The sequence below is a fragment of the Enterobacter sp. ECC_219_Taxon_10 genome, assembly GCF_058354905.1.
This window is the reverse complement of record NZ_CM178005.1, coordinates 1199680-1253204: the sequence shown is the minus strand read 5'-3', so window position 1 is coordinate 1253204 and position 53525 is coordinate 1199680. Positions and strand designations below refer to the sequence as shown.

Annotated in this window: 67 protein-coding genes, 1 tRNA gene and 6 pseudogenes (2 of these 74 only partly in view); 19 read left to right on the top strand and 55 right to left on the bottom strand. The window is 49.8% G+C overall.

Features of this window, described 5'->3' with window-relative positions; translation table 11 throughout:
- The 6 genes and pseudogenes from AC4ICF_RS05940 to AC4ICF_RS05915 form a co-directional block, all read right to left on the bottom strand.
- Nucleotides 1-936: the 5' portion of a cytochrome P450 gene (locus AC4ICF_RS05940; RefSeq protein WP_316380780.1), read on the bottom strand. 285 nt of this gene lie to the left of the window's left edge; the window shows 936 of its 1221 coding nt (coding positions 1-936); the start codon lies at nt 934-936; its stop codon lies off the left edge, out of view.
- A gap of 635 nt (nt 937-1571) precedes the next feature.
- A pseudogene (locus tag AC4ICF_RS05935) lies at nt 1572-1924 on the bottom strand (DUF2213 domain-containing protein); the annotation flags it as partial.
- A 59-nt stretch (nt 1925-1983) separates the two neighbouring features.
- Nucleotides 1984-2304 carry a hypothetical protein gene (locus AC4ICF_RS05930; RefSeq protein WP_316380782.1) on the bottom strand — a complete coding sequence of 107 codons (321 nt, stop codon included), beginning with the start codon at nt 2302-2304 and terminating at the stop codon, nt 1984-1986.
- Nucleotides 2305-2335: 31 nt separating this feature from the next.
- A pseudogene (locus tag AC4ICF_RS05925) lies at nt 2336-2716 on the bottom strand (phage minor head protein); the annotation flags it as partial.
- A gap of 18 nt (nt 2717-2734) precedes the next feature.
- A pseudogene (locus AC4ICF_RS05920) lies at nt 2735-3592 on the bottom strand (phage terminase large subunit family protein); the annotation flags it as partial.
- Nucleotides 3593-3626: 34 nt separating this feature from the next.
- Nucleotides 3627-4151: pseudogene (locus AC4ICF_RS05915) on the bottom strand (terminase small subunit).
- 26 nt (nt 4152-4177) lie between these two features.
- On the opposite strand from AC4ICF_RS05915, the gene AC4ICF_RS05910 reads away from it, so the two are divergent.
- Together AC4ICF_RS05910 and AC4ICF_RS05905 are read left to right on the top strand one after the other, a co-directional pair.
- Entirely contained in the window at nt 4178-4381 is a 204-nt protein-coding gene (locus AC4ICF_RS05910) for a YodC family protein (RefSeq protein ID WP_316380783.1), read from the top strand.
- 44 nt (nt 4382-4425) lie between these two features.
- Nucleotides 4426-4665, top strand: coding sequence for a DUF6953 family protein (locus tag AC4ICF_RS05905; protein ID WP_491466195.1), 240 nt, complete (start codon nt 4426-4428; stop codon nt 4663-4665).
- 12 nt (nt 4666-4677) lie between these two features.
- Here the strand turns inward: AC4ICF_RS05905 and AC4ICF_RS05900 are convergent, their stop codons facing one another.
- On the bottom strand, nt 4678-4881 hold the full coding sequence (locus AC4ICF_RS05900) for a hypothetical protein (RefSeq protein ID WP_316380784.1): 204 nt from the start codon (nt 4879-4881) through the stop codon (nt 4678-4680).
- A gap of 77 nt (nt 4882-4958) precedes the next feature.
- Here AC4ICF_RS05900 and AC4ICF_RS05895 point away from each other — a divergent pair, with 77 nt between their 5' ends.
- Nucleotides 4959-5189: a hypothetical protein gene (locus AC4ICF_RS05895; RefSeq protein WP_316380785.1), complete on the top strand. Its 231-nt coding sequence runs from the start codon at nt 4959-4961 to the stop codon at nt 5187-5189.
- 74 nt (nt 5190-5263) lie between these two features.
- On the opposite strand, the gene AC4ICF_RS05890 is transcribed toward AC4ICF_RS05895, so the two are convergent.
- From AC4ICF_RS05890 to AC4ICF_RS05880, 3 genes and pseudogenes are all read right to left on the bottom strand, one after another.
- Nucleotides 5264-5767, bottom strand: coding sequence for a hypothetical protein (locus AC4ICF_RS05890; protein ID WP_316380787.1), 504 nt, complete (start codon nt 5765-5767; stop codon nt 5264-5266).
- 25 nt (nt 5768-5792) lie between these two features.
- The gene (locus AC4ICF_RS05885) at nt 5793-6134 is read right to left on the bottom strand and encodes a lysozyme family protein (protein ID WP_407065516.1); all 342 of its coding nucleotides are present in this window, start codon (nt 6132-6134) and stop codon (nt 5793-5795) included.
- Nucleotides 6112-6204 (bottom strand): annotated as a pseudogene (locus AC4ICF_RS05880) (lysis protein); the annotation flags it as partial. The gene AC4ICF_RS05885 and the pseudogene AC4ICF_RS05880, both read right to left, overlap by 23 nt.
- On the opposite strand from AC4ICF_RS05880, the pseudogene AC4ICF_RS05875 reads away from it, so the two are divergent.
- Nucleotides 6203-6558: pseudogene (locus tag AC4ICF_RS05875) on the top strand (tyrosine-type recombinase/integrase); the annotation flags it as partial. The pseudogenes AC4ICF_RS05880 and AC4ICF_RS05875 overlap by 2 nt on opposite strands.
- A 181-nt stretch (nt 6559-6739) precedes the next feature.
- Here the strand turns inward: AC4ICF_RS05875 and xisR are convergent.
- The gene (xisR, locus tag AC4ICF_RS05870) at nt 6740-6988 is read right to left on the bottom strand and encodes an excisionase family protein (RefSeq protein WP_491466194.1); all 249 of its coding nucleotides are present in this window, start codon (nt 6986-6988) and stop codon (nt 6740-6742) included.
- A gap of 50 nt (nt 6989-7038) precedes the next feature.
- On the opposite strand from xisR, the gene AC4ICF_RS05865 reads away from it, so the two are divergent.
- Complete coding sequence (locus tag AC4ICF_RS05865) at nt 7039-7215, top strand: helix-turn-helix transcriptional regulator (protein ID WP_491466213.1); 177 nt, start codon at nt 7039-7041, stop codon at nt 7213-7215.
- Between the two features lie 369 nt (nt 7216-7584).
- Here the strand turns inward: AC4ICF_RS05865 and AC4ICF_RS05860 are convergent, their stop codons facing one another.
- The 23 genes from AC4ICF_RS05860 to AC4ICF_RS05750 form a co-directional block, all read right to left on the bottom strand.
- Nucleotides 7585-8712: a tail fiber domain-containing protein gene (locus AC4ICF_RS05860; protein WP_491466193.1), complete on the bottom strand. Its 1128-nt coding sequence runs from the start codon at nt 8710-8712 to the stop codon at nt 7585-7587.
- Nucleotides 8713-8768: 56 nt separating this feature from the next.
- The gene (gene cor / locus AC4ICF_RS05855) at nt 8769-8996 is read right to left on the bottom strand and encodes a phage exclusion lipoprotein Cor (protein WP_491466212.1); all 228 of its coding nucleotides are present in this window, start codon (nt 8994-8996) and stop codon (nt 8769-8771) included.
- A gap of 116 nt (nt 8997-9112) precedes the next feature.
- Complete coding sequence (locus AC4ICF_RS05850) at nt 9113-9790, bottom strand: hypothetical protein (protein ID WP_491466192.1); 678 nt, start codon at nt 9788-9790, stop codon at nt 9113-9115.
- Nucleotides 9790-10092, bottom strand: coding sequence for a hypothetical protein (locus AC4ICF_RS05845; protein ID WP_491466191.1), 303 nt, complete (start codon nt 10090-10092; stop codon nt 9790-9792). Before AC4ICF_RS05845 ends, AC4ICF_RS05850 begins: the two co-directional genes overlap by 1 nt.
- On the bottom strand, nt 10092-13277 hold the full coding sequence (locus tag AC4ICF_RS05840; RefSeq protein WP_491466190.1) for a TipJ family phage tail tip protein: 3186 nt from the start codon (nt 13275-13277) through the stop codon (nt 10092-10094). Before AC4ICF_RS05840 ends, AC4ICF_RS05845 begins: the two co-directional genes overlap by 1 nt.
- A 52-nt stretch (nt 13278-13329) precedes the next feature.
- Complete coding sequence (locus AC4ICF_RS05835) at nt 13330-13929, bottom strand: tail assembly protein (RefSeq protein WP_491466189.1); 600 nt, start codon at nt 13927-13929, stop codon at nt 13330-13332.
- Nucleotides 13914-14648 carry a C40 family peptidase gene (locus AC4ICF_RS05830; RefSeq protein WP_491466188.1) on the bottom strand — a complete coding sequence of 245 codons (735 nt, stop codon included), beginning with the start codon at nt 14646-14648 and terminating at the stop codon, nt 13914-13916. Before AC4ICF_RS05830 ends, AC4ICF_RS05835 begins: the two co-directional genes overlap by 16 nt.
- 1 nt (nt 14649) lies before the next feature.
- The gene (locus AC4ICF_RS05825) at nt 14650-15405 is read right to left on the bottom strand and encodes a phage minor tail protein L (RefSeq protein ID WP_491466187.1); all 756 of its coding nucleotides are present in this window, start codon (nt 15403-15405) and stop codon (nt 14650-14652) included.
- A complete protein-coding gene (locus AC4ICF_RS05820) occupies nt 15402-15740 on the bottom strand; it encodes a phage tail protein (RefSeq protein WP_491466186.1) in 339 nt (112 codons plus the stop codon). The genes AC4ICF_RS05825 and AC4ICF_RS05820 overlap by 4 nt, the downstream gene beginning before the upstream one ends.
- A gap of 2 nt (nt 15741-15742) precedes the next feature.
- Nucleotides 15743-19072, bottom strand: a complete 3330-nt coding sequence (locus tag AC4ICF_RS05815; protein WP_491466185.1) for a phage tail tape measure protein — start codon at nt 19070-19072, stop codon at nt 15743-15745.
- Between the two features lie 238 nt (nt 19073-19310).
- Entirely contained in the window at nt 19311-19673 is a 363-nt protein-coding gene (locus AC4ICF_RS05810; RefSeq protein ID WP_045326818.1) for a phage tail protein, read from the bottom strand.
- 64 nt (nt 19674-19737) lie between these two features.
- Complete coding sequence (locus tag AC4ICF_RS05805) at nt 19738-20193, bottom strand: phage tail protein (protein WP_491466184.1); 456 nt, start codon at nt 20191-20193, stop codon at nt 19738-19740.
- A 32-nt stretch (nt 20194-20225) separates the two neighbouring features.
- Nucleotides 20226-20630: an HK97-gp10 family putative phage morphogenesis protein gene (locus tag AC4ICF_RS05800; RefSeq protein ID WP_058679258.1), complete on the bottom strand. Its 405-nt coding sequence runs from the start codon at nt 20628-20630 to the stop codon at nt 20226-20228.
- Complete coding sequence (locus AC4ICF_RS05795; protein ID WP_491466183.1) at nt 20627-21016, bottom strand: hypothetical protein; 390 nt, start codon at nt 21014-21016, stop codon at nt 20627-20629. The genes AC4ICF_RS05800 and AC4ICF_RS05795 overlap by 4 nt, the downstream gene beginning before the upstream one ends.
- Nucleotides 20997-21341 (bottom strand): phage head closure protein, encoded by a 345-nt coding sequence (locus AC4ICF_RS05790; protein ID WP_045326823.1) that lies wholly within the window; start codon nt 21339-21341, stop codon nt 20997-20999. The genes AC4ICF_RS05795 and AC4ICF_RS05790 overlap by 20 nt, the downstream gene beginning before the upstream one ends.
- Complete coding sequence (locus AC4ICF_RS05785; RefSeq protein ID WP_491466182.1) at nt 21338-21664, bottom strand: head-tail connector protein; 327 nt, start codon at nt 21662-21664, stop codon at nt 21338-21340. Before AC4ICF_RS05785 ends, AC4ICF_RS05790 begins: the two co-directional genes overlap by 4 nt.
- Nucleotides 21664-21900 carry a DUF7210 family protein gene (locus AC4ICF_RS05780; protein ID WP_152921634.1) on the bottom strand — a complete coding sequence of 79 codons (237 nt, stop codon included), beginning with the start codon at nt 21898-21900 and terminating at the stop codon, nt 21664-21666. The genes AC4ICF_RS05785 and AC4ICF_RS05780 overlap by 1 nt, the downstream gene beginning before the upstream one ends.
- A 40-nt stretch (nt 21901-21940) precedes the next feature.
- On the bottom strand, nt 21941-23152 hold the full coding sequence (locus AC4ICF_RS05775; RefSeq protein WP_046091695.1) for a phage major capsid protein: 1212 nt from the start codon (nt 23150-23152) through the stop codon (nt 21941-21943).
- A gap of 9 nt (nt 23153-23161) precedes the next feature.
- A complete protein-coding gene (locus tag AC4ICF_RS05770) occupies nt 23162-24010 on the bottom strand; it encodes a head maturation protease, ClpP-related (protein ID WP_346808219.1) in 849 nt (282 codons plus the stop codon).
- A gap of 13 nt (nt 24011-24023) precedes the next feature.
- Nucleotides 24024-25328 carry a phage portal protein gene (locus AC4ICF_RS05765; RefSeq protein WP_491466181.1) on the bottom strand — a complete coding sequence of 435 codons (1305 nt, stop codon included), beginning with the start codon at nt 25326-25328 and terminating at the stop codon, nt 24024-24026.
- Nucleotides 25328-27064 carry a terminase large subunit gene (locus tag AC4ICF_RS05760; RefSeq protein WP_491466180.1) on the bottom strand — a complete coding sequence of 579 codons (1737 nt, stop codon included), beginning with the start codon at nt 27062-27064 and terminating at the stop codon, nt 25328-25330. Before AC4ICF_RS05760 ends, AC4ICF_RS05765 begins: the two co-directional genes overlap by 1 nt.
- Nucleotides 27064-27561: a phage terminase small subunit P27 family gene (locus AC4ICF_RS05755; RefSeq protein ID WP_080327451.1), complete on the bottom strand. Its 498-nt coding sequence runs from the start codon at nt 27559-27561 to the stop codon at nt 27064-27066. Before AC4ICF_RS05755 ends, AC4ICF_RS05760 begins: the two co-directional genes overlap by 1 nt.
- 157 nt (nt 27562-27718) lie before the next feature.
- Nucleotides 27719-28069 (bottom strand): HNH endonuclease, encoded by a 351-nt coding sequence (locus AC4ICF_RS05750; protein ID WP_320720875.1) that lies wholly within the window; start codon nt 28067-28069, stop codon nt 27719-27721.
- Nucleotides 28070-28170: 101 nt separating this feature from the next.
- On the opposite strand from AC4ICF_RS05750, the gene AC4ICF_RS05745 reads away from it, so the two are divergent.
- On the top strand, nt 28171-28350 hold the full coding sequence (locus AC4ICF_RS05745) for a hypothetical protein (RefSeq protein ID WP_077064159.1): 180 nt from the start codon (nt 28171-28173) through the stop codon (nt 28348-28350).
- A gap of 16 nt (nt 28351-28366) precedes the next feature.
- Here the strand turns inward: AC4ICF_RS05745 and AC4ICF_RS05740 are convergent, their stop codons facing one another.
- On the bottom strand, nt 28367-28975 hold the full coding sequence (locus AC4ICF_RS05740; protein ID WP_116341793.1) for a hypothetical protein: 609 nt from the start codon (nt 28973-28975) through the stop codon (nt 28367-28369).
- A 162-nt stretch (nt 28976-29137) separates the two neighbouring features.
- Here AC4ICF_RS05740 and AC4ICF_RS05735 point away from each other — a divergent pair, with 162 nt between their 5' ends.
- Nucleotides 29138-29371, top strand: a complete 234-nt coding sequence (locus tag AC4ICF_RS05735) for a hypothetical protein (protein WP_116341435.1) — start codon at nt 29138-29140, stop codon at nt 29369-29371.
- 4 nt (nt 29372-29375) lie between these two features.
- Here the strand turns inward: AC4ICF_RS05735 and AC4ICF_RS05730 are convergent, their stop codons facing one another.
- Complete coding sequence (locus AC4ICF_RS05730; RefSeq protein WP_232935880.1) at nt 29376-29543, bottom strand: hypothetical protein; 168 nt, start codon at nt 29541-29543, stop codon at nt 29376-29378.
- An 11-nt stretch (nt 29544-29554) separates the two neighbouring features.
- Nucleotides 29555-31012, bottom strand: a complete 1458-nt coding sequence (locus tag AC4ICF_RS05725) for a glycosyltransferase family 2 protein (protein WP_491466179.1) — start codon at nt 31010-31012, stop codon at nt 29555-29557.
- A gap of 189 nt (nt 31013-31201) precedes the next feature.
- On the opposite strand from AC4ICF_RS05725, the gene AC4ICF_RS05720 reads away from it, so the two are divergent.
- Nucleotides 31202-31492, top strand: coding sequence for a Bor family protein (locus tag AC4ICF_RS05720; RefSeq protein ID WP_491466178.1), 291 nt, complete (start codon nt 31202-31204; stop codon nt 31490-31492).
- A gap of 544 nt (nt 31493-32036) precedes the next feature.
- Here AC4ICF_RS05720 and AC4ICF_RS05715 read toward each other — a convergent pair.
- The 3 genes from AC4ICF_RS05715 to AC4ICF_RS05705 are packed head-to-tail and all read right to left on the bottom strand — an operon-like array spanning nt 32037 to nt 33362.
- Nucleotides 32037-32594 carry a hypothetical protein gene (locus AC4ICF_RS05715; protein WP_491466177.1) on the bottom strand — a complete coding sequence of 186 codons (558 nt, stop codon included), beginning with the start codon at nt 32592-32594 and terminating at the stop codon, nt 32037-32039.
- A complete protein-coding gene (locus AC4ICF_RS05710) occupies nt 32573-33112 on the bottom strand; it encodes a lysozyme (RefSeq protein ID WP_491466176.1) in 540 nt (179 codons plus the stop codon). Before AC4ICF_RS05710 ends, AC4ICF_RS05715 begins: the two co-directional genes overlap by 22 nt.
- Before the next feature lies 1 nt (nt 33113).
- The gene (locus AC4ICF_RS05705; protein WP_491466175.1) at nt 33114-33362 is read right to left on the bottom strand and encodes a class II holin family protein; all 249 of its coding nucleotides are present in this window, start codon (nt 33360-33362) and stop codon (nt 33114-33116) included.
- 253 nt (nt 33363-33615) lie between these two features.
- On the opposite strand from AC4ICF_RS05705, the gene AC4ICF_RS05700 reads away from it, so the two are divergent.
- A complete protein-coding gene (locus AC4ICF_RS05700) occupies nt 33616-34137 on the top strand; it encodes a hypothetical protein (RefSeq protein ID WP_491466174.1) in 522 nt (173 codons plus the stop codon).
- 230 nt (nt 34138-34367) lie between these two features.
- Here the strand turns inward: AC4ICF_RS05700 and AC4ICF_RS05695 are convergent, their stop codons facing one another.
- From AC4ICF_RS05695 to AC4ICF_RS05670, 6 genes are all read right to left on the bottom strand, one after another.
- The gene (locus AC4ICF_RS05695; RefSeq protein WP_491466173.1) at nt 34368-34844 is read right to left on the bottom strand and encodes a hypothetical protein; all 477 of its coding nucleotides are present in this window, start codon (nt 34842-34844) and stop codon (nt 34368-34370) included.
- Nucleotides 34845-35075: 231 nt separating this feature from the next.
- Nucleotides 35076-35858, bottom strand: coding sequence for an antitermination protein (locus AC4ICF_RS05690; RefSeq protein ID WP_491466172.1), 783 nt, complete (start codon nt 35856-35858; stop codon nt 35076-35078).
- Between the two features lie 27 nt (nt 35859-35885).
- Nucleotides 35886-37265 (bottom strand): replicative DNA helicase, encoded by a 1380-nt coding sequence (locus AC4ICF_RS05685; RefSeq protein WP_491466171.1) that lies wholly within the window; start codon nt 37263-37265, stop codon nt 35886-35888.
- Nucleotides 37262-38143: an ATP-binding protein gene (locus tag AC4ICF_RS05680; RefSeq protein ID WP_491466170.1), complete on the bottom strand. Its 882-nt coding sequence runs from the start codon at nt 38141-38143 to the stop codon at nt 37262-37264. Before AC4ICF_RS05680 ends, AC4ICF_RS05685 begins: the two co-directional genes overlap by 4 nt.
- Nucleotides 38144-38158: 15 nt before the next feature.
- Entirely contained in the window at nt 38159-38968 is an 810-nt protein-coding gene (locus tag AC4ICF_RS05675) for a helix-turn-helix domain-containing protein (protein WP_491466169.1), read from the bottom strand.
- A gap of 78 nt (nt 38969-39046) precedes the next feature.
- Complete coding sequence (locus AC4ICF_RS05670) at nt 39047-39259, bottom strand: helix-turn-helix transcriptional regulator (protein WP_095428798.1); 213 nt, start codon at nt 39257-39259, stop codon at nt 39047-39049.
- 107 nt (nt 39260-39366) lie between these two features.
- On the opposite strand from AC4ICF_RS05670, the gene AC4ICF_RS05665 reads away from it, so the two are divergent.
- From AC4ICF_RS05665 to AC4ICF_RS05635, 7 genes are all read left to right on the top strand, one after another.
- On the top strand, nt 39367-40029 hold the full coding sequence (locus AC4ICF_RS05665; RefSeq protein WP_491466168.1) for a LexA family protein: 663 nt from the start codon (nt 39367-39369) through the stop codon (nt 40027-40029).
- A gap of 199 nt (nt 40030-40228) precedes the next feature.
- The gene (locus AC4ICF_RS05660; protein WP_008499353.1) at nt 40229-40534 is read left to right on the top strand and encodes a hypothetical protein; all 306 of its coding nucleotides are present in this window, start codon (nt 40229-40231) and stop codon (nt 40532-40534) included.
- A gap of 64 nt (nt 40535-40598) precedes the next feature.
- A complete protein-coding gene (locus tag AC4ICF_RS05655; protein ID WP_491466167.1) occupies nt 40599-40985 on the top strand; it encodes a S24 family peptidase in 387 nt (128 codons plus the stop codon).
- A 106-nt stretch (nt 40986-41091) separates the two neighbouring features.
- Nucleotides 41092-41442, top strand: a complete 351-nt coding sequence (locus AC4ICF_RS05650) for a hypothetical protein (RefSeq protein WP_491466166.1) — start codon at nt 41092-41094, stop codon at nt 41440-41442.
- Nucleotides 41443-41444: 2 nt separating this feature from the next.
- Complete coding sequence (locus tag AC4ICF_RS05645; RefSeq protein ID WP_491466165.1) at nt 41445-41867, top strand: hypothetical protein; 423 nt, start codon at nt 41445-41447, stop codon at nt 41865-41867.
- Complete coding sequence (locus AC4ICF_RS05640) at nt 41867-42085, top strand: hypothetical protein (protein ID WP_491466164.1); 219 nt, start codon at nt 41867-41869, stop codon at nt 42083-42085. The genes AC4ICF_RS05645 and AC4ICF_RS05640 overlap by 1 nt, the downstream gene beginning before the upstream one ends.
- Nucleotide 42086: 1 nt before the next feature.
- Nucleotides 42087-42950, top strand: coding sequence for an ORF6N domain-containing protein (locus AC4ICF_RS05635; RefSeq protein ID WP_491466163.1), 864 nt, complete (start codon nt 42087-42089; stop codon nt 42948-42950).
- A gap of 84 nt (nt 42951-43034) precedes the next feature.
- On the opposite strand, the gene AC4ICF_RS05630 is transcribed toward AC4ICF_RS05635, so the two are convergent.
- The 6 genes from AC4ICF_RS05630 to AC4ICF_RS05605 form a co-directional block, all read right to left on the bottom strand.
- Nucleotides 43035-43208 carry a hypothetical protein gene (locus AC4ICF_RS05630; RefSeq protein WP_164504972.1) on the bottom strand — a complete coding sequence of 58 codons (174 nt, stop codon included), beginning with the start codon at nt 43206-43208 and terminating at the stop codon, nt 43035-43037.
- Nucleotides 43208-43804, bottom strand: coding sequence for a Rha family transcriptional regulator (locus AC4ICF_RS05625; protein ID WP_491466162.1), 597 nt, complete (start codon nt 43802-43804; stop codon nt 43208-43210). The genes AC4ICF_RS05630 and AC4ICF_RS05625 overlap by 1 nt, the downstream gene beginning before the upstream one ends.
- Before the next feature lie 104 nt (nt 43805-43908).
- Nucleotides 43909-44106 (bottom strand): helix-turn-helix transcriptional regulator, encoded by a 198-nt coding sequence (locus tag AC4ICF_RS05620; protein ID WP_410380479.1) that lies wholly within the window; start codon nt 44104-44106, stop codon nt 43909-43911.
- A gap of 137 nt (nt 44107-44243) precedes the next feature.
- Nucleotides 44244-45191, bottom strand: a complete 948-nt coding sequence (locus tag AC4ICF_RS05615; protein ID WP_491466161.1) for a DUF6387 family protein — start codon at nt 45189-45191, stop codon at nt 44244-44246.
- Nucleotides 45192-45433: 242 nt separating this feature from the next.
- Nucleotides 45434-46627 (bottom strand): tyrosine-type recombinase/integrase, encoded by a 1194-nt coding sequence (locus AC4ICF_RS05610; protein WP_491466160.1) that lies wholly within the window; start codon nt 46625-46627, stop codon nt 45434-45436.
- A gap of 164 nt (nt 46628-46791) precedes the next feature.
- Nucleotides 46792-46868 (bottom strand) — tRNA-Arg (locus tag AC4ICF_RS05605).
- 278 nt (nt 46869-47146) lie between these two features.
- Between AC4ICF_RS05605 and AC4ICF_RS05600 the strand changes: the two genes are divergently transcribed.
- The 3 genes from AC4ICF_RS05600 to fimZ all read left to right on the top strand — a co-directional run bounded on the left by AC4ICF_RS05600 (nt 47147) and on the right by fimZ (nt 50031).
- Entirely contained in the window at nt 47147-47845 is a 699-nt protein-coding gene (locus tag AC4ICF_RS05600) for an EAL domain-containing protein (RefSeq protein WP_316380789.1), read from the top strand.
- Between the two features lie 24 nt (nt 47846-47869).
- Complete coding sequence (locus AC4ICF_RS05595) at nt 47870-48586, top strand: helix-turn-helix transcriptional regulator (protein ID WP_116341485.1); 717 nt, start codon at nt 47870-47872, stop codon at nt 48584-48586.
- A gap of 812 nt (nt 48587-49398) precedes the next feature.
- Nucleotides 49399-50031 (top strand): fimbria biosynthesis transcriptional regulator FimZ, encoded by a 633-nt coding sequence (fimZ, locus tag AC4ICF_RS05590; RefSeq protein WP_116341487.1) that lies wholly within the window; start codon nt 49399-49401, stop codon nt 50029-50031.
- A 51-nt stretch (nt 50032-50082) separates the two neighbouring features.
- Here the strand turns inward: fimZ and sfmF are convergent, their stop codons facing one another.
- The 3 genes in view from sfmF to AC4ICF_RS05575 are tightly spaced (at most 9 nt apart) and all read right to left on the bottom strand, a layout consistent with a single transcriptional unit that may run on beyond the window.
- On the bottom strand, nt 50083-50604 hold the full coding sequence (gene sfmF / locus AC4ICF_RS05585) for a fimbria assembly protein (protein WP_028012231.1): 522 nt from the start codon (nt 50602-50604) through the stop codon (nt 50083-50085).
- A gap of 9 nt (nt 50605-50613) precedes the next feature.
- Complete coding sequence (gene fimH / locus AC4ICF_RS05580) at nt 50614-51621, bottom strand: type 1 fimbria D-mannose specific adhesin FimH (RefSeq protein WP_316380791.1); 1008 nt, start codon at nt 51619-51621, stop codon at nt 50614-50616.
- On the bottom strand, nt 51614-53525 hold the 3' portion of the coding sequence (locus tag AC4ICF_RS05575) for a fimbrial biogenesis usher protein (protein ID WP_316380793.1). It continues 650 nt past the right edge of the window; the window shows 1912 of its 2562 coding nt (coding positions 651-2562); its start codon lies off the right edge, out of view — the gene reads right to left on this strand; it ends in the stop codon at nt 51614-51616. The genes fimH and AC4ICF_RS05575 overlap by 8 nt, the downstream gene beginning before the upstream one ends.

Genomic DNA, 53525 nt, shown 5'->3' with positions numbered 1-53525 from the left:
TTTAAGTTCGCGCCCCAGAAACTGCACGGGAGCCGCAACCCTTCGTCTGCCCATCTGCAGCGGAGACTCAAAGCGCATGGTTTCACTGACGATCTCTTTCATCCGGAGAGTGTTATTTCTGACGCGTTCCTGTAGTTCAGGCTGCTGTGCCAGCATATACACCAGGTTTCCGGTTAACGCTTCGCTGGTTTCACTGCCGCCGATAAGCATCGTGACGCAGTCGGTGCTAAACCGTGCGGCAAGCGCATCCCGATCGCCGCCATAACCTTTCAGAAGGCTGCGATAAAAAAGCGAGTCGTAACCCTGTCCGTGCGCCTGCGCAAGTTGTCGAAAACTGTCATCCAGACGGGAAAGCGCCACGACCAGCCGCTCAAGCCCCTCTCGATCGATGGCGCTGGGATCTAATAAGAGCCGAATGGCATTTTTCTCTTGTTCTACCACCTCCTGCTGCGCTTTCGGCAGGTTGAGCCAGGCGGTAAACAGTTTTCCCCAGAGCGGCGCAGCAAGCTGGCGTATGCCGTCAAATGTGTCGGTGGTTGTTAAATCTGCCACCACTGAATGCGACTCCTCAGAAACAAGCCGGGTTAGCGCCGCCCAGGATTCGCCGGTAAACAGAGCCTGCAGCGCCTGACGGTGCGCGCGATGCACATTTCCATCTTCAAACAGCACAATGCCGTAGAGAAGATCCCGTAAAGGGGGCGAGAGATTGAAGCACTGTTTTTCCATTTCGGTATGAACATCTTCAGGTATGCCCGAAGAGACGAACGCTCGCTCTTTCAGCGCCTGATAAACATCCTGATAGCGGGTAAGCACCCACGTTTTACCGATTCGCGCCACCGGCTGGTGGTGTCGCATATGCTGATAGACGTTATGAAGATTTTCCTGAAAGACAGGTGAGGCGGGATTAAACCGAAGTGCTTTGTCGACATATGCCACAGGTGGACCCTCATCACAGGATTAATCACCTTTTAGTAAAGCAGGGATATGTTTCAGTTCAAATAGTGCAATGACGGATGACTATACTGAACGAATCATGTTCGGGGTTACGTGGCTCATAAAATCGGCCTGAACCGTCGATGCATTCATAAAAGATATATGTTTTGATTTATTGTTTGTCATTTCATGTAGGCTGGATGGTCTTTAGAGGAGGGGGTCAGATTCAAGTTCTGATGCTTCTGGCCAGAACTGATGTATTGCTTTCTGTAGCGCCAGCGCTTTGTAAGCAATTTTTCTGCTGTACAAGCCAGTCTTCATGTTGCTCAGCGGTCATGTCAGGGTTAAATAAATACGGCAGCTGTTTACTATTGTGCATTGCAGATCTCCAACTATAACAAAACCCTGCTATTACTAGCAGGGTTTCGATTATTAAGCAGTAGGTCTAAGTGGCCACTTTTAGCAGACTACAACACCTTTTGCGCAACGCGCTGATATTTTTTATTATCTACAAATCAAGTAAATGGAGTATTGGTATAAGTAACGGATTACATGTAGTTATGTCGCCGGAGCAAATGGCTGCCGTGTTGTCTGATAAAACAGTAACTGAAGCAGAGACGGTGCAGAATCGGCTATTGGGTGGACTCGGTGTAGCAATGAGTATCGTACATGTCGCCCGTCACCCTCCCGTCTTTGTGGCTGACGTCTGCAGTCACGCCCCGACGTGGTACTCGTTTACCGCCTGGACATCACGCGCCGAAACATGCTTGCCATCCACCTTTGGGTGGCCTAGGGGCATCGGGTTACGCTCGAGCGTGTTGTAGGCTTTTTCGATTTCAGCTGCCGGGTATAATTTCCGGTTCATCAAGATATCATCTACGACAGGCGTGATTCCGCGAACCACGATATGTGGCTTGCCGTTGACGCTTTCGGTGGTGATGTTTGAAGCGGAGTTGACGACGGTCAGCACGTTAACGCGGTTGCGTTTCATGCTGGGTCCTCATTGGTGGATTTCAGGAAATAAAAAACCCGCCGGAGCGGGTCAGGTCGTTAACTGTAGATCCATGTATTATTCGTGTATGGCTTAATGAAGCGAGCAATGAATTCATCTTTCGGCATCTTGATGAATTCATCGATATCCCATACCAATTTCACACGTGATGGAACTTTGTAGGTGCCAGACATTATCACTTCATATGTCACAGGGGTAGTTTCACCAAGCACCTGATTAAGGAAGCTAAGATAATCTTGAATTTCTTTATCTTCACCTTCCACCAAATACGCCTGCTCGATGTGCACTGGCGTGCCGCTTGGTCTTTGAAAAATGGTATATCCAATACCTACGGGGTAATGTAAAAAGTTTAGACTCATAGTATCTCTCCTCGAAAATATTAAAATACTATTAATCTGATGTTTTCCAAGCTATTCTTTCCTTTGCCAGCTTTTCTGCCACTCCTTCATTGAAGATGCTGCCGTCGTCGTTGAGCAGCACCGGAATCTAACTTTAGTAACAGTTGTACCAGTTACCTTTCTCAGCGTAGAAGTCACGCACCTCTTCGGTGGTATAGATCTTGCCTTGACGGCTGGCGTGCCAACTGCGCGTTGTTGGCTTGAGCGCTGACAGCCACAGCAGGCCGGTATTCAGCCCCAGCCTGTCGGCAGCCCAGTCCGTTTCGTTCCATTGCGCCTGCCGCAGCGCTCCAACCCGCTCAGTCTGAGCGATGGTCTTCGACATCGACACATCGAGGCGCTTGCTGATGACACTGGCCGTTTCCCTCGCGTTCTACATGTACTGAGCTTAGGCGGTGCGCCGGTGAGAAAACAGGGATACGCGATGCGATTCGTTATGCTTAAACGGCCACAGCCATCCATCAGGAAGACCATGGTCAATCGGTATAGCGTGGGTGTTTTCAGGATAATGTGCAGCGTATGGCTGGCTATTGTCGATAATCACCGGCAGATTCAGGTGATGCCATTTCTCACCACTCCCGCCCCGCAGAAGATAGCCGCTCAGGTCGTGGTAATGGATCCGCTGCATAATGACAATCATCGGCGTCGTCTCGATCGCCAGTCGTGATTTGATTGTCTCGTTGAAACGGTTGTTGACGCGGTCTCGGACGTTCTCAGAGTAAGCGTCATCCGGCTTAACCGGGTCATCGATAATCAGCATACCCTTCCAGCCCGGTTCCATGTGACCCGCGCGGGACCCGGTAACCTGTCCGGCAGCTGACGACGCATAAACGCCGCCACCGTGCTCAGTCCACCACATAGCCTTGCTGTCTCCATCATCACGCAGCGCCATCGGCCACATTGACTGATAAGCCTGCGACTTAATCATTCCGAGTGCGGTGGAGAAGTTCAGCAGCGCAAGGTTATGCGAGTACCACAGGTGCATTAAGCGGGCTCGGCAGTTAAGCGCAAGCCCCATCTTGTCGATGGTTGCCAGTTCCGTTTTCGTGTAGCCAGGCGGAACGTTGATAATCTGGCGCTAAATCTCACCATCAATGACGCGAACCAGTGTTTACTGAATAACCTTGTGGTGCGGCGCGACAATCATCATGCCGCCGGTGCGCTGCTTGAAGAAGTAACGAGCGTAGTAAAGCCCGTCCTCTTCACATTCAATCATTCGGGCGTAACCCTTTTGCTCAGCAGTCGTCATCCTCCAACATCTCCCGCCGGGAAGTCTTGTATTCTTATCTGGTCAGCATCGCCATTTCGATAGGTTAGCCGTTCTTGCCTGTATGTTCATGAGTGGCCTGCTCTTTGAAAGCCATCACATCTATGCGCTTCCCGAGCAGCTCGAGATTTTTGACTTTATCCGGCCACTTAATTTTCTTAAGCAGCCCAACCATCTCACGCTCCTCCCCACGGCTTTCAAACATCTCAGCCACATCGCAGCCGCTAAGATATCTCCGCCAGAATGAAGGCCAATCGCTTACTGGCTTCAGACTCATATCGTCTTTGAGGATGTCGAGCACATCCATATGCTCTATCTCAACGAGACGATTCAGGACGTATGTCGCATTTATGCCAACCAGATCATTGCGCTGCGCTTTGAGTTCGGCAATTCTGGGCTGAACGTCAGATTTTGACAGCTTTTCGGAGGCTGTGCAGTTAGCTGTCTTTGCGCTGTATCCCGCCCGAATAGCCGTTTAAGTGGCGTTTAAATCGATGAGGTACTCACGACAGAACATTTCTTGTTTGTCGTTGAGTGCTATGGGAAATCTCATTTCATGGAGTTTTTATGAGCAGCAAAGCTAAATATGCCGCTGGAGATATAGTTACTCTTAAATCCGGTGGTCCTGATATGACTATCAAAGATGTTATTTTGCCATCTCAATATGGAGAGAAATTACTTTCTTACGGATGCCAATGGTTCGCAGGGAAGAAACTTGATAGCGGCGTTTTTCCTGAAGTTTCGTTAATGGTCCCATCCCCAAAGCCGTAAACCCAAACACACCAAGGCTATCTGTCTCGGACGTGTCATCTTGGATGATGTTTAACCTTCAGTCATCCAAGTGTCTTTACCAACAAGATGTTGTCGACTATCTCGTTAAACATAACAACGAGCAGCATATCAAGGAAAATGCTGACGGTAACCAGGCGCTATCAACCAAAGTGATTAATAAGTTTCGAGTTGATAGCGGGAAAAATGTCGTTTGGGTTAAACCTGAAAAATACTGGCGTTACCGCGTCCCTGAGGATGAAGAAGGCCGAGAGGCCCGCGGTTAATACACAGGGCGTTCATTCGCCCTTTTCTTCAACGCTCCCTACCAGCGGCGTGAATTGCACGCGCTTCACATTGGCCGGAGCGAAATATATCCACTCCCCTGTCTCGGTCGCCAGCGGCACAAAGCAGTTAACCAGCTCAGGCTGACGTCGCGACATCTTGCCCGTGAAGGTTTCGCCTGTCCGGGAGGTTAGCGTGATTTGGTAAATGTCCAGCATTTATTCTTCCAGGCATAACGATGGCTCGCGAATCATGAGCAGGCGGTTTATATTCATGCTTTCCCCTGGAGATGAACATGAAAACACTTTTCCCCTTAACTTTTGCGGTCATGCTTGTTGGCTGCTCTACTTCCCAAGAAATCAAACGCTCTGATGGCTCAAGCGAGTACGACATCCAATGTGGCGCCTCGACCGGTTGGGATGTTTGCTATGCAAAAGCAAATGAAGTTTGCCCTAACGGATATCAAGATCTGTCAAAAGATGGCGGGTTTAATCGCAAGGATTTGCGCATCCTCTGCAAGAAGTGAGCAGAATTGCCATTATGATGGGTCTGTTCATGGTGATGGCAATAAAAAACCGCCCGTAGGCGGCATGAACAATCTCAAGTGTTATACAAATCAATGCATATTTTTTTTAACGCTTCCTTAGTCATCTGCCTGCTCATATATGCATTATGGGAGTTAACTCCAAATGTTGCCCATTTAAGGTTATATCTTTCATGAAACTCTTTTTCCAACACTGGGTTTTGTGACAAATGAACCTGAAGAACTTTCCAGCACTTAATACATTCATATTGAAGAAAAGCAATTCTCTCTACGTGCTTCGCATCACCAGGATTACGCCAATCTATTAAATCTGGCAAAGAAGACAAGCCGGAAGCGTAATTTACCAGAGAAGCAATCCACTCAGCCTTCGCAACACTTATGTGTTGATCCTTCCATGAACTCAACCCTTTTCTTGCAACTAATACTGCCCATAATGTTGCCATAGCTGCCACCAAGCCAATTACTGCAGAAACTCCATATATCCATACAGCATATCGCGCCCATCTTGCAGAATACTGTGCTACATAGAGAGACTGAACTGCTAACTCGTGTTCTGACATATGCCCTCCGAATAAAGATGGCATTTTACCTCATACACTGTGTAGTTATGTACTCCTGCAGATAGACAACCTGTTTCGTCACTGTGAAGATTCCACTCTCTGAGGATGAAATAATCCCGAGCAGAGGAGTCAGTAAGTCTGGGGCCGGTAGCATCGTCAGGCCGCCGATACTGGTCGCTTCGCCGCGGCGAATGTCAGCGCCGATGTGGTCATCGCAAACAGCCCATACACCGACCACATCCTGATAGGCATAATAACGCCGACCTTCCAGCCGATCCGCATTGCCCAGCATTATTTCAGCAACAGTGATTGCTCCAGATCCGCCGTCAATGGCACCCACCAACTTAAACCTCAACGTTGGGTTCATCTCGGCTCCTGCTGCGGCGGTTGTCTTCACGGATTTTGAAATAGAGATTCGTCAGTACGGCAATGATGATATTCGTTCACACGAAGCCATCAACGCGCCCCGACAAAACCGTCACTCCGGCTGTCCGTAAAATGCGAGTGGATGACAATGCCGCCTGGCGTACAGGACTGGAAAAAGCAGGTATCGAGAACTTCCGTTTTCATGACCTCCGCCATACCAGGGCGAGCTGGTAAATTCAGTCCGGCATACCGCTGTCCGTTCTGCAAGAAATGGCGGCTAGGAGTCGTTCGAAATGATCCGTCGTTATGCTCACCTAGCCCCGAACCATTTAAACGAACATGCACGAAAGATAGATGCCATTTTTGGAAACCATAACACAAATACGACACAAGGAGAAAATCAGGCTGGTTTGAAAGTGGCGTAAACGCCTGTTTTTAAATGGCACCCCTGTAGGATTGAAACAAAAAATACAACAAAATGATTTTAAATACAAAAATGAGTTAAATGAATGATACATACCCCCAATAATACCCCCAAATGAAAACGAGCAAAGCTATACCGGAAACATTCGCACGTTCAGTAGAGTGTATCCTATCCAACCAACGTCATTTGCGCTGACGTGGAACGGCAGCTTTTTGTCTCTCAACCCAGGCATCTACTGCAAATCGGTTATACATTATCGGACTGTTATCCTTAGGCTGACAATCGCCTGAATAGTGTCGATACTCCCTTCCCTCCATCCATGATTTTTCCCGCGCAGATCTGATTGCGTTCTTTGTGAGGCCTGTGATCGCCATCAGTAAAGACTCAGTAACCCATTTATTTGGCTCTATTCGAACTGTTTGATATTCCATATCCTACACACAATTTTTAACAAGGAGGATGACAGTTGAACATATATTTGATGGACCTGAAAGAGGTTTGCCGCACTGTTGGGTTCAAAAAAACGACTGTTTACAAGTGGATGAACGCGGGTGAGTTCCCAAACTCTATCAAGATAGGTAGTTCCGTAAGGTGGGTATCAACAGAAGTGGAAGCATGGATCACTGAAAAAGTTCAAGCATCCAGGGAGAATAAGTAGCGGTAAAGTTAATTTTTAACTTCGCACATTTTCAACAAGTCCACGACTAAAGGAAATATATGCATGATGCCAAAATCTCGTACTAACCTTTCTGAAGATTCATTCATTGACCTCAAATACATAACTAACGATTCGGGGTTCACCGCAAAATACTTTTACTCAATAATAAAGCGGGGAGAATTCCCTGCTCCGATAAAGCTTGGAAGAAGTTCGAGATGGTTACTTAGGGAATATTCTGAATGGAAAGTTAGACACATTCAGAAAAGAGACACTTAAAGTCAACTGAAGTAAAATACATTTCGGTAGCTTGGCATGAACACTAGGCAACCAGCCGCCGCCCGTTCTTGCATACGATGGGTGGCGGTTTTCTCAGCTTCCAGACTGCAACGCTTCGACCTGTTTCTTTAAATCTTTAATTTGGTCCATTAAAGCCAGAATCGCTTCATGATGAAGGGCTGCAGCCACACCGTAGGTATCAGGGCTTAACACCTTCTCCACGACGGTACCATCTTCCAGAGTACGGTCACCACCTTCGAAAACGAATTCAGGAAAGACTTCCTGCACCTCCTGAGCGATAAACCCAATACCAGGAGCTATGTCATCGAGACGCTTCCATGTGACTCCGCGTAGCTTAACCATTTTCCCCAACGGGTCCTGAATTCTCTCGATATCATATTTAAGGCGTCCGTCTGAGTTTGGCACCCATGCCCCAGGAGCGGTTGCCGAACCATTACCATCAAAGTTGAAGGCCGCTGCAACCCCTACCGCCCCGGATGCTGTGAAAGTAGCAACGCTTAATTCAGCGTATGAACTTGAATTACCCCAAACATATCTCGCCTGTAAACTCGCAGCTGCACGCTCCTGGTTTGCAATCCGGAAAGATGACCGCATTGAGCCGCCAAGCACTAATGTGCCAGTAGACGGAGAACCTGCCTGGTTTATGAAAGATGCGGTGTTACCCGTGATGTTAAGGGAGGATGTAAGCGTGCCACCGGTTTTACCATCTATGGTTGTCAGACGAGAATCATCACCTGCGGCCACCGTTCCCGCCGCTGTGCCGACGTTCCTGGTGGCGCTGTTTCCTAAGCTGGATAGTTTATCAGACAGATATTTCCATGACGGGCCGGTAAAGGTAGTGCCGTCTGGCAGCTTCACTGTGATGTTTCCGGCAGCGCTGTAAACCTGCTGCCAGTTCTGTTTGTCGTAGTTAAGACCGCGAAGCGCTTCAGCACTTTGTGCAACCAGCGCGGCCGTAACCATATTGAGCGCCACGCGGGGGACGGCTGACCAAGCCGCACCGGATTGCGTTGGCCCGGTGAAGTTGCTGACCAGCGTCAGTTGGGTATTGCTCTCGACTGATTTCACCGGCAGCGTGTACGACACACCGCCCACAGTCGAAACAATGAAATCACCCGCGGACAGCTCTGCTGTGAATGAAGTTCCGGTACCGCCGACAACGGCGGACCCGTTCGTCAAAGTGATGGTTCCTGCCGACATAAAAGACTCCTGAATTCAGATAATAAAAAACCCGCCGAAGCGGGTTCTTGTTTTGTTCATTTTGAACATGACGACCAGGTGAAGTTATTTTTGCTCACCCATCGCCAGTTGAAGGGGTAGCCTGCTCTATATTGTGTCTGACTGGCTACTTTACGCACACCGTAAATCTGTACCGACTGAACCTGTCCACCAATAAGCACTTCTGCCTCGCATAATGGTTTCTGTTTTTGCAGAGTCGAACCAGAGCAAGCAGAAAGAAACAGGCAAAAGGCCATCACTAACATTATTTTAGTCATTTCAAACCTTGGTTAATTTTTATTAAATAAAAACTAACTCAACGGTATTAAAATATAAAATAGTTATAACAGATCAATATTGTGAATTTGATCGCTTAAAACGATCAATCATAGGCGGCGGTGTTGATAGCCGTCAGAGCTATTCCAGTCGTTGTTCCCCCCGCAGCAGAACCGGTAGCCGTTGACGATGGCGCGGCATTAATCCTGGTTGATGAACCATTAAACCGACATCCTGAGTAAGCTGTGATATTCACAATCGTGGGTGGCTGAGTGTTATTGTTCTGGATGATTTGGGAGCCAAGGATAGCGGGCACCACCGCATAACTCCCAGGTAAAGTGACGTCAATATTAATTCCACCTGTCGTAGCTCCCGGCGTCCCAACAGTCACAAGGTCACTCAATATCCGGCTCTCGTTTGTCAGAACCAACTTCCCGGCAGCATCCCAGATAGCAAATCCCCATTTTGGCAATGTCTGCGGGTAGATAGCAAAGATGTAGGCCGTTAATGTATGTGCCTGTCCATAAGGATTGCTCGATCCAACAAGAATATTTCCTCCTGATCTGGCCGCAGTGACCATTGTAGGCTGAGCTGTATCACTTGTTTTGCAAAAAACCATTGCTGGATAAGACACGTCCAGAGCTACTGCTGCAGATGCACCGTGATATGCCCCGCTTGCTACTGAGTTAACTACTACCTTTCTGTATAGACAGAATGGTGTGGACTGTGGGGTAATAAAAGGATTTCCGCTTTCCAGAGCAATCAACGCGCCATAATCTGCCATTATGCTTTCTCCACAAAAACTACGAGCTCACATTCAGAGGCTGGATAGTTTCCAATCCCTACGCTGCTTGCCGCGGAAAGAGTTATCGTATTTCCGCTGGCGACAATACGTCGTCCCACAGAGACCGCCCCCTTATCCAGAGAAACGACAAACCCGACCTTCATTCCGTCCGGAATGGTAAATGACCAGCTTCCGGAGTTTTGCCCCTCAGAAAGCGGGATGCGGCCTACCACTGAAACTGGCTTAATACCGTAATTGTTCGGGTTGCCATTGGCATCCCACGTCTGAATGCCCCACGTCATCAAAATACCCCCGTAATTTTACCAATCTGTACGCGGAGAACGCCGTTCGCGTCCCTGATGCTGTCCGTTACATTCGTAGTCTTTCTTGCGCCCTCCCCGTCGCTGCCGTAGTTTTCCCAGGTACCTCCTTTATCCAGTTTCCACCCGGACTGCCCGTCGACATAATTGTTGGACTGGATAAAGTTACCGATTTTGGCGTTGGTGATCGTACCATCCTGAATAAACCCTGAGCTGATGAAGACCTGGCCATTAACCACCGCGAACGGCGAATACTGGGTATCACCACTGCCACTCATCAGTACGAACTGGTTAGCGTTGAAACCTACTCGGGTAACAATCGGCTGCCCTGCCTGCGCCAGAACGGCAATCGACATCCCGGCGTTATACATGATGCCGTTTATCCTCACGCCTGTTTTAAGGGTGTAGATTGCCGAAGCACCTGAGGCATCGACCACTGCGGTAAGCTTGTCCTCCAGTGCAGCCGTGACGTCATTGATCTGGGCCTGCACCTGCGTCGACATTTCGGCCATTGCCTTATCTACCTCAGCAATGGTCGTTTTAACAACAAGGATATCGGCACGCACTTCACCGTATTGTGCCCACTGGTGCTCAACTGTTCCGTGGTTCGCCAGGGCGTTCTGTAGAATTCCCTCAATGTTGGTATCGATGTCACCGGTGAGGCGTTCCCCGTCGGCAGAGGTTAGGAAATCGTCTGCGATATCGCCCAGATAATCATCGGCGTTATCATTAGACATCCCCCTTACCCAGTCGGTATACCCGGATTCGTTACCTGTTCTGTCGACCAGCTGCGCCCGGTACCAGAATTCTTGCCCAGCCTTAAGCCCGAGTTGGGTATATTCAGCGGAAGGATAAGGCACGTCTGACAGCAAGAGTGGATTTGAAAAGTCACTGTTGGCTGTGTACTGAATTTCCGTTTTTAGCGTATCACCGGTGTTTGCCGGGAAGCCCCAGTTAAGACGAATGCCCCAGTTAATGCCCGTGGCCGTGAATCCTACTGGCTTAGGCGGATTACCTACTTTGCCGGTCAGCGTCTTCTCTTCTGAATATCCCCATCCTGAGGAAATTTCTGCAGCATTGATTGCACGCACGCGCACCAGGTAGCGCCCGGCATAAATCCCCGGTACGTCAAATGACGTAGTGGAACTTCGCGGCATGTTCACCCAGTTTCCATCGTTGCGGCGCCACTGCCCCTCATAGGCGATAGCATTTTGTGCTTGGTCCCAGCTCACGCGCATAGTCTCGACGCTGATATTCTGCTGAACCACAGAAAACGAGCTGATCACGATGTTAGCTGGCGGTGACTGATTACCAGGAGGAATTACACTTATTGGCCGCTGGTCGATAATTGCGCCAGTATCGATACGGGCATATTTATCCGGATCGTGCCATGCGGCGGTGATCGAGAAGGTGCCATTATCGTTATCGCTTACGCTGACAACGCGGTACTGCTGAGCGTAAAGCTCGTCAGATTCCACAACCCAGACAGCTTCGGCCTGTGGCGCCTCACTGTATGCAGTAGTCACAGTTACTGATTCACCGTTCACCGCCTGGATAGTCCTGCTCTGTGACGCTCCTGACGGAAGATTGAGAATCAGTCGATCACCGACTGCGGCATCAGCTACGCGGTCAAGTTTGATAACGCGACCGTTAACGGCGCTGATGCGACCGCCCATAACCTTTCCGGAAAGCAACTCGTCTGCCACGGCGATGATGTAGCCCGGCTGCGGAATGTTTCCGTCCAGCCCGACATCAAACGAAACAACGCGATCCTTGTTGTTGGTGAGGATGCCCCAGCGGCCTTTTCGGTTTGCTTCAGACTGTCTGGTACAGCCGATGGCTGTCATTTCCAGCTGATTGAAGCCGTACCGCGCCACCAGCTCCTGCTCAAATACCGGCTCCATAGCGTCGGCGTAGGCGTTATCTGGATCGGACCAGGACACAAGAGCCGTGGTATAGCGCGTTTTCGTCGTGCTGCTGGCATAGGTAAAACGACCATCAATTACGTTGGAACGCGTATAACTGTAATCCACATCACGGGGCATATCAGCCAGGGCTACAATCTGATCACCACCCCAGTAGGTCATGCCTCGAAATATGGCAGCAAAGTCTCGTAGTACGGTGTAGGCATCGTTACGTTCCTGTACATAAACGTTGCAGATATAACGAGGTTCGGTACCGCTGCCGCCTTTTCCGTCCGGTACCTGCTGATCGCAATACTGAGCCACCTGATATAGCGTCCATTTATCGATGTTAGCTGCGGTGAGTCGGTTACCAAGGCCGAACCGGTCGGTTACCACCAGGTCGTAAAATATCCAGGCGGGGTTATCAGTCCAGGCCCATTTAAACGCCCCTGTCCATGTTCCGTTATAGGTTCGGGTTTCCGGGTCGTAGTTGTCAGGGACTCGGATAACTCGGCCGCGTGGCTCGCATGAGATCTGAGGGATAGAGCCGTTAAACTGGCTTGAATCAAACTCAATATACAGCAGCGCGGTGTTTGGATAGCGTAACTTTGCGTCAATCACCTCGGTGAAGCTCTGCAGCGTCATCGTGTCGCCGATCTTCGCGCTGTTGGCGTCAGCAGTAATTTTACGCAGCCGAATTGTCCAGGTACTGCCAGCCTGCGGTAAATCGATACGGTGGCTGCGCTCATAACCAGACGTCGTTTTGCCGGTCACGCTGGTATTGAGTACTGTCTGCCATGTTCCGCCGTCCGTCTGCAGGTCAATCGCGTAGTTAATCGAATAGCCGACCAAATCCCCATCGTCTTCCTGTTTAAACAGAGACGGCCATTTCAGGCGCAGGCGTACTGCCGATAGTTGGGTGTTAGTGAAAGTACGCGTCCATGCGGTAACACTGGAAACTTCGGTACCCACGCTGATTTCATTTTCGGTTCCGGGAATGCCCTGAATGTATTTTTGCGCCTGCGTTCCCGCGCGAAACTCCCACGTCACGCCGCTGAAGTTTTGGGAGCCGTCGGAGTTCTCCAGCGCCGTCCCGTCCAGGTAGATATCTTTGCCGGTTAGCTGCCCCGCAAACTCCCCTTCCCCAAGCGCAACGAGGATTTTTGCCTTCGCTACAGATTGCAGATCATCTGGCTGTTCAGTAGGAGTTCGAGAACTGGAGCTGCCGCCCTTGCGGCCCTTTAACACTTTATCTGTAGCCATATTGCGCCCATAAAAAAAGCCACCCGAAGGTGGCCTGTAAAAGGTTCGTTATCTACTGCTGATCTTCGACATAAATTCCGGCAGAAATAATCGCTCCGCCTATACGCCGGCGACCATAAAGGAGCGGGACCGGGTAGCCCTGAGCTGCAGTGTTTGTAACTCCGCCGAACGCGTAGGATGCGCGGTTATCTGCGCTTTGTTTGCTGGCCAATCCGGTTGGCTGAGGGGAAAGCATTTGCACAACACCGCCGACCATCATCGCCGCACCAAATTGTGCGACACCATAACCGGCCGCAGATAATGTACCCGCTGAAAAATAGCCTATCGCAACCCCGACAACGACCAGAACTGCGCCAAGGATTGTTTGCAGTACACCCGCTTTTTTACTGCCAATGATTATTGGAACAATGCGGATAACGTCGCCGGTAACCGGAAAGCCAAGATCATCCTCACCAATATTTCTTTTCCCTTCGAAAACGGAAAAAGTGAGTCCTCGGCGCTGACTGGATATCATAAACTGCTCAAATCCAGGGATGGTTTTAGCGAGTGCAACCCCCGCTTCACTCACTCGAGAGATTAGTCGGTGGTGAACTTTGCCGAAGGTTTTGCCGAGCACACCACCAAGCTCAATACGACTCATAACTTCCTGCATTCTTCATCTCCCTTTAGATCTTTATAACGAACAATTTTCATTGTCCGTTCTTGCCAGTAACCACCATACGGCACGCGCTGGCTCAGATGCCCGTATAGGTGGTGCAACAGCATATTACCCTCAAGCAGAATCCCCGCGTGATTCCACTTATCAGCCTGGACCTGCATGATCACCATATCACCGGGTTTCGGCGGCCCATCAAACTCACGGAATCCACATTCGTACCAGCAATCCTGATAGAAATTGTCCGAATAATCATTTTCCCACCAGGGATAATCAACCCGGTAATCGTGTAGCTCGATACCATGCGTTTGCCGGAAATAGCTCATTACCAGCCCCCAGCAGTCGAAGTGGCCAAGCACAAACGGACGCTCCAGCAGCGGCAGTTCTCCGCGCGGCTGGATGGTGCGTAAATCACCCTCCGGCCAGCTCACAATATGCCAGGGTAAAAGCGTTGCGTCGCATTGCGCTTTATCCAGTTCGCTCGGCTGTGTCGTGGCATCAGGGTGACTGTGAGCGATGGCGATCACCGTGCCCCAGTCCTCAGCAGCTGCGTAATCTTCCGGGCAGAGGACAAAATTGTCCTCCGGCTCCGTGGCAAGGTTGCGGCACGGGAAATAACGTTCAACGCGGCTTTTCTGCGCCACCACGCCGCAACACTCAAGAGGATATTCAGCTGCAGCATGCGCCATAATGGCATCAATGGTTTTCTGCCGCATATCAGCTCCTGATCAAAGACGTGCCAGGGAACCCACCAAACGAGAGCTCGTTATTTTCACCGAACCTAAGTTTGCAGGCCGTCAGAGTGCCGTTGCATTCATCAAGCGACGGATCGCTGACAGGGTTGTTGTTTTTGTCGAAATAGTTGGTCCCCGCATAATCGCAGCCATCGCCGGTACGATACTTGTTCCGGATGCACCAGGTACACAGGGAATGAAGCTGCCGAGTAGGGATCATTTGCCCCTGCAGGTCCATCGGGCTGGATAGCGTGAACTCAACCACTTCGTTGGTTTCACTACTCTTTGCATCGATGTAGAAAACCTTCAGCTTTTCCTGGGTCGGGTCAGCTGTTGGATTGCCGTCGGCAAAGTTAATCGCGTCAAGATATTTGCTCAGCGTGTCATGGATGGTCACTTTCGCCTGCAGCATATCGTCATAAGCCAGACAAAGAGCCGTAATGGAGCTATCAAGGTTGGCCACCGATAATTTTGGCTGAGCACTACTTCCACTGGTAGATGCCTCGATCCCCTCAATCTGACAGGGCCAGGCTTTATACTCCTCACCCTGCCACCAGATTGATTTAGCCGGGAGATTATTTTCGTCTCCCCCTGCTGCGACAATTTCCGCCTCAGTATGGGCCAGGTTGTAGCTGTGAAATCTCAGCACCTCACCTGTACCAAAGGCCGTTCCATCGACCTCATAAAGCCTGACTGCATCGCCGGGCTCAAGCTTCTGATAATCTGCATTGAGACTCATGGTTTGAATGCCTGTTGGAAAGTTGCGGAAAGGGAGTAGTTCTCACCGCCCATCGGTGTGGGGTTATACTCGGCACAACGATATAAGCCAAGCTGCTCAAGCGGTGGTTTCCACTGAAACGCTTTTGTACCTCCATGCCTGTCAAGAAAGGTTTTTATCGACTGAATGTATTCCTCAGTTCCAACAAAATTCATTTCCCATTGTTGGCTGCGAGAATTGATACCGTCGCCAGAAATCTGCTCGTAACCATCCCCAAACTTAGCGCTTCTTGTCCTGAACGAAACGGTTTGCGTCGGGCTAACTCTGGGGCTCCAGGAGAAGGTTTCGATAGCCATGTTTATCGGGTTCCTTTCATTGCATTCCAGATATCACCACCAGGGCGGATATCACGCATGACATTTTGCTTATATCGCTGATCGACAAAACGCCCTACATCAGCACCGAACTGTTCCAGCCCTGAGGGTGCCTGTGTGGATGTATTACCGTTTGAATCAATAGTGATATAAACCTTCGGCGCAATGTCGCCTCCCGCTCCAGCACCATTAACAGCACGCACCCCAAGTGAACCATCCGCTGCACGGGTTAGCGGCATGATCGCCTCCGGTCCAGCTTCTCCCATTACTCCGGCACCTTTTGCGAAAGCAAAAAACGTAGGATTATCGACGATCTGACCGCTATAAGTGCTCAAATCTGAGGACGAATAAACGCCTCCTTTAGCGTTGAACTGGAAGTTGCTTCCATAATCGGCAATCGCTGTTCCTGAACTGGCCGCCGCACCGCTACCAACAGCACCAAATACACTCGAACCTACGCTCATGATGGAACTCAGAATCGTATTAGTTAGCAACGCCTGGGCTGCCATATCGACTAGGTTCTGAATTATCGACTGAGTTAACGTGGAGAACAGGTTGGTCAAGCCCTCTTTAAAGGTCTGAGTTTTTGTCAACAGCCCCGTCAGGACATTAGTGGTACGGTCACGAGTAGCCTCCACCAGACCGATCGCCAGATTATTGAAGTCACTCTGTGAGCGATATAATTCCAGCGCGGTCTGATACTGAGCATCAGCAGAATCTTTAGTGCTCTTCTGCATCAGCATTTCGTACTGCTGCTTACTTACTGCGCCATTGCGATAATAAGTCTCGATCAGGCTTTGCTGCTGTATAAGTTGATTTCTTTGCTGGGCAAGTGGATCAACGTCACCGGCAAGCTCAAGACGAGGTGCTGAAAGAGCATCCGCCTGCGCCTGCAGGATTTGACGGGAGGTATCCTGTGACAGCTTCACTCGCGCTGCCATGAATTCCTTTTCATTAATCAGACGGGCATCAAGTAGCGACTTCAGCTCCTGACTGGCTTCCTTTTCCTGATTTATAGCCGTTTGCGCGGGTGAGTACTGCTCTGCAAGCTCTACGCGTTGTTTCTGATAATTCTCAGCATTCATCAGCAACGTGCGCTGCAGGTCCTGATCACTTGCTCCATTTTTACGGGCAGCTGCGGTCAGCTTTTCCTGACTGGCTCTTTCCTGCAGGTCGATTCTGCTAAGGCTGGTTGCGTGAGCTTCTTCTATCTCCCTGCGCAACTGAAGGTACTGATTAACCGTTTCCTTCTTAGCCTTTTCAGTATCTTCTCCAGTCCACGGCGTGGTAACCCCCTCCCCAGCTTTCGCGGTCTCAGCTGTAATAGTTTTGATGTCACTCGCGAGCGATTTAGCTTGATCTGCAATCCCTGTCTGAACCAGAAATCGTGCCTTACTAATATTCTCAAGGTTAGACTGTGTTGTCTCTAACCCTTTATTTACCGCTTCAAGGTCTGCTTCTGCTCGTTTTTTGCTGTCCTCAACCCCTTTTTTCTGCCGGAATGGGTCGAAACCACCGAGGCTATCAAGTCTGCTGTCTGCGTCCTGAATTTCCTTAATAAGCTGGTTACGCTGAGTCACCTGATTTTCATATTGGTCTTGCAGGTCAATCTGCTTAACGGCCAGTTGTTTATCAGACATCTGCATCAGCGCAGCAGTGGTTTCAATTACCGCATCTTTGAGGTTAATTGCAGATTGACGAGCATCTTTCGCCTGCTGATGAAAATACAAAAGCGCAGAACCTGCCAGCATTGCAGCACCGAACGGCCCTCCAACCAGTGCTAAAGCCCCACGAGCAAGCCCAACTGCAACCGAGGCAGCCCGAGCAGATACTGAGACCTGCCGATTCGCTGCAGCAAGCTGCATTTTTGCTCGGGTTGCCAGATTCGTTTGCTCGGTTTCTTCTCTAATTAACCGGTTAAACTCCCCCTGGTAATTAACGTTCAGGCCTTGCTGCCTGGCGGTCTTTTCCATCTGGCGGTAGTACCCAAACTCTGCATCATTGCGCTCAAGCGTGGCGGCAGTTGCTTCCGGCGTTTTGCGTGCACCTTCAGCCTGGGCCGCAGCCGCAGCTTTTACGGCTGCCTGATTTTGTTGCCAGGCACTCACGTTTTCGCGAAGACCTGCAGTTAGCTTTGTTGAGAGAACGGGAATCAATGTGTACAAAGCTACGCTTGCAACAGCATTGAAATTATCGGTAAGCAGATTGATACCATCGGTTACTGACTGGATACCGGAACGCAGAGGGCCGGTACTGCTTTGACCAATTTTAATGATCATCCCTTCAAAAGCACTGGTCAGCCCCATGATGTCGCCATTCAGGTTATTCACGCGGATAGCGGCCTGCTCATGCGCAGTCTGTGTGCCGGTGAGAGCCTGGGTCAGCGCGCCAAGTTTGTTGCGATTGTCCACCAGCACCGATGCAGCATTAATATTCTCAACCCCGAATAGTTTTACGGCTTGTGCTGTAGAGAGGTTTTTCTTCGACAGGTTCTCAAGCGCGCCGCTAAGACCAACAACCGAAGGTTTGAGCGTTTTGTCGGTCCCCTTCTCCAGTGCAAGAATAACGTTTCTGAGCGCAGTACCTGCTTCACCGCCTTTGATTTCACGCTCGGCCAGAACCTGAATCGCAGCATTCAGCGTTTCAAACCCGACACCTGCCTGAGCAGCGGCCACACCGCCATTTTTAATAGCCGCAGCGGTATCTGCTATTTCCGACGCCCCGAATTTGGCACCGGCAGCGAGCACATTGATATAACGATCCGCTTCCTGAGCCCCTGCTCCGAACTGGTTAAGCGAAAGGGCCAGAGTGCGGGTTGCATCTGGCAAAGTAGAGCCTGCCGCCTGAGCAAGAGTAAGCGCGCTCTTGGTCGCCTCAGTAAGCCCGTCTGCGGTTTGAAGAAGTTCAGGTTTAGCGGATGCCATCAGCTTCAGAGCTTCCACAGCCTGACTCGCACTGTATTCAGTGCTTCGCCCCATCTCCTGAGCTGCTTCATCAAGCGTTTTTAACTGGGTACCTGTAGCACCGGTGATTGCAGAAAGATCGGACAAAGCCTGTCCATATTCCCGCGTAGTCGCAATTATGGTGCCAAGAGATAAACCGGCACCGGCAAATCCTGCCAGGCGGCCAGCAACACCTGCGATGGTTTTACCCATCCGGGAATAAGCTTCATCTGTCTTTTTTGCATCTTCTTGTGCGTTACGGTTGAAACGCTTTGAAGAATTCTCAGCATCACCGTATGCACCCATCAACTGAGATTTAAAATTGGCTGCGTTGAGATGCAGCCCGACGGCAAGGGAAGCAACGTCAGCCATTACATTAACGCTCTCATTACGGCCGCACACTGGTCGTCAACATTATTAACTACAGCAGGAGGCGGGGTTTCAGGAATCGGAGAAAACTCTTCACCAGGACGGCTTATGGCACCAGTACGCAGAAAATACGCACGCCAGTGATAGAGGGTTTCTACAGGTAGTGCAGCTATCTTTGATGGATCAGGCTCGCCCCAGCGGTCAGCCAACCAGAAAATAAACTCCAGCCAGGGCGAGCTCGTTAGTTTTTTTCCGCGTCTTCAAGTTTGCCCAGGGCATGCTTTTTAACGATGGCAATAGCGTCCAACAGGGCCACATTGTCATGCGCTTGCAGCAGCTCTGCTGCGGTTGGTTTGTCTTCAACTGCGATTAGGCTGCCGTCGGGATGAACAAGACAATCGACAATCAACTGCACACTGAGTTCGGAAGCTTTGCGCGCATCCTCAGCAATCTGGCTGTCACGCAACGCTTCTTCATGATCGATAAGCTCACCCGCCGTCATACGTCGTAGATAAACGGTGGTGCCGAAAATTTCGGCGGTAACAATGGTATTTTTAGGCCTCAGAAGAGCTGATTTCAGTGCAGAAACATCGATGGTAGTCATAGTAATTCCTGAAAGTTAAATAATAAAAAGCCGCCGTGAGGCGGCCAATGAATAACGTTTATGTTCAGCTGCCAGCAGCAGTACCCCAGGTAATATTGTTCTGTTTACCCTGAACTGTAATCTGAATAACCTCGCTCGCCGGGGCAATGATTTCATTCATCTGCCAGCCAGACAGGGCCAGGATCATATTCGCTGTTCGCCCGTTTGGCAGCTCAACGTAAAACTGAACTGTTTCACGGTTCTCTGCCGCATTGAGGAAATCGGCAAAGTCCTGGTTAGCTGGATCGTCAATGAACCCTAGTGATTTTTCCGGGCCTTCCGGCAGGTCAGAAATAAACTGTTTGCTTTTATCAATGAGCGTGGTGCAGTCTACGAAGCCTCCCGTCTGGCCTGTGGCACCCAGTGCTTTACAGTTGATAAGCGGTTTCATTGTTGCTACGTCGCTGCCCGCAGCCCCCCACATAACGACAGTGCCAGCAGGTAGCATCGCGTACTCTGGCGAAGTTTTATTATCAGCCATAATTTCTCTCTCTTTGATGATGGCAGCGAGCGCTACCGATGGTTTTCAATACGGTCACGTATTTCTATTGCGAGGATGCGCAGAACTTTCGCTTTTTGATAATCGAGCGCCGGACGGATGAACGGACTGGCGACCTGCTTCACAGTCCCCATCTCCTGAGCCAACGCTTTGATGAAGTGTTTTTTGCTCGGGCCAACGCGAAGATAAACAACCGCATTGCCTTTAGCTTTCGAAGAAGATGAGCGGATTTTTATTGAATCACGCATATGCTCATCTTTTGCTGTTTCGTCATACCCAGCATGCGCTTTCATATCTTCCAGAACAGGTTCAAGAGCTGCTTTTCCTGCCTCCCGTAAAACCTGCGTACCAACCTTTTCACCAAGGGCAAGGAGCTGACGCTCGAGTTCTTGAAGTCCTTTGACCTCCATGCGGATCATGATGACTCCTCATAATAATAAAGTACGTAATCTCGGATAAACTTGTACTGAACCTGATTACTGGTAAGAGTCGCCTTGTCCTGCAGAATATTTCCACGCTGAATATATTGAACTGGATAACCTTCAAGCTCTCCGTGGATAATACCTTTCCAGTGAGACCAGATAGCCTTATCCAGTTTGACCAGCCCGGTGTAATCACCCACTTTATACATTGAGATTTGAAAGCGCCCAGCTATCAGCCCTGTACGCACCATCCCGTTTTCTATATCCGGGTCTGATATCAGCTGAAAAGTAATTCCGTTTTGCTCACTGTCTGGCAGCAGGAGAGGATAAACAGCCATTCCGGAAAGGCGTTCAAGCGAGGTTTTAATTGCCTGTTCTATCATGTCGGATATCCCGTTCAGCCGTAATTACACATCGATCAGGATTGCTACGGTCAACAGCGCGTACGGTATAGACCTCTTCATTCCATGTTACTTTCCAGTCAGCTTGAATGTCTGGACGTAGCCGGATCGTGAATAGCCAGGTTTCAACCACCTGCTGCTGGTCGATTGTGCGGATTTTTCGATTAGATACGTTTTCCGCCTTTGCCCATACAGTAGCAACCTCCACCGCAATTGACGGGAGAGGTTCTCCAAGCGGTCCCCGCTGAGTTTCCATTTTCTCTAATCTGATGCGTTTATTGAGCTCGCCAGCACGTAAAGAATTCATAGGCCATAAATCCTGTAAGGCTGAAGTAGAGCTTCGACGGCAAAGGGGACCTGAGCCACGGTCTCACCGATAACAATAGATTCACGATTCGCGTACCAGTGACCTATCAGCAGTAGCATTGCCGCCTTAACATCATCATTAAGTAGAATAGGGTCCGGGTCATCTGCGTAGCCAGGGGAGCTTTGATTTTCATAGAGCGTTCGCCTTGTCCACGTTTGGACGTACCGCGCCGCCGCACCGGTGTATAAAGTCAGCAGGCCGTCATCACCGGTAAAGTCGCTATCAATGCGGCAGTGCTGTTTCACCACATCAAGATCGACCATTATTTTTTCGCCTTCTTGTCCACTTTTACTTCCGGCTGTTCCTGCTGCTGTTCCTGCTGCTGTTCCTGCTGCTGTTCCTGCTGCTGTTCCTGCTCTGCAGGATTTTCTGATTCATCGAGCATCGCATAGCCTTTTTTGATGAGCTCGCGACCGTGCTGTTCCAGAGTTTCCAGCGGAAGCCCCTCAGTAACGACGGTACCGCCGAAATAAATCGGTTTGAGTGCGATCAGTTTCATTTTCCCACCTGTGAAAGCGGCCCGAAGGCCGCAGTGTTTATCAGCTACCTGAGCCGGTACTGAAGGAGCCATACACGAACGCTTCAGGGCGTTTAACGGCCAGCGCCAGACGTTCCTCGCAACGGATGGTGATCATGTTTTTCTCGAAGTCGTCAGCGTTCTCCGTGGAGATAACGACGTTGGCATCTTCGCGGTCGAAGATTTGCGCCCCAGCGTTGAAAGCACCGGTCAGGAATTTACCCTGGAAGGCCGCCGCTTCCGTGGCAACAACCGGCAAGCCCCACAGCGTCGGTCCAGTCAGCGCTGCAGGGTTAGCCAGGATGTAGCGGCCCAGGCTGTCTTTGGTCAGTTCGATCCGCGCCCAGTCAATGAAGTGAAGAACGTGGCCGGATGCCGGGAAGCGAGCCAGTTGCGCCTGCAGCATTGCCAGACGCAGATCGTCAATACCGCTCTGCTGTTCTACAGTAAACGCCGGGTTAAATGCTGACGCCTGAGGAACAATGCCGTGCAGATGCACGCCGGTACCATCACCGAAGAGAATTTCCTGCTCTTCCGCGTACTTCAGTCCGTAGCGCATTTCTGCATCAACGGTCGACTGCAGCTGTGCGAAGTCATCTAGGATCTGCTTTGAGGCTTTGAACAGGTGAGCGATGGTGCTTACGCCAGTGATTTTCGGCGTAAACTCAATTTCGCTGTATGGTTTCTGTGTATTTTCAGGAACCACTTTCGCGTTGTTGGTAAAGCCAGTCTGTTGCACCCAGAAAATAGCAGGGGAGGAAGTGCGACCAGGCGCAATCAGATCGCGGATGAACAGGCGCTGCTTCGGTGCCGTATCGATGCCCGGAATTCGCTGGGGTTCGATAACGCCATCAGGCACATCAGCAGAAGTCAGTGCCGCCTTAACCGGGATACTGATACGTTTGCCACCTTCCACCCCGGAGGCAAAGGTTTTCAGCGCTTCAGCAGAGATCACCTGCTGGCCGATTGACTCCACAACATGCTTCGCGTTTGCCAGCGGCATCTGGGCAACATGTTGCTCCAGTTCGCCCATAGCTGCCTTCAGCGTTTTTTCTGCCTCACGCAGTGCGTTGAACTCAGAAGCCATTTTATCAACGGCTGCCTTTGTTTCTTCTGACAGCTTGCCGGACTTCTGCGCCTCCTTCACTGCTTCTTCTGCTTTCGCGTTGAACTTGCCGGTTGCCTCTTCAATGCTGGCCGTGACTTTTTTCAGAATATCGTTTACTTCAGACATAAAGGGTCCTTATTTGACTAACGCCGCCAGGGCGCTTTCAAGTGAATTGATGGTTTCAGGTTTGATGTCTTCGGCAGCGCCCGGCGTACCGTCGTTGGTGGTGACAGCGCCAGGCATGCCACCGGATAAGGCTTTAATGAGTTTTCTGCGCTCAGAGCGCGGGGTGTTGGTCTTGGCCAGCAATGCATCAAGTTTGCGAAGCGCGGCTGCAGGCGATTCGTCGCCGTCGCTGACCGCATCTGCAGAAAGCAAGCTGTCTGCCAGTCCCTTCGCCACAGCATCACTGCCACCGATATAGCTTTCCGCGTCCATCAGCTTCTGCACAGCGGCCATATCAAGGCCGGAGCGCGCCGCGTAGATGTCAGCCATAGCGGTATCGAAGGGTTCCAGTGACTGTGCCAGTTCTGCAAAATCATGGCGGTTTCCCATCGCGTAGACCCAGCAGTTGTGGATCATCAGGAAGGCACCTCGGCCAATCTGAATATCATCCCCGGCCATCGCAATTATCGAGGCGGCGCTTGCGGCAATGCCCAGCACCTTCACCGTTACGCGGCCTTCGTATTCGCGGAGCAGGTTATAAATAGCCAGACCTTCGAACATGTCCCCGCCAGGTGAGTTGATATTCACCGTGACGTCGGTGCCGTTCATCGCCCTAAGCGCACCGGCAATACGTTTAGCTGTTACCCCTTCGCCCCAGTAGTCCTGCCCGATAACATCAAAAACAGAAATGCTGTTATCGTCGGTGGCAGCCGCTTTGATCCCGCCGTCCCAGCGGTCCAGTGCGGACGGTAATGTTTCACAGGTAACGCGCGCGCAGGGGCGACCCGCCGGTGCTACCGGAAGTTGTTTTTTGCTCATCAGGAAAGTGCTCCTAAGCGGCCTGTTTCAGCGGAGATTGTTCAAAGGAAATATCGGGGAATACGTGGTTATGCAGCTCTCGTAGGGCCAGTGCCTGAACAGCAGTGTTGCTGCTTTCGAGATTTTTCAGTTGCGTCAGGTTGAGCTGAACGGTGTAAATATCGCCCCCTTCAATTGGCGGCATGTTCTCAAGGCGACGAACGTCATTACGGGACATCCAGCCATTCTGAAGCGCGCTGGTATAGTAAGCAGCACGCCCTGCGCTGTCAGCGCGCAACAGTCCTTCAACGGAGAACTCTGCAAACACTTCGTCATCGCTGTCGAGTAAGCACCGGCCAATTTCTTGCTCAATATTCACCAGCAGCGGTCTAAGAGTATGAGTCAGGAACTGCAGGTTCATGCCCTCAAGGCTGGATGCCCAGCTGCTTTGTTTCGTGGTGTGGCCAACCATGAAAGGAGGCACGCGAAACCAGCGGCAGATTTCCTCAATACTGAAAGATCGGCTTTCCAGCATCTGGGCGTTTTCGGGATTCATGGTAACGCCCTGGTACTTTAGACCTCCCTCCAGCACCATTATTTTTCCGGCATTCTTTGAGCCGGTGAACTTTGCCATGTACTCCCGGAGCCTTTCCCTCTGCTCATCGCTTAATGCTTGTTCCGCTGTCAGGAAGCCAGAACTTTGTAATCCTTGCTCGAATATTTTTGCCGCAGACTCTTCTACAGCCATTGCAGAACCGATCACATCCCGGCCAGTCTTCATCGGCATCATGCCGCAAACGCCGTCCAGACCGAACCCGCGAATGTGCATGATGTTTTTGACCGGAATGACGCGCTCGTTTCCGTTTTCAGTGTATTTGTATTCCAGCGCCCCGGTAGAGAGACGTTTAACCACCATGTTCTGCGGCAGCAAAGGCACCAGCGAAACCAGGCGGTTTGCGATGAATTTCTTCTCAATGAAGGCGTTCCCGCGCAGGCAAATACTGGCGACAACCATCAACATAAAGCGTGATGGTGTCATTTCTGAATTGGGTCGGCGGCACAGTATCGAATAGGCAGGATGATCAGTTGCCGCTTTACGCGAACCGTCAGGCTGTCGAACGTATATTTTCAGCGGCAGGGTTGAAATAGACTCGCTTAACAGTCTTACGCATGCCCACACAGCCGATAGCTGGATGGCTTTATCGGCCGTGACCACCTTTCCGCTGTTGCTGGTGCCAAACCATTCCTCCCAGAACGTGCCGGTAGTCAGACTGATAGGCACACCAAGCCAGTTAAGCAGAGCGCTTTTCACCCTGCCTGGCTGTTTGTTTTTTTTCATCAGAAACCTACCATGATGGGATTATTGAAGAATCCGGAGAGATCCTGCTGGTCGTTACCACCGTTTACCAGAACGCGGCTCATTGCTGTGAACAATGCCGCCGGGCCATCAATCTTGGCCTCTGGTGTGGACTTGTTCGGGAAAATGTTCTCGTTCCGGTCAGGTTTGACGGTTACGTTGGACATCATCCAGTTCATTACCGGGTGATCGCTGTGATGGAAGCGGCCACCGTATACCAGTGCTTCGACCTCTTTCATCGCCTCAGAGAAATTGCGAACCGTCTGCGGAACTTCCACCAGCGGCAGTCCTTCTTCTGCCAGCGCAAGGCTGAACTGCGTCGCACTCCACGGGTCGAAGCCAATTTCTTTCAGACTCTCGCCAGCAACCCACACCTGCAGCTCTTCCTTAATCTGAGCATGGTCGATCACATCCCCGTCGGTAAGGATCAGCTTGTCCATCCCGGACCACTTACGATAGAGCTCTGCCATCTGGCGTGAACATTTCTCAAGGCGTCCTTCCGGTAGCCAGAATTTAAAATCCGCATGAACGTGGCCATCTGGCGCGCGCCAGACTTTCGCGGCCGCACAGATATCAATTTTGTTTGACAGGTCAACGCCCACCCAGGATGGGTATGTTTTAAGTTCGTGCTGCGGAGCGATAAACTCGCATTTCTCCCATTTCATCATGTCCATCCAGGCTGACTCAGCGGTAACCCAGATATTCATGTGCTTGGTGAAAAAGTTAATTCTGGCCGAAACCTGCTCTTTCGCCTTTTTAGCCAGGCGTCGCAGGTCATCCCAGCGCTTACAGATACCCAGCCCCGGATTCGCCTTCTGCCAGACTTTTTCATCAAAGGGATCGTCACCTTCATCTAAGGTGTAGATGATGGCAAAAAACGTATCGTCTTTAACCAGGCCGCGCAGGACCTTGATTGCGTAATCGCGTAGTTCGTAACAGATGCCTTCTTTGTTGAATCCGGCGGTGGTGATACCGAAAAGCAGAGATTGCAGGCGCGCGCCGGTGGCCGTCTCAAGAACGTCCCAGACGTCACGGGTTTTATGAGCATGCAGCTCGTCGACGATGGCGCAATGAATGTTCAGGCCGTCGAGGTTGTTCGCATCTGATGATAAAGGCTCGAATTTGGAGGCCGTTTGCTCCTGGTAGATAGCGAGCTTGTTGAATTCGAAGATCCGCCCAAGAGTGGCTTTCGCCTTCTTGACCATATTTTTCGCGTCTTCAAAAACAATTCGCGCCTGGTCACGGGTGGTTGCAGCGGAATAAACCTCCGCCCCGCCCTCACCGTCTGCGCCAGCCATATAAAGCCCCACACCGGAGCAAAGCGTTGATTTGGCATTTTTACGGGCCACCTCAACATCTGCTGTACGGTAACGCCGAACCATCACCGGCCGACCGCTGCCATCGTTACGCAGAACGGTTTCCCCCGTCTCTTCGTTAACCAGCGGGATAACAAAACCAAAAATATTAATCAGGATGAAAACATGCCAGTCCATCAGCTCGATAGGCTGGCCTGCCAGAGCGCCTTTTACGTGAGGCACAAAATTATAGAAATTCAAAATGTGCTGCGCGCGCGGCTCACTGAAGAAAATACCGCGCTCTTCGCCGTGTGCCAGATCGTCAAGAAAACGCTGACAGGAAAGGCGCACATACTCACAGGCAATAATTTCCCCCGCCACCACCCTCTCGGCGTAGCGGATGCCTTCTGCAACCTTAGCCATTAATCCCTCGCTTTCATAAACTCGGCCAGCGGATCAACCGCATCAGGACCTTTTGCATTCACTTTAGAGCGGCTGGCTGGCGTCATGCCGAACTCACCGAGCATGGCGCGCAGACGTTTCCAGGCATCAGCTTTCATAATGGCGGCCGGGTGAGCCTTGATCATGCGAATCTCTCGCTCTTTGCCTTCGTCTGGCTCTTCGTCGCTATAAACGGCGTAGGTGTAGCCTTCTCTCTCCAGCGTATCGCAGTGATGCCGGTACTCGGTGTAAACCTCAACCAGAAGCTCAAGTGCTCTCGCGTCCAGCTGCGACATGACGCCAAGCGCATCGAGCTCTTCAGCCATACGCCTGAACCAGTATTTCCCCTGCTTGTCGAAATGCTTCGGCGTTGGGGGTACCCCTGGAGTTGGCTTTGGTTCGTTTTCATTAATCGGGCGTTTTGATGGGTTACCCCTCACCAAACGTAGATGGGTCGGGGTTTTCGGTGGTCCAGACATAATCGAAAACTCCTATTAATCATCGAGTGGGGGACCCCATAAAAAAGTTTTCTAACCTGCGGCGATGTGAAAAGAGGTTAGGCGGCGGTCCTTTAGCGCGTCGTTCCTGAACTTTCAACCCGCCCTCCCCCTCGGCTGGTCCAAATGAGAATCGATGTCATTTGAGTCTTTCAACCGCTGTTTTCGCCCTGTGGCAAGGCTTACAGAGGCTTTCGAGGTTGGACAGGTCATCGGTCCCCCCATTTGCTTTGGCGGTGATGTGGTCCACCGTCTCAGCGGGGGTATACCTTCCATTTCGCAGGCATTCCTGACAAAGGTGGTTATCTCTGTCGAGAACGACTGGTCGCAGCCTGTCCCACTTGCTGCCATAACCTCGCTGATGCCTGCTCTGTCCTCTCTGATGCTGCTGCCAGCCTTCGTTAAGGTGCTTAGGGCAATAGCCTGAGCGGTCTGTGGTTGTGCCAGAACAGCCACGCTTGCGGCATGCTCGCGGTATTTGTGATGGCATTAACACTCCTAAAAAAATGAGTCATCGCCACATTGAAAACGTAAATTCTTACTGCAAAGTGTATTTGCCACGCTTTTGTGGTTAATTTCGTGGAGGTATTTATGGGTTTGAAACCTGGTCAGTCTAGTGGACGTGATGGCGGTGTATATCGTGAACGCGGTCCGCGTGGCGGCCAAACCGATAATTACACAACCATTCCTGATAACCATAGGGCACCACCAACTTCAAAACCTGGTGCAACATGGGAACCAGTAAAACGGACTCCAGACAGCAAAAGATAAAACTAATTAAACCGGCCTATTGGCCGGTTTTCCAGGCGATTCTCCACGCTCGTCGCCGTTCTGTGCGTGGCGCTGAGTCAGGGTGACACTCGACTGATTCAAAGTCTGCATGGTCCACCAGCGAGTAACACGGATAGACCACTGCACCGCCCCAAGCATCACCCACGGCATAATCAGCGGGCTTACTGCTATCCCATCGAGACAACACGCGACTGATATGTTGCGGAGGTACGCTATAGCACACCCCGTGTATCAGCTGCGGCAGCGTGATGTGGTCAGCCTGAGTCTTATCAGCAACAATCAGCCGCTCGGCTATCCGCATTTGATACTGAGGTGGTCGACCTGTACCGAGATAAAAACTCACCAGAGAATCAGGGAAGCGGTTTAGCCAGAGACCTATCACCAGTTCAGTAAAACTGTTTGAAGGCTGAGCATCATCTTCAACTACAATTACCCGGCATGTTTGTTCTGCTGCCCACTCAAGCGCGCGCCGATGATTCCAGTTCGCGCCGTGGTTACCATCATCAATAAGCAGATAGGCATCCAGCAGCGCAGCAAGGCGTTGCGCATGTTCTAACCGGGAGTGATGGCCGACCACCACAAACTTTATGATTTCAGCCACCAGCAAATCTCCAATAAAAAAGCCGCACGATGGCGGCTATTATCTGAATATTAGGGTGTTACTTCGCTTTAACCCTGGGTAAAGTGGATGCTCAGCCCGTCAGTGTATGAACACTGACGCCTACGCCCCAAGAGGAATGGCTGTTCACCTCCATACAGGAAATATATGAGCGAAAATACCCCCAAACCTAACGACACAATTTTGATGGCTCATGATGTCATCATTGCGGGCCTTTTGACCACTCTGCCAGAAGAACAATCAATGGCGGTCCGCAATTTTGCGCTGATAAAACTCAATCAGAGATTGGAAGAAGAAAAATCAAAGGCCGAACCAAATAAATTTATTATAGAAATGTTAGAGCAAGCAAAAACATGTACTGTTAACTTGTTTTCACGATAAATAGTCAACGTTGAAAACAGCTTTCCAGAATCAACTCGATATTTCCGGTTCTGTTTGCTTTAGATAAATCCTTCATCCCATGCGGTACCTTTAAAGCGACCTCCTCAAAGGTCGTTTTTTTTCGCGAGGCATATTTGTTTTGTTGCGCACTATTAGATTTTGTTTCGTCCATTATTGATACCTTCATTTATGTTTCCACCAAGCAACTTCTTTTCCCACACCATCAGTTTTGAAAACGGTGTGTACCAGAGGCCCGGTGACCAACCTGCCAGAGAATGACTGCGCCACAATGCCGAACGCAAGCATGTCACCAACCGCTGCACCAGCCTGTTCTTTCTTCCAGAAACGATAACTCTCGATCCGGTAGTAAAGACGGATGATGCCGTGAGCGAACGCCATCACATCAGCGCGGGTGCCACCCAGCAGGCCAGCGTTAAGCATCATATCGTTGCGGTGCGCTTCGATGAACTCCTGATACATACGCTCAGGATGATTCTGTTTCGCCCAAGTATCGGCGTAGGTCTTCGGTTCAGAACCGACATAAACATTTCCGGGCTGCATTTCTTCCCACGGTGCACGGAGCATTTCGACATCGGTACCATCGGTACACCAAACGAACCGGTATTCAGGTTGATCGCGCAGGTGCTGCCAGATATGCAGCCAGCGCCGGAAGTAGACATTCATCTTCACGTCAGGGACGCGATACATCTCAACGTCTGTCGGGACCGCCTGCAGCTCATCCACCAGCGCAATACGGCCACAATTACGCAGCGAAGAGGCCCATTTAGCCAGCATGTCAGGAGAGGCGGTCATTTTCGTACCGCGCTGAGGGTCGGGCTGGCTGGTCAGTAACGTAGTGATTACCACGTCGCGTTGCCGCCGGTACTCCACATAACCGGTAAACCCGGTATCACGTCGTTGGTTGTGGATTTTTACGTTACGTTCCACCAGCGCCTGACGGTCTGGCTTCGGTACCGAACGCTCCACCGCTTCATGCTCATCGAGAGAATGGATCAGCATTTCGGAGCCTTTCACATCGGCATAAGCCCACGTAGTCAATCCAGCGTTATGAATGCGCAGGGCGAGGTCGCTGTGCTCGTACATGCCGCGACCATAAACCGGATCGAATCCGCCCACCTTCTCGATGGCGCTGCGGTGGTAATACAGCATCACGCCGCGCTGCCCGGTATACGCCACATGCTGATCGTCACGGTAAAGCACCGAAAGGTCATTGAGCTTATTCTGGCCAGCAAGATCGAGGAACTGGTAAGCCAAGTGTGGCTCGGGTGATTCGATGTAGGGAAGATGCCAGTTATCGGCGATAGGCCAGGCATCATCATCCCACAGAAAAAGATGCTCGCATCCGGCATCCATCAGGGCTGACAGGCTGGCGTTCTTCGAAGCAACAATGCCGAGTGATGTTTCATGGCGAATCAGCTGCATGCCGTGGGGAACTACCGCTGCAGGTTTTGAACCATCATCCACAACCACCACCAGCGCACCAGTTGGCAGGTGCTTCATGTGCTGTTCAAGCGCTCGTTTCAAAACGTCGGCGCGCTGATGTGTCGTTATTGCAATCCCGATCCGCGATGAAATTGCGCTGGCAGGTGCATACGGGACACCATCAATAGTGACCTGCATAATTTTCCTCTGGGAAGTTTATTAATTATCTTATTCGCAATAATGGATGTGCTGACGCTAGCAATGGATGATGTGATAGTTAATCACTAGGGAAGTAGAACAAATCTAAGTTAAACTACTGGTCTGATATGTATAAATTAATGATACATGTCATTATTTTTGCGAACCAAACCAACAATAAGGTCATTTATGAAAAAGTTAATTATGGTAGCTCTGGTTGCCGCAGCTGTTTCTGGCTGTGCCCAACAATCATTCTCAGTAAACAAAGCGCCAATGACTGCGCCACAGCAAGTCACAACACATCATTTCTTCGTTAGCGGGATTGGTCAATCCAAGCAAATTGATGCAGCTCAGGTTTGCGGTGGTGCTGATAAAGTTGTTCGTACTGAAGTTCAGCAGACTTTTGTAAACGGACTGCTGGGATTTGTCACCTTCGGTATCTATACCCCTCGTGAAGCACGTGTCTATTGCGCGAAGTAATATTTCATAGCAAGTGAAACTGATAATCCTCTAGCCCCCTAACGGGGGCTTTTTTACATCTGGTTGGTGAAACCATTATCAAGCCCACCAGCAGGCGAGCTTTGTTTTACATTTAAACATGTATTTTGTTGGCATTATTTGAACAAGATGTTAAGGTTCCACAGCCTTAGAGCAAGAAGCACATAAACAAAACAAAAGATTCAACTCATACTTGCCCCGCACCAGGGGCAATTTTTTTGGCTGAATACTGTCAAACCACATTCTTTTTATTGAATGGGAATTGCTACTGAGGTTTTTCTTCGTGCGGGGTATCAGGCATGCAGCCGAAACAGACAAGAGCTTTCAACCTCAGGAAATTCCTAATGCTTTTCGCTTACGCTTGTTGATTACTGGCTGAGTGCCAGGCTACCAAAGACTCTGATGAGGAGACTGCCAACTCCAGGGAATCATCGATAAAAAAAGAGCAAGTGAAACTGAGACTCCTGTAGCCCTCCTTGTGAGGGCTTTTTTTGATGTTGTGAAGTCATAATTTATAATTTCTCACTTACCTTACATTGACTGATTTCTGATTTGTCCTTTCCAGTTCAATCTGCCTGATACCCACTAAGTTATTATTGCCCTTCTCAATGACGGCCAGTAGCGGCTTAATCCACAAAACGGCCTGGCAATATGTCATTGAGCTGACGGTAGCGGCACGATCATCGGTTTCGTCAGGTCGGCCGGTATCGGTGTGCATTGCGCTGGCACGTAAACGGTACGCGTATTCGAGCAGCCCACCAGCGATATCAGCAGGAACAGGCAGATCACAGGTCTTTTCACGGCGGAGAATCTCCCGGTATTCGATTACGGTTTCTTCGGTGCTGGTGTCTATCAGGGAATTCATCCTACTGGCATGCTCTGCAACCTGATTGAACCGATTGAAGTTGAATGCCTGAGCGGCGATCACCTGCCCCTGTAAAGCGTTGTCGCTTCGCAGAACGTCATTATCACTCTGTATGTTGCTGGCGTATGAGCAACTTTTTACCAGTGCAATAGACAGACCAGCGATGACCATTATCGTGATTGAGATAAAATTAATTTTCACTGGTCTATCCCCCAGCATGCCAGAGCACTTTCCTGATCGCGTCGTTCCACCTGACCATAGCAGCCACTCTTCTGGCCTTTAGTTAGTCGGCAATCACGGCCACCGTCTTTAATCCACCAGCGGATAGCTTCACAGGCACCTTTCCGGTCACCTGCGTTAATGCGCTGGTAGAACGTCGATGGGTAGCATTTACCGGGCCCAATGTTGTATGGGCAGAAGGATGCAATGCCCACTTTCTGCGGTTCGGTCAGTGGGACCTTGATATTTTGGTCGACCCAGGTAAGCGCTTTATCACGCTCGATAGCGTTGACCTTCTTGCATTGCGCCTCGGTGGCGGTCATGCCCTTTACGACACGTTTTCCGTCTATAACTGTCACGCCATGGCAAAGTGACCAGATGCCACCGGGATCCACGACAGTCACAAGGGCGTTTCCTTCCTTCTCACTGATGAACTGGTCAAACAGCACAGGGGCTGATGCTCCTGCGGCGATTAGGGATAGCATGGCCGCGCTGAGTTTTGCTCTTGTCGATGCCATATCAATTATCCTGAGGTGGAGCGGTAATGTAGCCCTTCTTCAGGGCCTTCTCATATGCCTTGGTCTGGCGTCTTTTGAAATAAAGGTTGGTCAGGTATGTGGCTATACCTATAAGAAAACCGCCTACCACTGCAATCTTGTTCCAGTCGAGGTCGTGCAACCATTGCAAAATGCCGCCTCCACAAATAAGACTGCCGGACACGCAATACGAGACTGCGGATGCAATTTTGTCAGGCATATATCGGATCATCTCTATCTCCTCGCGTAATGGCGGGAGCTGTGTGTAAGGGGTCAGGCCCTCGGGACGATTTAACAAGTAGGCATGTCGATGATGGTTCCCGGAGCCTGAAATAAAAAAAGCCCGCTTTTAATGGCGGGCTAATGAGTGGCTATTCAGTGCGATAGGATGGTTGTACTAAACCATGTACTATGTATGTTGCTTTTTTGTATTTTTTTCTATCAGCATTAACTAATGGTGAACAAGCTAAATTAAGGAAAATTCAATGTTCGCAAAGCAAAAGTCTGGATTGTTGGTTTTCGCCCCTATCTGCCTCATCTTTCTGTTGTCGGCCTGCAATTCCCACTCTCCCCGTGAAAAGTTTAGTACCATTTCTGGCCGCGTACCGCCAACGACCAGTAGCATCAGCTTTACAAAGCAGCAACTAGCTCTCCCATATGAGGTGCGACTCACAGGCTCAAGTGATAACAGTATTATTTGCGACAACTGCGGAAATACTCACAAAAAGGTGTCGATCCGGGGAGGAGAGAACCTCACACAGTACAACATGATGGTTGAGAGCCCTTATTTCACTTTCTTATGTACCCGAACTGTCGGTGGATGCTGGAGTGGTTCATGGGTTGCCATAAACAAAAACCTTGCCAAACCGTATGTGGAAAAGGTATGGCTTGGTAGTAATTCAGATATCCGCAATATCATACCCTCTAACGATCAGCGCAGGACCTTATTACAGGTAACCTATTTGAATGGCACGCAGAAGGTTTTTGTATTCGATAACGATAAATAACCTAAGGCTGCATAACAATCACCGGGCTAATCACAACAGGGAAGGAATACTTTGAGCTGAAGGAACAGCAATTAGCCCACAAAGACAGTCACACCAACCGTTCCCTATGGCTCCCCCTGAAAGGCTCTGTGGTTGAATTGCGCCGAGCGTGGCGCGGGTATGAAAAAGGCCGCCCGTGGGCAGCCCTTAATCCAAAACATCTAATGTTGCTAGCTTTCTGCTAAGTTCCGTTAATTAGGAAACCTAGATTTTATTTGTCTCATAACTGCTTCTTTAACGAGGCCACAAGCTTCGTAGTAGCCGTTACCTTCCCCACCAAGAGGAACCTCCTCCTGTTCAGAGTTACCAACAGTGACAATAACGCTACGATTACTTATAGACATTCTAATTGGAACGTAAATCCACTGGCCGCCTTGAATGTTTTCGTTAATTAATGTTGCCATTAAAAAAGACACATTATTTTGATTATCAAGTGCAAGAGTTTTGGTGGATTGTTGAGCATACATTCCTTCGTCACTCATGTTCATTAGTCTGGCGTAAGGGTAAGCTCTTTGCCCATCAGACCAAGAATCATGAGGTGTATGTAAGGATTGTTTATATTGTGTCAGAAACTCTTCCGCTTCATTGCGAAGCATCTGAGTTAGTTCCTGGACTCTTTTTTCAACCTGCTCTCTTGCTTGGATAAAATCTGAAAACTTAATAAGCATGATTAATTCCTTTATCAAAGAGAAGGAATATCATCTCATCAGCTAGCCGTAGAGGGAATGATGGCAAACATAAAAATTTGAGGTTCTTCCAAGTTTATAAATAAAAAACCCGCGCTGAGGCGGGTTTGGTCTCGTATAGGCGTAAAACCCCACGATGGAAAGCATACAGGACGGTTTTATGCAAAGTCAACACTAACGTGCAAAAAAGTGTCGGCATTTGCTCCGATCATATTAATGAGTTGTCGCCTTCTCAAATTCCACTGATGCATGACGCTCCCCCTGGCGCAGAGTGTCCACCAGCATTTCATAGAAGGGTTTCCAGTTGCGTGACCATGAGGACTGATGGAGGTCAGGGAGGCGCTTCAGAATGCCGCGGTGTACCGTCGCCGAGGAGATAGCAGAGAAGCCATTACCAGAGCAACGTTCACACGTTTTGAAAACCGGTGCGCCGCGGTCTTTAGTCGCTTTGCGGTCCAACACTTCGCCTTTACCGCCACACCTGCACCGGGCTAGGATCACTTTCTTTCCTCCGCATGTTCCGCAAACCCTATTCACCAGCTCATTTTTAATCCTCGGGGCCACTACTTCGGCACCGTCGGCGTCGAAAATACCAGGATGTTTAACCACATCCTCATTCCCGGAGATGAACCCGGTACCACTGCAACTGTGACATGTCACGCTGGTAGCCGCCGAACGGGAGTAATCAGCAAAGGCAAATTGTGCCAACATCTGCATACACCATCCGAACTGCCCACCAGCTGCTTTGCGAACATTCTTCGGTGCGACATCCATCGCATATCGCGCCAGCGCCTGAACTGCGAGCTGTTCATCCGTTTTGCTGATTCCCGCTTTACCGAAGAACGCCGCCAGGCCGAAGCGCGCACGGCTGCTGGTGGTGCCAATCGCCGCCATTACATCTGTTCCTGTAAGGCGGTCCGGAGAAGTTCCCTTCACGTCGTCGCTGATGTGCATTCCCTGAGGACTAAAATGTTTGAGTGATGCTTCCAGTTTCATAAGGTTGCCCTCGTTGCTTTGATGTTTTTAATAGTCTGCATTGCTGGAATGCCTTTCTTTTGAGTAACGTCTGGTCTGGGCTTTCTGCTGTGGCGCAGAACGCTGCTTTGCTAACTCCTGGTCAATTGGCAGGAAATGCCCGTTATAGAATCGACGGTAGATCGTGCCCAGCTCACCATTGCGCTGTTTGGTCACGTTAATTTCCGCTATCCCCTTTGCTGGCGACTCAGGGTTATAAACTTCGTCGCGATAAAGCATCATGATCAGATCAGCATCTGCCTCAATCTCACCCGAGTTTTTTAGGTCTGAGTTCATCGGTCGTTTGTTGGGCCGAGACTCAACGCCACGAGAAAGCTGGCTCAGGGCAAGCACCGGAGTTTTATTAGATTTAGCCAGACGCTTAAGTCCTTTTGACACCTCACCGACGGCAAGGTCATATCGTGCAGTGCTTTCAATTTTGATTAGTGCCAGGTAATCCACGACCACCAGCGCTATTTCCGGATGAGCCAGCTGTAGGCGGGTAGCTATCTGTTGAATCTGATCTACTGTCAGATCGGTGGAATCAACCATCCAGATACTGCGGCCTGTCAGGCGCTCTACACCGTTTGTCAGTCTGGCCCAGTCCTCATCTTCAAAATCAGCAGCCTTTTTCAGGCGTGAAACCGACATGCCGCCGGCAGCGGATACCATTCGCTCTCCGATCTGGATATTTGGCATTTCCATGCTGAAGAACAGCACACCACGGCCCTGCTCAGAAACTTTGTCGATGATATCCAGCGCCAATTCAGTTTTACCCATCGACGGACGCGCAGCGATAAACACCAGATCTGTTGGTTCAATGCCGCCAGTCTTTGCATCAAGCTCTTCAATACCCGTCATGAGGCTTCTGGCTTCTTCGAGCCCGCGGTTGCGTGCATCTACCCGATCCACTACAGCAGGAAGAATGTCGTCGATATGAACTGGCTGAACGGTCTTTTCTTCGAGAGAAATTGCGGCAATGCTGTCCTGTGCAGCCCTGAATGCCGATAAAGCCGCATCACCATTGTGAGCACTCCGGAGATCAGCCAGCGCCCTTTCAATCACAGCTTCGGCATCACGAACAGCTGCATTACGCTCCAGCGTGGCAACGTAGGACACAAGCGCCGACTTCGCCCATGCGATACGGCTCGAGTCCAGAATGATTGCGCTGTGCTTTGGCATACTTTCGCAGAGCAATACAGGGTCAATAACGCCGGCTCCACGCGCCTGACGGCAGATACCTGTGTAGATTTCCCGATACTGTGGTACCGAGAAGGCGCTGGCCGGAACTCTGGACAGAATATCCAGTACCTCAGGGTCGGCACCACGCAGAAAAATTGCGCCGATCACCGCACCTTCCAGATCTTCATTTTTCCAGACAGGCGTCATGCTATAACTCCTGATGCGATAGCGCGGAAACTTCCCCAGCCAAATGCCAGACGGTTGCGGCCACCATCGGTAACCCGGTCCACAATTCGCTCACCAATCGTTTCTTTCAGCTGGTCGAATGTAAGATTGCTGATCAGGATTGTTGGCAAAATGCTTTCATACCGGGCATTGATGATTTCCTGCAGGATGGTCATTTCAGTCGGGCTGCCGAACTGAACACCCACTTCGTCGATAATCAGCAGATCCAGTGAAGCGAAGCGCTCAATGACATCTTCCTCTGTCATTTCAGAATTGTGGCGCCACGTACTTTTCACCGCTCGGGTTAGGCGCATAACATCAGTGATTTCCACTTTAGCGAGATGATCGCGGATGATGCTTTTCGCCATAGACACTGCTAGGTGGTTTTTGCCGGTACCGCAGTTGCCAGTCATCACAAGCCCAGTTCCAGCTTTCAGTCGATCAGGCCAGCTGCTGGCATAGCGCTGACAGGAGGAGAGGTTTTTGGCGGCATCCTGATTGATAGGCTGGTAGTTATCGAATTCACATGCTTCGAAACGTCGTGCGATCCCCGCATTGTCAATCAGGTCGGCCACTCGTAATGCACGCAGACTGGATTCAATGCTCGCCAGTTCCGCTTTCACACACTCAGGGCATTGGGAATGCTTAACATTTTCAACACCCCGGAACGCTTTTCCAATAAGGGAAATACACTCATAGCCGCCATGTTTCTCGCAGGAAGCAGTGTGGCATTCACCAGACTCCCAACTTCTCCACTGCCACGGTTTTTGATGTTCAACAGCGAGCGCCAGTTCTTCATGAAGCCCTTCTCGCTTCGCCACCAGAGCTTCCCTTTCTTCGCGTTGTTTAATACTCAGCATAGTGATTTCTCCCGCTTACCAGTTGCAATCTGACTGACCGTAATCTTGCTCACTAAACCCGGATACCGGCAGACCACCAGTCCTTACGTTTGCAGGACCAGATGGTGCCTGCCATGACTCTTCGAAATGCCGATCAGGCCCAAAGAACGTTGCCGCCTGCTTCACGTACTGCGTTCCAGCGCTACCTGTAGCACGGACATAACCGGCGTAACGGTTTACACCATCCAGCATTGCCTCAGTGGTAACACCGTCTTTGATTCGAGCTCTCCACGCTTTCCAGGCAGCAGCTTTAGAATTACCGCCAGCACGTTTTGGGTATGCCTGCCACGCCTGCTCGAACTCGTTGGAATAGTTCTCTTTGGAAGAGCGATTTTCAGAATGGTTATCAGATGAACCGTTATATTTAGGTTCTATGACTGATTCATTGACTGGTTCAAAAGAGTGACTGATTCTGGGTGCAGCTCCTGCACTACCCACTAGTGAATCTCCTGCACTATGTGGTGAATCTCCTGCACCAGGCAGTGAACGATTTGCACTACCCCCTAGTGAATCTCCTGCACTACTAAAATCAAGGCGGTAAACATTACTTGAGTTACCTTTTGGCCCCGGGCGAAGTTCTTTTTTTACCAGGCCGCATTCACACAAAGCATCAATGTGATTCATCACAGATCGCTTACTGATTTCGCACTGATCAGCGATATGTTGATAGCTCGGCCAGCACTCGCCATGGTCACTAGCGTTATCTGCAAGCTTCAGTAGCACGAGCTTACGCAGAGGATTTCCCACCTTGACCTTCATTGCTTTAACCATCAGTTCCATGCTCATGCGACACCCGCCAACTCATCTTCGTTACTGAATTCAGCCACCAGTAAAGGTTCGCTAACGCAATAATGTCGTGGCATGTCACTCTCCAATGATTGGGGGGAAAATATCCTCAATAGATAACTTTTTCCCATTTTTACTTAATGCCTCTACCAACTGATGGCATGTTTTAATATCAGGAGTTCGCCTTCCAGATTCGTAATGGCCAATAGAACTAATCGTTTGACCAATTTCATTAGCCAAGCCCCGTTGGGTAAGATGAAGCGATCGCCTTAATTCTCTAAGGTTGTTCATGATTCCTCCTTATGGAGAATCAAATGTACATTATGTAGTTTACATAATCAAACAAATTGTACATATTGTGCATTGAGGTAAACTACACAAGGTGTATCATTTAGATCATGAAAAAACACTGGAACGAACTGGCTAAAGCCAGACTAGCTGTGCTTGGTATGACCCAAGCAGAACTCTCTGAGAAGATGGGTGTAACTCAGGGAGCAATGGGGCATTGGCTTAACGGGAGGAGAAGCCCTTCGTTAGCAGAGGTAGGTACGATATTCAAAATACTGGAAATTTCTGGAGCCAGTTTAAATCCTGACGGGACATTTACAGTTGCAGACGATCTAACGCATCCTCCAGTGAAGCAGCAATATGAGTATCCTCTTTTCACAACATTGCAGGCTGGTCAGTTTGCTCAAGGTACAGCGTTAACTGAGCGTGATTCTTTGCAATGGGTTGCTTCGACCAAGAAAGCAGGCTCCAGTTCGTTTTGGCTTGAAGTTAGCGGACATTCAATGACTGCTCCTCAAGGAACAAAGCCTAGTTTTCCGGAAGGAATGCTCATTTTAGTTGATCCTTCAGAGGTTGTTGATCATGGTGATTTTTGCGTGGCGGCTATTCACAACGATTCAGAAGTTACATTCAAGCGATATGTTCGTGAAGATGGTCAGCCATGGCTGGAGCCTCTCAATCCAAACCCTCGCTATCAAAGCATTCCTTGCAACGAGGACTGCAGAATCATCGGAAGGGTTATAACAGCCCAGTGGCCTGAAGATACTTTCTAATAACACCATTTTTACTATAAGACCGCTTTTTTAATTGCGGTCTTTTTTGCTTCCCCGCAAAACCTCACATCATGTAATTTATTTCCTTTTAATATTCATACACTTTGTACAAATCACTCAAATTAATGTACGATTTGTATAGACATAAATATGTACGTTTTGTAGTATTCATTCATCGGCAAACAACGGAGCCAATGAGATGAACACAACCTCCCTACCAAAACCAAACAGCATGGAATTTGATATTCACGCCAAGCTCAAAGCAGCAAATTCGCACTGGTCTTATTGCTATGCTGTGCAGCCTTGTGAGAAAGGATTTAATTATCAATTTAATACAACGTTTGTTGGTGAGATGGAGTTCGCCGTTTACGAACGCATCGATAACTATTTCGTCCTGGTTGATTTTTTTAAGTCATACGATGAAGCATGTGATGATGCTAAAAAAATCATTGATGCTTACCCTGACATTAAGAAAATGTTCGAAGCCAAACAAGCAACATATTAATTAACCCAACTTAGTATAAAAACACCTTTTCGGGTGGGGACGAACTCACCCTGAGGAAATGAAAATGCAAAATTCTCTCGCAATTAATCAACCAATAAAAACACCTCAAATACTGTTTGGCTCTGACAATATTAATGACTTTGGTAACCGCGTTCAGAGCTGCAGGATGGAAGGTGACTCAATGCAGCCGACCATTGAACCATGTGAGGTTGTGGCTTTCGTTGATTGCGGTGGCCGTGCGCTTACCCCTGGCATTTATGTTTATACGATGGATGTATTTGGTCGTCGGTGCCTTTTTATTAAGAGAGTTGAGCCATTAGTTTGTGGTTCATTGAAGATTATTTCGGACAATCATCATTACGAAACCTTCACCATCAATACCGATGAACTTAAAGATATGAAAATTCACGGTCGTGTAGTCGCTTCTTTGGCTGTGAAGCACTTTGTATGACTTTCATAAAAGACCAATCAGCATACAGAGCGGCCTGTCTTTATGCAGCTAGTGGTTACGAGGCAATCGCTCGCCTTTATCTCAAGAAAGCTTATGGGTACTAACTATGAATATTATCGAAACTTACCGGCGCAGAGTTGCTAACGCGGCATTGGCGCGACTCAAACGTAAGACTGGTGGAAACCTACTAATTATAAAACTGCCAGATAACAAAATTGAAACCGTAGAGATAAATGAGCACTTCTTGAATCAGCTGTTATTACGGTTTGAAGGATTAACTCGCGGTGGGCTTAACCGATATGAGGGTGACGCTACTATCAAAACAGCATATCAAAATGCCATAGAAATTAATAAACACACCGAATATCTGACAGATTCAGGGAAATTAATTATCGACGAATTTCTGAACGAGGTTGTTGATTACGTGAAAAAGAAGCATGTAAGTGAGGAAAATTAATTATGTTCGATAACCGCACCGCCAGCACGATTGACCTGGCATTACAGAAACACGATACGCCAGTTGGCCCGCTGTTCGTGGCAGTACGCCACGGACGCATTAAAAAATGCTTCTCCCGAGATACGGCGATCCGGTATCTGGCGTTCTTCATGACTTCAGAAGCATTTGAGCGCTCCGGATTTGAGCAGCGTCACCCGGATGTGCAGGCAGTCCATCCTCTTAAGCCAGAACTTAACTGTTGGCAGCGGGGCGGCGTAACCCATGAGTATTTCATGGCCCACCAGCGTTGTATTCGCCGTCTGCGTCGAATCCTGGAACGTAAGCGCGAAGCACAAAAGTGGCTGGCGAAGTGGGACTCCATGCACGACCGCTACGTGAAAGAGCAGGCAGAGCTGCAGGCCAGCAAACCAAAGGGGGTGCGCTGATGGTAAAGAGACGTAGCAGAAAAATTCGACAAGGGCTATGTGGGCTGACGCTGGCACAAGGGCACCGGCTAACACGGGAACCAGTTCGCGAAAATGCGCAATGTGAGCAGTTTGTATCGCTGTTCAGTACCGGGGACGGCAACGTACTGATGCCACTGAATCGCAGTATGCGCCGTTATGCAAAACACATCGTGATCGAACTGGAGGAGGGGAAATAACATGGCTAAAAAAACTGAAGTGGCACCGGTAGCCGCCCGCGACCTGCAACACATTGAGTATCGCGGTCAGCGAGTGGTGACCACTGAACAACTGGCGGCGGGTTATGGTGCGACCGAGAAAATGCTCACCAACAACTTCTCCCGTAACGAATCGCGCTTCATTGAAGATAAGCACTTCTTCAAAGTAGAAGGGGCCGAATTGCATGAGCTTAAAAGGCTCCCCTCTTTAAGAGGGTTGGTTAGCAAGTATACAAGTCAGCTTGTTTTGTGGACAGAACGCGGTGCCGCCAACCACGCGAAGATGCTGGAAACCGATCAAGCCTGGGGATATCACGAAGACCTGGTGGAATTTTACTTTACTCAGCGTGATGCCATCGCGGCACCGTCAACACAGGTGGCTCTCAGCCGTAAACAGCTGGCGATGATGGTTATCGAGGCAGAAGAACGGGCAGAAGCGGTGGCGTTGGAAAACAAAACACTCAACGCGACGGTTGAAAGCCTGGAAAAGCACTTCACCAAAGGCATGACGATCCCGGCATTCTGTAAGGCTCTTAATGGCGTCAATATCAACAAAATGATGTGGTGGATATTCGAGCGTGACTGGGTGTTCAACGAGCAACGTGATCCTGAGAAAGATCCTCGCTGGCGTGTCGCCTCATATGCCCGTGACAAATACCTCACAGAAGACCAGACGCAGATAACCCCGCACGGTATGGATGCTTTCACAAAGTTTACACCTGTGCTTCTGGAGAAAGGCTGTCATCGCCTATACCAGCTGTATATGAAAGGTGAACTGCCGATGAAAAAGACATGGAACGGCGAATACAGCCACGATAAAGCGATTTATACGCCTGAAGGCCTCTGAGATGTATGGCCAGTAGAGAAACGCGTGAAGGAAGGTGAACGGATGAAAATATGGGGTGGCGTAAGCCACCCATAGTAACGAAATCTATAATACGCCTTCATGCTCGAGTGCCTTGCGGGCGATTTCCCCTACTAAATCTACAAGCTCATACAGCAGCGTTGCTTCTTTCCCGGTAGTGGATAAATAGCCGGCAGCGACTGCAAGCGCCCTGATTCTCTCAAGCTCATTAACTGGATTCAGTTTTTGCTCCTGACACATTAATGAATCTCCTTATCACGATCGCTACCGATAAAATCGAGCTTCAACTGACTGAGGCTTTCAACCAGCGATTCCGCTTTCTCGAGCAGTACCAGATCGTCCTGACGTTTACGCAAACGGCGGCCAGCGTCACTTGAGTCTTCATCTGATACCTTACGGGCTCCAGCCACAATCGCCTGCAATTCTTGCACTGAGCAATTGAGGTAGCCATGAGCCTGGCGATCTAACTCTTCCATATAGTCGTAAACTTTGGCCTGCAGCTCATAGCTATAACTCATCGCCATTAGGCAAGCTTCGCGCTTAGGGTACTGGTAGCAAGGAAGCTCACGCCCTGTGCTATCACTATACTGAGCCAAAAATTTGGCTGAGTGTCCCTCACCCAAAACCTTCGGCGACTTGGCAAGGATGTGTTTGTGTTGAATCTTCGTATAGCGCTTGCATGGGAAAGTTAATCCTTCTGCTTCTGCTTTCGCTTTACGCTCGGCATTGATGTAATCGACCATTTCTAAGCTACTCATAGTCGGCGTAGAAATGCCGTGCTGACCGATTTTAGGTTGAGAGAGTCCCTGCCCGGAGAGGGCATACAATTTAGTCATGATGATTTACCTGTCGTTAATTAGTTGGTAGCTGTCGCGACGATCAGATCTTAACCAGATGCTAATGCAACGACACGCAACAAATGCACATAAGGGGTTCTTATTCAGGCAACCTCCTTGCGTGATTCTTCGATGCGCTGGTTGATCCATTCATCTACTTCACTTTCGACGAAGGCGATGGCTCGGGAGCCAATTTTGACGGAGGATGGGAATTTCCCCTGACTCATCAAGCGATAAATCCACGCCTTGCTGTAACCGGTTCGACGTATGACTTCAGATATTCTTACTAGAGACTTTGACATAGTTTATCTCCCATTGCATTTAGTCATCTACAGCAGGAGAGTCTCATTAGTTCGTAAGTCAAGCAGCACAAAAATAGAGAAAAAATAACTTTTGGAGCCTAGCCGTTGGCTAATCTCAACAAGTTTCACCCAAGCGTTTATTCGGCGATTTTCATCACATCTGAAAGTCTCATAGTTCGTAGGTAATCGTTTTTCATCGTATAAAATTTAAGCTGTTGTAATGTTGATTCAAAGACGATTTTTTCAACAAATGGCCTAACGCTGTCTTTTATTTGTTGCCCTCCAACAACGTCATCTCCATCTAGGGGATATAAAACCCTAGCAATAAGCTCATTACTTATCTTTCTCTGATTAACAGACTCCCATAACAGTAGATCCAAAAACGGGAACACTCTATATGAATAAATTTTCTTTATCGTTGAAATACCAACTCTTTGTTTATATTGCTCAGGCTCATCGATTCCAAGTTGTTTACGCCATTGCTTTAACAATTCTTTGAATTCTGATAATAACTCATCATCAGTAAACGATGACAAATTAACATTAACAACTATTTCATCATAAAAATACTCACTACCATCTTCCACAGCATTTACACTAGAAAAAATACGGCCTGCGTTTACAACAGGTATATTATCAATTTCATCAATGTGCTTAGTTAATCGAAAATGTCTATGATACGACACAAGGTCAGCAAGTGTGAAAGGCGATAAGGCTTCGCCTTTAGCGAGCTCTTCCTCCTGAGGATGCTGATCATGATCTTTTGACATTATAGTGCGACCATGAATCCTGAAAAGGAGATCAGAAATTTCCTCATCCCCGACATCATCATCAAAAGATGAAGATATCGGTCGTTCAGATAGATCAGATGAAAGTATGGCCCCGCTTTTAATATCTTCTAAAAATTCAGCCTGAAACTTTTTAAAATTATCATCTGGATTCTCTTTAGAAGAGAGATCTAAAAGAAAAAAGATTCTATGCTCTAACTCATTTATTATTTCATCAATAGTGAGATCAAGAAATCTATTATAGATATCAAGATTCATCCAAGCAGATATTTCTTTCGGGGTCACTTTTTTAGCCATTTCATTTAACCTTGCATATTGATAATAACTCTTGCTACTGACGAGCATTCAAATTTAGATGATTATCTTCTACTATGGATTTCCTGTCCACTCACCACTGTATATAAAAACAGGTTCAAATAAAGATTTTCTCACAACCAAATCTGGAATTAAAAGCATCGCAACTCATAAAAAACAATAAAAAACAATAAAAAACAATTAGTAAACACAAAATCATCAATCAAGATCTTGCTTTTGCCCCATCAAATTTTCTTAAGGTTCTTATAGGCAAGCTCGTCCAGATAGTCCGCATACCACTGAAGCATCTCGCGTCGACCATCAATGTACTGAGCGTGATTATAGGTACCACGTATCGTGTTTCTGTCTGAATGTGCCAGCTGTGCCTCTATCCAAGCAGAATTGAATCCCTGTTCATGTAACACAGTGCTCATGGTGTGCCTGAAGCCATGGCCAGTAGCTTGACCGGCATAGCCGATACGTTTAATCACCTGGTTAATGCTGGCTTCGCTCATGGGCTTACCTGCGTCATTACGCCCAGGGAAAACATACTTTCCTCTGCCGGTAATCTCTTTGAGTTCGAGCAACAGATCCTTAGCTTGTTTGGGAATAGGAACGAGGTGTGGCCGACGCATCTTCATGCGCTCTTTTGGGATTAGCCAGAGATCTTTGCTCAGATCAAATTCATGCCACTCTGCGGCACGAAGTTCAATGGTTCGGACACTGAGGTACATGAGAAGTAATGTCGCGATGCGGGTAATTTTACTGCCGCTATATGCGTCGACAGCTTGTCTGAAGGGGCCAAGTTGAGCTGGTGAGAGATGAGGGAAATGTTGCTGTTTGGGAGATTTCAGAGCCCCGGCCAAATCAGTGACTGGGTTGTACTCGGCCCTTCCGGTGATGACAGCATAAGTAAATATCTGGCGGCAAGCCTGTCTCGTTTTCTTGAGCTTATCCAGGACACCACGTTCCTCCATCTTCTTCAGAACAGAAAGCATGTCCATGGGTTTGATATCGGTAATAGCTTTTCTACCGATATAAGGAAAAATATCTTTTCGCAGATATTCGAGGATGTCGTCAGCATAACCAGAAGACCAATTCGGTTTCTTATGTTCATGCCATTCAAGAGCAAGAGACTCAAAACTGTTATTCACCGCGAGTATTCTGGCTTGTTTCTCCGCCTGTTTAACCTCAGACGGATCTTCACCATTAGCGAGTAATCGCTTGGCTTCATTTCGCTTATCTCTTGCTTCAGCGAGGGTCACATCAGGGAAAACGCCAATTGAAAGGAGCTTTTCTTTTCCAGCGAGGCGGTACTTCAGGCGCCAGTATCGGGAACCATTCGGGTTAACTAGCAGGTACAGGCCACCGCCATCCGCCAGTTTGTAGGGCTTGTCCTGAGGCTTAGCTGTGCTTATCTGGCGTGCCGTTAACTTCATTGGGGGTATCTCTTTCCATTGAACCTGCATATACCCCCGAATGTACCCCCAGTTTGGTGTGGATTTCAATACAATTTAGTAGACGTAGGGAGAGCGAGATTTAGCTGAATGGCTTGGTGTTACTGGATTGAGTAGACTTTGAGAGACGTTAGTGGAAGTGATAATGGCACGCCCTGTAGGATTCGAACCTACGACCTACGGCTTAGAAGGCCGTTGCTCTATCCAACTGAGCTAAGGGCGCACTGAGAAGAGTGTACTTCGCGGTGGTGAAACGCGAAGAATTATACGGTCAATGGCAGGTGAGTCAATGCCTTTTCCGTTTTCCGGGGCAATTACCCCTAGCCGATTGTAAATACGGCTATTTTCTCAACATTTCTCCCTGTTTCACCGTAAAATTCAGCACTGCGAAAAGGCTTAGTTGCATTTAAGTAACGCCTGCTGTTTTCCGGAACGTCAGCTCGTCACACTAGAGCGAGGTATCCCGGCCGCCTGGAGGCTGACAGACAACAGGATAATGGAGTGACAGCGCACAACCCGTTCGATACGCCCCCCCGGTTACACGACATTTCTCAGGACATCGTCGGCATCAAACTGGAGCCTGTCGTCGCCCTCACCTCTCAACGACGGGTTGGCGTGGAGGTACTAAGCGTCCTGTCAGACACATGCTACAGCGAGGATTTTTTCCGCCATCAGCCAGCAGGCTGGTCAATGACGCTGCTTGAAGCGCAGCTTGCCGCACTAAAAAATACGCCGCACGGTCATAACCTTTTTATTAATTTGCCGATAACCGTTCTGACAGAGCCAGCGTCTTTTCAGCGGCTTATAAAACTGAAAAACACGCCGCTGAATATTGAGATTGTTGATTCCCCTGTTTTTCTGACGTTCTCTGCCGCACAGAAGCAGAGCGCCATTCAGAACATGCGGACACTCCGGCAGCAGGGGCACAGTATATGGCTGGATGATATTGACGAAATTATCATTCAGCCGTTTTTATTTTGTCGGTTACCGTTGAGCGGCATCAAAATTGATAAGGACGCATTCTGGCGTTTACGCGCCACGCCTGCGCTGAGGCAACTGGTTTCACGTTGCTTTCAGCTGGCCGGGAGCGTGCTTATCGAAGGTATTGAGACTGAACGCGATCGCACCTGGGCACTGCAGGCAGGCGCAGATTTCGGCCAGGGGTATTACTGGCCGTCCTGGACATGGCCGGAGGATTAAAACGCCATTTCCAGGAGGGAGACCATGCGAATGACAGTGCGCCGTTACCGGCGGCGGCGTACAGGAAGTGATGCACTGGGATTTACGCGCTCACCATTTGCTCCCCCCTTTTTCGACCGGCTCGAATTTTTGAGCCAGTCCATCAGCCAGCCCCGAAAAACCGATGCTCCGTTTATTATCCTTGTTACGGAAGATCATTTTCTGCGCACCGGTTTTCTCAATGGGCAGTTTCCCCTGAGCAGCTGTTGTGACTACACCTCGCTGGATGATGCGCTGGGCGCCCAGTTCCAATGGCCTTCAGCCCGTCTGGTGGTGGATATCGAAAGCCGTTCCACCGGGCTTATCGATCAGCTGGATCGGTTAAGAAGGCATAGCCTGTATCCCCCCTTCCTGACGCCGTGGCTTCTGGTCCGGGCAGATAATTATGATACCCGCCTGTTCTGCAAGGCGGCAGGCCCTTTTCACGTGCTGGAACGTCAGATGAACGCGGCAGGACTTCAGCACAGCCTGATGGATTCTCGCCCCCCGCAGGGTTCCGACAAAGACTGGTTTTCCCGCAACGAATGGCCCATTCTGCAGGAGCTTGCCCGCGGAAAGACCTTACGTCAGATTGCCCTTTTGCAGAATCGTCCCTATAGCCGCATTATCTACCGTCTCAGCTGCATCCTGCTGAAGCTGGGGCTGAGCCATCGCCAGGAATTGTTACACCTTCTTAATAACCTCTCAGACTGTACGTTTTAACTTGCGCACTAACCTCTTATTTCCTAAAGCGCTTTAGGAATTTACTTACCCTCAATGTTAATTAACGGTTAAATTTTAACAATATATTCGATTTTATAACTATTCCTAATTTATGGTCCGGAACCATGTGAAATGTCACAGATTGAATCAATGGCAGCACTTTCCTCCATCCGTTAAGTGAATGCAGAAGGCGTTAATAAGATGATAATGATGTAAAAACAAGCAGCTTCGCTTCACTCTCCTGGAGCGGAAAGCAAAGTGAGTAGCATGTTCTCCTGTGCGATGATGACGCGACGGTGATACACCTTAAGCACTTTCAGATGAAGGTTTGACACTCTGCGGGGGTACTTTTCCGCCTCAATTTCCCTGGCTCCCCCTCCGAATTGAGGCTCTCTTTTGTTAACAATATCGTAACATAAAGAGACATCTGTTATTTTTTGTTATTACATAAAGATGAAAAGATGTGGTAAATAGGATAACAGGATATTTCCGCTAAATTTAAAAAAATAGCCATTCAGATCCAGAAGATAATACAAACCAATAAGCGGAGGTTAATTTACAGGGTTTTCGGAAAAAACTTACCCTGTATAATAAGAAGCGTACCAAATCTGAATAAGAAAAACCTTTTTGCCAACACCAGCCAAATGAGATGACCGCGCTGAGGCACCGTTCTTTTCATTACGTAAACAAGGATGCTTTCGCTCTTTCCAGGGAAATACTACGGTATAGGGATCTGCACTTTATATCCTTCCGGCATTTCGAGAGTTTTACAAAACTCTGCATAACGCTTTTAACAATCTGAGGCATTAAAAATGAAACCGGCATCCGTTATCATTATGGACGAACATCCTATCGTCAGAATGTCGATAGAGGTCCTGCTACAGAAAAATAAAAATATCATAGTCAAGCTTAAGTCTGGCGATAGCCATGAAGTTCTTGACTGCATTCGCAATCATCCTATCGATTTGGTGATCCTTGACATCGAACTCACGGGCACTGACGCATTCGCTTTACTGAAGAGAATCAGAAACTTAAACAAAGACATCAAGGTTCTGTTCCTCTCCTCCAAATCAGAGTTATTTTACGCGGGTCGAGCGATTCGCGCCGGGGCCAACGGCTTCGTCAGTAAACGAAAAGATTTGGGTGAGATCTACAACGCCGTAGAGATGATTCTGATGGGCTATTCTTTTTTCCCGTCTGAAACGCTGAATTTTATAAACCATATGGGTTCAGGAAAAGGGATGGCTGTGGATATGCCATTATCGAATCGTGAGGTCACGGTATTGCGTTATCTGGCGAATGGATTATCCAATAAGGAGATTGCTGAGCAGCTATTGTTGAGCAATAAAACCATTAGTGCGCACAAATCCAATATTTATTCCAAGCTTGGCGTGCAAAGCATCGTGGAATTAATAGATTACGCCAAAGCGCACGAGCTACTATAACCTGAATTCACTCCCTGCAGTTTATCTGAGCTGCAGGGAGTGCGGTCAGTGCTAATTATAATTAATCATGAAGGTGGCATCCGCATCAGCCCGTCCGGGCTGAGGGTTATCGGCAGTGGCAATATAATTGGCATAAAATGACAGCGTCGCATTCCCCTGTGCATCAACCGTGACCGGCTGGCTGGCCTGCTGAAGCGCCAGGCGCGTCTTATCCGCATCCCTGATCTCAACGGCGACGTGGCTCGCTGTACTGGCATCATTCAGCGCCAGCAATCCGCTGTTGCTCCCGTCAGCTTTACCGGAGAACGTAATGGACGCCGCCCCGGGCGGGCAGCCGGTCAGCTTCAGCGTGAAGGGCATTGGCTGCGTGCGGCTCCCCGTGGTGTTGAGCTGCTTCGTGGGCCAGGTGCCCAGCGTGACCGTTTTGTCGCTATCGTTACCCTCTGCCACGCAGGTGAAATCGACAATATTGCCGTAGAGCCGAATATTAATTTCGCCCAATGCGGTTTCCGCCTGAGCCTGGGTGCAAAGCGCAAAGAGCGCCACGGTGATAAAACGGATCCCGTTTCGCATGTCTGCTCCTTAGTCGTAATCCACGCGCAAATATCCGCGCGAGGTAAAGCGCCCTTCCGCTGGCTTGTTGCCCGTCACGCTCACCGGCCAGACCCGGATCCCAACCTGCGCCTGGGCGCTGTCGTCCAGGCGGAACGGAATTTTGCTCGTCAGGTTGTTAGGCGTGAGCGGCGCACCGCTCTCGTTGGCAATGATGAACCCCACATCCGGGTTATCCGACACCAGCACGTTATCGGAGACCTTTTCAGCTTCGACGCGCATCGTCAGCATGGCGTTTGCCTCCACGTTGGTGCATTTAATCGCGATGGTTTTGCTTTGCGATGAGACGCCCTCCGGCTTGTTACCCACGCCAGCCTTGCTGAACAGGGAGGCACCAATGTCGCCGAAATCAAATTCAACCACATTGCCGGCGTTGATGGCGCAGCTCTGCGGCACCTGAATGATTCCGCTGTAGCTGATGGTGTAGACCGGCGTGGTCAACGGATCGGAGGAGGAGGTGGTGACGTAAACCCGGAACATGGTGGCACGCGGGATCACCACCATATTGATAAAGCGCCGGGTCACCTTAAGACGGAAAATAAGGCTGGAATCCTGCACGCCAAACGGTTTGTTTTTTGAAACGTTCGGATGGCTCCCCATCTGGATATAATTTTTGGGTGGATAAAACGCGCCAGCATAGCTGTCCGTGATTTTCATCGCCCCGTCCAGATAGTCGTTAAGCTTCAGATACTGATAGCCATCGCTGGTCCCGGTGACCGGATAATCCGTGACGTAGCTGCGCTTGGTCGTATTCCCGACGGTGCCCTTCGGGCAGACGGCATTGACCCCCACCCACTGCGATTTCTCGCTGAGGGTCACAACCTGCCCAACCTGGTTATTCGAGCTGTTGAATTTATCCGTCAGGTCGTAATGCACCTCCGTCGGCACGCCCTTTTCATTGACGCACACGGTGGCTAACGCGTTTGTCGCGGGCAGAAGTGCCAGAAGCGACAAGGCTAAGATATGGATTTTAATCACAGCGGATCCCCTTAAGTGTGATCGCCTGTTGCAGGCTCTTTTCAGGCAAGCTGTAAGGCGCACGGCACTGGGATTGCGCCCCGTTCCCCCACTGGATCAGCAATTCGCCTTCCAGCGGCAGCCCACTCAGATATATTTGCCCGTCATCACCCACCATGCTGGTCATGCCGCTCTGGACTTCACGCACCACGGCGCCGAACGGCACGGGCTGGTTGCCACGCGTTACCGTCAGCAAAGCGCGCACGCCAATGCGGGTATCAAAGCTGGCGCGGACCAGCGCGCCTTTGGTTGGCACCACGCTGCTCACGTTGTTTTCGATATCGGTGCTGTTGCTCATGGTATTGGTGTCCAGCGCCACGCGGTTGTAGCGGTAGACGGTGGCATACGGCATGACCGCGTAGCCTCGCCAGTCGGTCTTCACGCCGGTCTGGTTTTCCACGCTGACGCCTGATGCCCCCGGCGCCTTAATCAGCACGTTGGTATCGCCCAGCGGCTGGCTGAAGGTCACGCCGTCGGCATGGCCAACCACCCCGCCGGAGAGCTGCCAGTTGAGATCGTGCTGATCGCGGGAATAGTTGTAGCCCACGCCCAGCGTGCCGTAGGTCGCCTGCCAGTTGGCGCTGGCGCTTCCGCTTGAGCCATTGGTGCTGGCGTGTCCCTGGGTCACGCTGTAGTTCAGGTTGCGGTCCTCCAGCAGCGTGCCGCTGACGCCGGTTTGCCAGCTCGTGTCGCCATCGCTGTTTCGGCTGGCGGATGCGGTGGCATAGGCGCGATCGATCGCGCTGTCCCGGCGATAGCCCTGACGGGTAAAGAGGCTAAACGGCACGGAGACGTTAAACGACGCGATCCGGTCGGTACCCTCGATCCCGACGGATTTGTTCCACGACCATGACAGGGAGTAGTTGATTCCCTTCACGCCCCCCGCGTAGCCCAGCTGATACCAGAGGTTCGTTTCGTCCGTCCCCCAGTAGGTTTGCTCGCTCCCGGAGATATAGACCGAACCGTAGTCCCCCAGCGACTGGGAAATGTTGAGCTGGAAGCGGCCTTTTTTATTCCACGTCAGGTTGTGATAGCTCTGCACGTCCGGCACATCGTTATCGTCCTGGCTATCGGCATACTGGTAGCCCTCCATTGAGCGCCAGGCCACATCGTCCAGGGTGTAAAACCCTTTCGTGGAGTAGCGATAACCCAGCAGCTGGAAGTTAGTGCCAAATCCGTTCAGCGATTTTGCATAAAGAAAACGCAGGGACTGCCCTTCATGTTTGCTGTCGTCCGCGAGTTGGCTGCGGGCGTGGGTGATATCGACGGAGACGGCCCCCCAGTCACCTAGATTTTTCCCGGCACCGACGGCCAATGCGGTATAGCGTGACGCCAGCTGGGTGCCGCCATAGAGCGTAATGCCGTTGGCCAGGCCGGTAATCAGGGTGCCCTGGGCGAAGAATGGTGTATCCTGGTCGCTGTTACCGCTGCGGTAATCCCCCGCCACGAGGTCATATTTCCAGCGACCTTCACGCTGCAGGAGTGGCACGGTGGAGTACGGCACGGTGTAGCGCTGCTGGCTGCCGTCTTTCTCTTCCACCGTAACGTCCAGGTCACCGCTGGAGGAGGTCGGGTTAAGATCGGTGATGGCGAACGCGCCGGGCTGGACGTAGCTCTGATAGATAACGTAGCCGTTCTGGCGAACCACCACTTTGGCAGGCGTACGGGCAATACCGCGCACGGTCGGCGCGTAGCCCTGCAGGCTGTCGGGATACATGCTGTCGGACGAGAAAAGCCGCCCGCCGCGAAAACCGACGCTGTCGAAAACGTCATTCCCGGTGTTGCTGTCGCCCAGCACCAGCTCACTTTTCAGCGGGATAACGGTGCGCTGCGCCCAGGTGCCAATATTCTGCCACTCGCTGCGC

Coding starts and splice junctions, on each gene's coding strand:
- AC4ICF_RS05730 (WP_232935880.1), bottom strand. CDS start 29,543: ATGGACGAAACAAAATCTAATAGTGCGCAACAAAACAAATATGCCTCG.
- AC4ICF_RS05810 (WP_045326818.1), bottom strand. CDS start 19,673: ATGACTACCATCGATGTTTCTGCACTGAAATCAGCTCTTCTGAGGCCT.
- AC4ICF_RS05650 (WP_491466166.1), top strand. CDS start 41,092: ATGAATATTATCGAAACTTACCGGCGCAGAGTTGCTAACGCGGCATTG.
- sfmF (WP_028012231.1), bottom strand. CDS start 50,604: ATGCGAAACGGGATCCGTTTTATCACCGTGGCGCTCTTTGCGCTTTGC.
- AC4ICF_RS05690 (WP_491466172.1), bottom strand. CDS start 35,858: ATGAAACTGGAAGCATCACTCAAACATTTTAGTCCTCAGGGAATGCAC.
- AC4ICF_RS05815 (WP_491466185.1), bottom strand. CDS start 19,072: ATGGCTGACGTTGCTTCCCTTGCCGTCGGGCTGCATCTCAACGCAGCC.
- AC4ICF_RS05665 (WP_491466168.1), top strand. CDS start 39,367: ATGAAAAAACACTGGAACGAACTGGCTAAAGCCAGACTAGCTGTGCTT.
- AC4ICF_RS05620 (WP_410380479.1), bottom strand. CDS start 44,106: ATGTCAAAGTCTCTAGTAAGAATATCTGAAGTCATACGTCGAACCGGT.
- AC4ICF_RS05780 (WP_152921634.1), bottom strand. CDS start 21,900: ATGAAACTGATCGCACTCAAACCGATTTATTTCGGCGGTACCGTCGTT.
- AC4ICF_RS05805 (WP_491466184.1), bottom strand. CDS start 20,193: ATGGCTGATAATAAAACTTCGCCAGAGTACGCGATGCTACCTGCTGGC.
- AC4ICF_RS05735 (WP_116341435.1), top strand. CDS start 29,138: ATGAGCGAAAATACCCCCAAACCTAACGACACAATTTTGATGGCTCAT.
- fimZ (WP_116341487.1), top strand. CDS start 49,399: ATGAAACCGGCATCCGTTATCATTATGGACGAACATCCTATCGTCAGA.
- AC4ICF_RS05750 (WP_320720875.1), bottom strand. CDS start 28,069: ATGCCATCACAAATACCGCGAGCATGCCGCAAGCGTGGCTGTTCTGGC.
- AC4ICF_RS05700 (WP_491466174.1), top strand. CDS start 33,616: ATGTTCGCAAAGCAAAAGTCTGGATTGTTGGTTTTCGCCCCTATCTGC.
- AC4ICF_RS05860 (WP_491466193.1), bottom strand. CDS start 8,712: ATGTCGGCAGGAACCATCACTTTGACGAACGGGTCCGCCGTTGTCGGC.
- AC4ICF_RS05645 (WP_491466165.1), top strand. CDS start 41,445: ATGTTCGATAACCGCACCGCCAGCACGATTGACCTGGCATTACAGAAA.
- AC4ICF_RS05675 (WP_491466169.1), bottom strand. CDS start 38,968: ATGAGCATGGAACTGATGGTTAAAGCAATGAAGGTCAAGGTGGGAAAT.
- AC4ICF_RS05895 (WP_316380785.1), top strand. CDS start 4,959: ATGAAAACACTTTTCCCCTTAACTTTTGCGGTCATGCTTGTTGGCTGC.
- AC4ICF_RS05840 (WP_491466190.1), bottom strand. CDS start 13,277: ATGGCTACAGATAAAGTGTTAAAGGGCCGCAAGGGCGGCAGCTCCAGT.
- AC4ICF_RS05705 (WP_491466175.1), bottom strand. CDS start 33,362: ATGATCCGATATATGCCTGACAAAATTGCATCCGCAGTCTCGTATTGC.
- AC4ICF_RS05655 (WP_491466167.1), top strand. CDS start 40,599: ATGCAAAATTCTCTCGCAATTAATCAACCAATAAAAACACCTCAAATA.
- AC4ICF_RS05660 (WP_008499353.1), top strand. CDS start 40,229: ATGAACACAACCTCCCTACCAAAACCAAACAGCATGGAATTTGATATT.
- AC4ICF_RS05715 (WP_491466177.1), bottom strand. CDS start 32,594: ATGCTGGGGGATAGACCAGTGAAAATTAATTTTATCTCAATCACGATA.
- AC4ICF_RS05910 (WP_316380783.1), top strand. CDS start 4,178: ATGAGCAGCAAAGCTAAATATGCCGCTGGAGATATAGTTACTCTTAAA.
- xisR (WP_491466194.1), bottom strand. CDS start 6,988: ATGGAATATCAAACAGTTCGAATAGAGCCAAATAAATGGGTTACTGAG.
- AC4ICF_RS05725 (WP_491466179.1), bottom strand. CDS start 31,012: ATGCAGGTCACTATTGATGGTGTCCCGTATGCACCTGCCAGCGCAATT.
- AC4ICF_RS05930 (WP_316380782.1), bottom strand. CDS start 2,304: ATGAGTCTAAACTTTTTACATTACCCCGTAGGTATTGGATATACCATT.
- AC4ICF_RS05900 (WP_316380784.1), bottom strand. CDS start 4,881: ATGCTGGACATTTACCAAATCACGCTAACCTCCCGGACAGGCGAAACC.
- AC4ICF_RS05830 (WP_491466188.1), bottom strand. CDS start 14,648: ATGCGGCAGAAAACCATTGATGCCATTATGGCGCATGCTGCAGCTGAA.
- AC4ICF_RS05890 (WP_316380787.1), bottom strand. CDS start 5,767: ATGTCAGAACACGAGTTAGCAGTTCAGTCTCTCTATGTAGCACAGTAT.
- AC4ICF_RS05720 (WP_491466178.1), top strand. CDS start 31,202: ATGAAAAAGTTAATTATGGTAGCTCTGGTTGCCGCAGCTGTTTCTGGC.
- AC4ICF_RS05850 (WP_491466192.1), bottom strand. CDS start 9,790: ATGGCAGATTATGGCGCGTTGATTGCTCTGGAAAGCGGAAATCCTTTT.
- AC4ICF_RS05765 (WP_491466181.1), bottom strand. CDS start 25,328: ATGAAAAAAAACAAACAGCCAGGCAGGGTGAAAAGCGCTCTGCTTAAC.
- AC4ICF_RS05695 (WP_491466173.1), bottom strand. CDS start 34,844: ATGCTTATTAAGTTTTCAGATTTTATCCAAGCAAGAGAGCAGGTTGAA.
- AC4ICF_RS05800 (WP_058679258.1), bottom strand. CDS start 20,630: ATGATCCGCATGGAGGTCAAAGGACTTCAAGAACTCGAGCGTCAGCTC.
- AC4ICF_RS05760 (WP_491466180.1), bottom strand. CDS start 27,064: ATGGCTAAGGTTGCAGAAGGCATCCGCTACGCCGAGAGGGTGGTGGCG.
- AC4ICF_RS05685 (WP_491466171.1), bottom strand. CDS start 37,265: ATGACGCCTGTCTGGAAAAATGAAGATCTGGAAGGTGCGGTGATCGGC.
- AC4ICF_RS05785 (WP_491466182.1), bottom strand. CDS start 21,664: ATGGTCGATCTTGATGTGGTGAAACAGCACTGCCGCATTGATAGCGAC.
- AC4ICF_RS05670 (WP_095428798.1), bottom strand. CDS start 39,259: ATGAACAACCTTAGAGAATTAAGGCGATCGCTTCATCTTACCCAACGG.
- AC4ICF_RS05820 (WP_491466186.1), bottom strand. CDS start 15,740: ATGGCTATCGAAACCTTCTCCTGGAGCCCCAGAGTTAGCCCGACGCAA.
- AC4ICF_RS05680 (WP_491466170.1), bottom strand. CDS start 38,143: ATGCTGAGTATTAAACAACGCGAAGAAAGGGAAGCTCTGGTGGCGAAG.
- AC4ICF_RS05865 (WP_491466213.1), top strand. CDS start 7,039: ATGGACCTGAAAGAGGTTTGCCGCACTGTTGGGTTCAAAAAAACGACT.
- AC4ICF_RS05825 (WP_491466187.1), bottom strand. CDS start 15,405: ATGAGTCTCAATGCAGATTATCAGAAGCTTGAGCCCGGCGATGCAGTC.
- AC4ICF_RS05745 (WP_077064159.1), top strand. CDS start 28,171: ATGGGTTTGAAACCTGGTCAGTCTAGTGGACGTGATGGCGGTGTATAT.
- AC4ICF_RS05640 (WP_491466164.1), top strand. CDS start 41,867: ATGGTAAAGAGACGTAGCAGAAAAATTCGACAAGGGCTATGTGGGCTG.
- AC4ICF_RS05610 (WP_491466160.1), bottom strand. CDS start 46,627: ATGAAGTTAACGGCACGCCAGATAAGCACAGCTAAGCCTCAGGACAAG.
- AC4ICF_RS05770 (WP_346808219.1), bottom strand. CDS start 24,010: ATGAGCAAAAAACAACTTCCGGTAGCACCGGCGGGTCGCCCCTGCGCG.
- AC4ICF_RS05615 (WP_491466161.1), bottom strand. CDS start 45,191: ATGGCTAAAAAAGTGACCCCGAAAGAAATATCTGCTTGGATGAATCTT.
- AC4ICF_RS05755 (WP_080327451.1), bottom strand. CDS start 27,561: ATGTCTGGACCACCGAAAACCCCGACCCATCTACGTTTGGTGAGGGGT.
- AC4ICF_RS05845 (WP_491466191.1), bottom strand. CDS start 10,092: ATGACGTGGGGCATTCAGACGTGGGATGCCAATGGCAACCCGAACAAT.
- AC4ICF_RS05775 (WP_046091695.1), bottom strand. CDS start 23,152: ATGTCTGAAGTAAACGATATTCTGAAAAAAGTCACGGCCAGCATTGAA.
- AC4ICF_RS05635 (WP_491466163.1), top strand. CDS start 42,087: ATGGCTAAAAAAACTGAAGTGGCACCGGTAGCCGCCCGCGACCTGCAA.
- cor (WP_491466212.1), bottom strand. CDS start 8,996: ATGTTAGTGATGGCCTTTTGCCTGTTTCTTTCTGCTTGCTCTGGTTCG.
- AC4ICF_RS05630 (WP_164504972.1), bottom strand. CDS start 43,208: ATGTGTCAGGAGCAAAAACTGAATCCAGTTAATGAGCTTGAGAGAATC.
- AC4ICF_RS05595 (WP_116341485.1), top strand. CDS start 47,870: ATGCGAATGACAGTGCGCCGTTACCGGCGGCGGCGTACAGGAAGTGAT.
- AC4ICF_RS05835 (WP_491466189.1), bottom strand. CDS start 13,929: ATGCAGGAAGTTATGAGTCGTATTGAGCTTGGTGGTGTGCTCGGCAAA.
- AC4ICF_RS05625 (WP_491466162.1), bottom strand. CDS start 43,804: ATGACTAAATTGTATGCCCTCTCCGGGCAGGGACTCTCTCAACCTAAA.
- AC4ICF_RS05710 (WP_491466176.1), bottom strand. CDS start 33,112: ATGGCATCGACAAGAGCAAAACTCAGCGCGGCCATGCTATCCCTAATC.
- AC4ICF_RS05885 (WP_407065516.1), bottom strand. CDS start 6,134: ATGAACCCAACGTTGAGGTTTAAGTTGGTGGGTGCCATTGACGGCGGA.
- AC4ICF_RS05795 (WP_491466183.1), bottom strand. CDS start 21,016: ATGATAGAACAGGCAATTAAAACCTCGCTTGAACGCCTTTCCGGAATG.
- AC4ICF_RS05790 (WP_045326823.1), bottom strand. CDS start 21,341: ATGAATTCTTTACGTGCTGGCGAGCTCAATAAACGCATCAGATTAGAG.
- AC4ICF_RS05905 (WP_491466195.1), top strand. CDS start 4,426: ATGATGTTTAACCTTCAGTCATCCAAGTGTCTTTACCAACAAGATGTT.